Genomic DNA, 44,864 nt, shown 5'->3' with positions numbered 1-44,864 from the left:
CATTGATGGTGATGTCGAAAAACACGTTACTCATGGCTTCATCCTGACACCCACAGCCACAGCAGCGCACACCAGACCCACCATGCAGCGCAGAAGGGCACACCCCGGGCGGCGCCCGCGGTCAGGCCTGCTGTGTACCGAGCATGTTCGTAACGAGCTTGTTCGCTACGAACATGTTCGTTACCCTCAAGGCATGACAGCACACGCCCGTGAACCTCGCAGCCGCCGAGAACGGCCCGCCAAGCCTGCCCTGGCACGGGCCGGGATCGTCGCGACCGCCGTCGAATTGATGCGGGCCGAGGGCCTGGAGCGAGTCACCATGCGCCGCTTGGCGCAGGAGCTCGACACGGGCCCGGCCTCGCTCTACGTCTACGTCCGCAACACCGCCGAGCTGCACGCGGCGGTCCTCGACGAGCTGCTCGGCACGGTGGACCTGACCCCCGCCGGGGACGACTGGGACTGGCGTGATCGGCTCGTGCGCGTTCTGACGTCGTACACGCATGTGCTGTTCGAGCACCCCGGACTGGCCCGGTCGGCGCTGGTGGCCCGCCCCTCCGGGGAGCACTACCTGGATCTGGTGGAGACCGTGCTCGCGCTGCTGAGCGAGGGCGGCGTGCCGCCCGAGAGGGCGGCGTGGGCGCTCGACCTGCTTCTGCAGTTCGCGACCGCGACCGCCGCCGAGCAGGCCACCAGGGACCAGGCCGTCGACGCCCAGGACGACTGGGACACGCTGACCGCCGCACTGCACGGCGCCTCCCGCGACCGGCACCCGCACATCGCCGGCCTTGCCACCGAGCTGCTGTCCGGGTCGGGCCCGGACCGCCTGGCCTGGGGCTTCCGCGTACTGATCAGCGGAGTGTCGGCCGCGCCCCGACCGAATGCCGGTCCGCCCGAGGACCGGCAGGCATAACCACCGACCTTTCCCCTCACCCTCAGGAGCACCACGTGTCCCTGCACCACTCCATAGCCATCGTCGGCGCCGGTCTCGGCGGCCTCACCCTTGCCCGTGTGCTGCACGTCCACGGGATCGATCCGGCCGTCTACGATCTTGAGGCCTCACCGGCCGCCCGCGACCAGGGCGGCATGCTCGACCTGCACGAGGACTCCGCCCAGGCCGCGCTGCGTGCCGCCGGCCTCTTCGACGAGTTCCGCGCCATCGTCCATCCCGGGGGCGAGGCCATGCGCATCCTCGACAAGGACGGCACCGTACGGCTGCAGGACGACGCCGAGGGCGACCGGCCCGAGGTGAACCGGAACGATCTGCGCCGCATCCTGCTGGACTCCCTGCCCACCGGCACGATCCGATGGGGCGCCAAGGTCACCGGTGCCCGCCCCCTGGGCGACGGGCGCCACGAGGTGGCACTCGCCGACGGCACCACCTTCACCACGGACCTGCTCATCGGGGCCGACGGAGCCTGGTCGCGGATCCGCCCGCTGCTCTCCGAGGCCACGCCTGTCTACTCCGGCGTCTCCTTCGTCGAATCCGACCTGCCCGACGCCGCGACCCACCACCCCGACACCGCCGAACTCGTCGGCGGCGGCCTGATGTTCGCGCTCGCCGAGGAGAGGGGGATCCTCACCCACCTCGAGAGCGACGGCACCGTGCACGCCTACATCGCCCTCAGGACGACAGCCGACTGGGTGAGCAGCATCGACTTCACCGACACCGACACAGCGAAAAGGATCCTGTTGGAGCACTTCGACGGCTGGGACCAGCGGCTGCGTGCGGTGATCGCCGACGCCGATGGCGCCCTGGTCCCCCGCCCGATCCACGCCCTGCCCGTCGGGCACCGGTGGGACCGGACGCCCGGCGTGACGCTGCTCGGCGACGCCGCCCACCTGATGTCCCCCTTCGCCGGCGAAGGGGCGAACCTCGCCATGCTCGACGGCGCTGAACTCGCGGCCGCGATCGCCGCCCGCCCCGGCGACACCGAGACGGCCCTTGCCGACTACGAGCAGGCCCTCTTCCCCCGCAGCGAGCACTCCGCCGCCCAATCCGCCGCAAACCTCACTCTGTGCTTCGGCCCCGACGCCGTGCAGGCTCTCGTCGACCAGATGGCCCAGTACCGGGCCGATGCGCCTGTTTAGCCACCTGGACCGGGCGGGCGAGCAGGGCCAGTGCCGCCAGAGCGATGATCCCTGCCGACTCGACCACGATGGTGCCCCGGACCAACTCCGCGTCGAGAGACTCATGGAAGCCGAAGAGGCCGGAGGTGAGGCTGATGATCAGCGCGGCCAGGGTACCGGCCGTGAAGAGCGCTCCGAGGGCGGCCGCAACGCCGACGTATCGGGTGGGCGTGGCCAGCAGCGCGAGGGCCAGCAGGCCGCCAACGATGCCGTTGAGCAGGAAGAGCACGCCGATGGTGGCCAGGTCCCGGTAGCCGTCGTCCCAGAGGGCGAGGTGGATCGCGGCCATCGCCGCGGTCAGCCCGGCACCGGCCAGTCGGAGGGCGATCGTGGCGACCACACGTTCAGTAGCCATTGTTCTGCGACGGCGTCGTGTTCACGGGTGCGGCAGCACCGCCCACGGTGATCTCGGTCTTCATCCCCATGTCCTTGTGCGCGTCGACGGGGCAGTAGACCTCGTACGTGCCGGACTTCAGGGTCACCTTGAGCGTCTCTGATGCTCCGGGAGCGAGGGTCTTGGTGCGGTGCTCTCCAGCGGGGCCTTCGATCTCCAGGGCGTGGTCGTGATGGCCGCTGTTCTTGGCCACGAAGGCGTAGTCGCCCGCCTTGAACGTTGTCTGTGACAGTGCGATGTGGAAGTCGGTCAGGTCTGCCTTGACCTGTGTCACTCCCGGTGCGGAGCTCTTGGGCGGTGCGGAGCTCTCCGGCGGTGCGGAAGTCTTCGCGCCACCTCCGTGTCCGCCTGCGTTGCCACTTCCGCAGCCTGCGAGTACGCCCGCCAGCGCTCCGGCTGCCAGCCCCAGCACCACGCGGTTGCGAGTGAGTGTGCATGTCATGACTCAGCCCTCCGCAGAAGTTCAGTGCAGCAGTAGTTACGGATGAACCGCGCCGAGGGATTGGCGGACCAATCCCTTTGGGGAAGTGAGCCGTATCCACTGGTATGCAGAGAATGGGCCTGCCTCTGGGGCGCGTATCGGACGAGGCGCTGCTGTCCGGACTGACGACGGCCGATCCGGAGATCGAGGTTGCGTTCGTGCGCCGCTTCCAGCGCACGGTCTTCGGCGTCGCGATGGCGGTTGTCGGCGATCTCCAGCTCGCCGAGGACATCGCACAGCAGACGTTCGAGCGGGCGTGGCGGCATGCCCAGATCTACGACTCCCGCCGCGGGTCCGTGAAGACCTGGCTGACGATCATCGCGCACAACCTGGCGATCGACGCGGTCCGCGGCCGCAGAGCAAGTCCCGTCGCGCCCGAAGACCTGGACGCCCTCCTCGACGTCGTGACCGACACCCCCGAGCAGCGGGCGCTCGCCGACGAGACGTCGGCCCGGATACGGATGGCGGTGGCGGCCCTGCCACGGGAACAGGCCCGTGCCCTGGTGATGGCGGGGATCTACGGAATGACCGCCCAGCAGATCGCCGAGTTCGAGCAGATTCCACTGGGCACGGCCAAGACAAGGATCAGGACGGCGATGGGCAAACTGCGGACAACGCTGGGAGCCGAGGTGAGCCGACGATGATCAGCATGACGTGCGATCAGTTGACCGAGCTCGGCCCGGAGTTGGCGCTGGGCGCTCTGCCCGCCAGGGAGCGGGCCCAGGCGGTCGCACACCTGGACCGCTGTCCCGGCTGCCGGGAACAGGTCGAGCAGCTGACCCTCGTCGGAGACGGCCTGCTCGGTCTGCTTCCGGGCACTGAGCCGCCGGTCGGCTTCGAGACCCGGGTGATGAACCGGCTGAACCCGTCCCGGTCGGCGACGCGCCGGCGCCCGCGGTTGCGCCTGCGCGTCGCAGCCGCCGCGGCGGCCCTGGCGCTTGCCTTCGGCTTCGGCGGCTGGGCCATCAGTACGGCCGTCGACCACAGCACCACAGCTTCCTCGCAAACGGCCCAGGTGAACAGACCTCTGCTGCAGGCGCCCCTCGTTGCGGGCGGCCACGAAGTGGGCCGGATATTCGCCTACCCGGGTTCGCCGGGCTGGGTGTACATGTCCGTCGACCTCGACGGGGCCAGCGGACCAGTTCACTGCCGGCTCATACGTTCCGACGGCACCACGGTTCCCATCGGCTCGTTCTCGCTGGCGGACGGCTACGGATACTGGGGCGCCCCGGCCGCCGTTGACCCTTCGACCGTGACTGGCGCCCGGCTGCTGGCGCCCGACGGCACCGTGCTCGCGGTTGCGCAGTTCCCCGCACCGTAGGCGGAGCGCCTGCGGTCAGGGTCCGTACGTAGAGGAAAAGGGCAGAACACGACATTCGCATGATCGAGATCCGGACAGAAACATCCCGCGGATTGTCCACAATTGGCGATCACTAAAACCAGGTCCTTGTTCCCCGCACGCGCAGGTGCGGCGAGGTGCGCAGCGCAGCTCGGGCGCGATTCCGCCCACAGCAGGTTCCCGCCCTCCGACTCCTCCGCTATTCCGCAACAGCGCCGACATCCTGACGCAATAATGGCCGCAAGATTTTGGCCATCACACTCTGCAACGCCCCGTAGCTACTGAGTGGTAATCATCACAGCCGCACAGTGTCATACCCCCCTGAGCAGTGCGCTAACGTCATCCCGGCGGCGCGCCGAAGCCGGGGATTTCATGACCTTTGACCAGGCCGGCTCTCGCCTCGGCAGTGAATCCAGAATTCATTGAGTTTTCAACCCTGTCGGCGCGCCCGCGTGAACAAGGAACCACCAGGAGGGGTTTGTGCACAAGAGTCGATTAGAGTCCATCGGGGCATATCTCCCCGCGGCTGTGATGAGTACTCCGGAACTCCTCACCCGCATGGAGAAAACGCCAGAGTTCGACCTCTTCAAAATTACGGGAATGGCCGAGCGCCGCGTCGCGGACGACACTGCCGATATCCCCGAGGACTGCCTCACGATGGCAGTCTCCGCGGCCCGCGACTGCCTGGATCGCTCGCGCTACGCCCCGGACGAGATCGACGTCGTGATCTCCTGCTCCATCAGCCGCACGACCGACGGCCGGCGCCACCAGTTCGAGCCGTCGTTCGCCCACCGCATCGCCAAGGAGATCGGCGCAGTCTCCGCCATTCACTTCGATGTCTCCAACGCCTGCGCGGGCATGATGACCGGCGTCCATCTGCTCGACCGGATGATCCGGTCCGGTGAGGTGCGCAACGGCCTGGTACTCAGCGGGGAGCACATCACCCCGATCGCCTTCACTGCCGCGCGCGAGATGGAGGACAGCCGCGACCCCCAGTTCGCGTCCCTCTCCGTGGGCGACTCCGCCGTCGCCGTAGTCGTCGATCGCGCCACCGACGAAGCCGACGTCATCCACGACATCGAGCTGATGACCTCCTCGGAGTACTCGCACCTGTGCATCGGCATGCCCAGTGACGACACCGGCGATCTGGCCATGTACACGAACAACAAAGAGATGCACGCCCAGGACAGGCTCTCACTGTGGCCGACCTTCCACCGCGACAAGCTGGCCGAGAACGATCGCCAATTCGCCGACGAGGGATACGACTTCGTCGTCCAGCACCAGGTCGGCAGCCGGTTCATCGACTTCATGAACCAGGTGGGCGAGAGCATCTTCGATGCGCCGATGCCGCAGTCGCTCTCGGTCGTCGAGAAGCTCTCCAACACCGCGACCACCTCTCACTACCTGGTACTGCACCAGGCACTCGCGGAACGCCGGATACCCAAGGGATCCAAGATCCTCCTGGTGCCCGCCGCCTCGGGTGTGGTGACCGGTTTCCTGTCCGCGACCGTCTCCTCCCTGGAGGTATGACCATGGCCACCGTCATCACCTCCACCGCGCTCAGCCCGGCCGACGACACAGGCAGCGCGATCGGATACGCGGCATCGGCGGGCAGCGCCTGCCTGGAGCAGGCCGGGCTCACCGCCGCGGACGTCGACGTCCTGATCAACGTCGGCGTCTACCGCGACTCCAACATCTCCGAGCCGTCCGTCGCCGCACTCATCCAAAAACGCATCGGCATCAACCTGGAATACCTCCACGCCCCCGACCGCCGGGCCGCGTTCTCCTTCGACCTCATGAACGGCGCCTGCGGTGTCCTCAACGCCGTTCAGGCGGCCGGCGCCCTGCTGGCAACCGGCAGCGCCCGCCGGGTGCTGGTGGTCTCCGCCGACACACATCCCTCTATGGACCCCTCCAAGGCGGGCACTGCCGAGTTCCCGTACGCGAGCACCGGCGCGGCGCTGTTGCTGGAACGCACTGACGACGCCCGCGGCTTCGGCCGCGTGCAGCACCGGTCGGCGCCGGGGACACACGGCGTCAACGGGTATCTGCCCCTGTACGAGGCCGGATCCGAGGGCCGTAACACCGTCGTCGTCGACCGCGACGGCGGCGTCCTGGAGCGGATGCTCGACCTCGCTGTCGACTCGGTACGCGGCTGCCTCACGGCCGAGTACGGCACCGACGCCGACACGGCGGCAGCCGTCCTCGACCGCACCCTGCTGATCACCTCACAGCCCTCGCCCGACTTCCCCGCCCAGCTCGCCAAGCGCCTGGGGATGGCATCCGATGCCGCCGTCACCGTCGAGGGAGTGCAGGGCGACCCGCACACCTCGGCACTCGCCTACGGCTTCCGCCAGGCCCAGGACGCGGGCAGGTTCGCGGGCTTCGACCGGATCCTCTTCCTCACCATCGGCGCCGGGCTGAGTTCGGCAGCGTCCCTCTACCACCTGGCCGACGAGAACGACGGAGCCGCCCGCTGATGCCCGGCACCACGACCGCACTGCGCCAGGACGCGTTCCTGACCGAACTGCTTGCCTGGCACGCCATCCGTACGCCCGACAAGCCGGCCGTCATCCACCCGGACGGCGACCGGATGGAGTCGGCCGGCCGACCGGCGTACGCCTCGGTCGGCTACGCCGAGTTCGCCTCCCGGGTCACCGCCTGCGCCGCCGCACTGGAGGAGCACGGCATCGGCCGCGGCACCCGTACAGCCCTGCTGGTGACTCCGGGCGTCGACCTGCTGACGCTGGCCTTCGCGTTGATGCACGTCGGCGCGGTTCCCGTGGTGGTCGATCCCGGCATGGGGCTGAGCCGCATGCTGGACTGCATCCACCGGGTGGGTGTCCAGGCATTCATCGGCGTACCGTCCGCACACATCCTGCGGCGGCTGCGCCCGCGTGCCTTCGCCGGAGTGCAGAGCCTGATCAAGGTGGGCCGCGGCAGCGGCACCGCACTTGAGGAGCTGACCGCCCTCGGTGCTCGCCTGCCGCAGCTGCCTCCGCTGGAGTCCGGGCACGACGACCTCGCGCTGATCGGCTACACCACCGGAAGTACCGGCCCGGCCAAGCCGGTCGAGCTCACCGTCGGCATGCTGCGGGGAATGGCCTACGGCGTCGAGGGCGGCCACTTCACCGCCGACATGCACAGCACCCTGGTCACCCTGCCCCTGATGGGCGTGTTCGACCTCGCGGCGGGGCGCACGGCCGTGGTGCCGAAGATGAACATGGGCCGTGTCGGCGCCGCCGACCCCGCGCTGCTGACCGACGCGATCCAACGCTTCTCCGTGAACGCCATGTTCGCCTCCCCCGCGCTGCTGGGTCCCCTCTCCGCCCATCTGGCCGAGTCCGGCGCCAAGGTGCCGTCGCTGCGCCTGATCGTCTCCGGCGGCGCACCCGTGAGCCCGGAGCTGATGGGCGCGCTTCGCGCCGTACTTCCCGACGAGGCACGCGTGTTCAGCACCTACGGGTCGACCGAGGCACTGCCGATGGCTCTGGTGGAGAGCAGAGAAGCACTGGCCGGACCAGCGGCAGGACCGGCTGAGGGCCTGGGTGTCTGCGTGGGCCGGCCCGCACCCGGCACGTCGGTCCGCACGATCAAAGTCAGCGACAGACCGATCCCCCGATGGACACCCCAACTGCCTGTGGCAGCCGGCGAGATGGGCGAGATCGTGGTCAGCGGTCAGGCAGTCAGCCCGCGCTACTTCCAAGCACCCCAGGCGGACGCCGAGCACAAGATCCAGGACGGCGGGCGTCGTTGGCACCGCACGGGCGATGTCGGCTGGATCGACGGTGAGGGACGGCTCTGGTTCTGCGGGCGCAAGAGTCACCGGGTCCGCGCAGCCGACGGCGATCTCCACACAGTCCGATGCGAGAGCGTCTTCAACACCCACCCGCAGGTGCAGCGCACGGCGCTGGTGGGCTTCGGCCCGTACGGCGAGCAGCGGCCGGTGCTGTGCGTGGAACTGGCACCGGGCACCGACCGCAAGCAATGGCCCTCCATCGAGGGCGAGTTGCGCGAACTGGGCGCGAACAACCCGATCACCAAGGCGATCGCGGACTTCCTGCCGCACCCCGCGTTCCCCGTCGACATCCGCCACAACGCCAAGATCCGCCGGGAGCTGCTCGCCGGATGGGCCGAGGACCAGCTCACCGGAAGCCGCCGCCCGACGGCGGCCGACCGTGCGCTGCGCGCTGTACCGCTGCTCGGCTGGGCGTACCTGGCGGCCTGGCCGCTGCTGCCCCTGGACCATGTGGCTCTCACCGCCCTCTGGTGGCTGGACGCCTTCCTGAGCGTCGTGGTCCACGCGGTCCAGATACCGTCCGCGCTGCACGCTGAGGAGGAACTCGGCACCGGACGAAAGCCCTGGGCGACAGCCGCGCTCACGATGCTCTTCGGAGCGACGTGGTGGCGTCCACGCAGCAGCAAGAGGAAGGGTGTCGCCGCGTGAAGGTGCTGGTGACGGGCGCGTCCGGGTTCCTCGGCAGCCATATCGTCGACGCTTGTGCACGCGCCGGCGACGAAGTGCGGGTTCTGGTACGCAAAGAGAGCGACCTGAGCCATCTGCGGGCCGTCGCAGGCATCGAGTTCGCGTACGGCGACCTGCGCGACGCCGCCTCGCTGGGTCGGGCGATGGACGGCATCGATTCGGTGCACCACAGCGCGGCCCGGGTCACCGACAGGGGTACCCGCGCCCAGTTCTGGGACGAGAACGTCTCGGGCACGAAGCGCCTCATGTCGGCGGCCCGGGAAGCAGGGGCACGACGCTTCGTCTTCATCAGCAGCCCCAGCGCGCTGATGGGCATACGCGGCGGTGACCAGCTCGACATCGACGAGAGCGAGCCCTTCCCCGCGCGGCACCTCAATCTCTACTCGGAGACCAAAGCCGCAGCGGAACGCCTGGTACTGGCCGCGGACCGCGCGGACTTCACCACCGTCGCGCTGCGCCCGCGCGCCGTGTGGGGCCCGCGCGACCACTCCGGTTTCATGCCGCGGCTGCTCGCGAAGATGATGACGGGCAGCCTGCCCGACCTCTCCGGCGGCAGGCAGGTGTACGCCTCGCTGTGCTACTGCGAGAACGCCGCCGATGCCTGCGTGCGGGCAGCGCGGGCCGAAGGGGTCGGCGGCAGGGCGTACTTCATCGCCGACCAGCAGCCTGTGGAGATCTGGAGCACGCTCGCAGGCCTCGCCGAGCGGTTCGGCGGCAAGCCTCCGACCAAGCGCGTCTCCCACGGCCTGTTGCGCGCAGTTGCCTTCACTGCGGACATGGTCTGGAAGCTGCCGCCGCTGGCCAAACACTCCTCGCCTCCGCTGTCCCGTTACTCGCTGGCTCTGCTGACCCGTTCGGCGACGTACGACATATCGGCGGCGCGGCGGGATCTGACGGCTCCGCGGGTGGACCACGAAGCGGGGATGGCCCGGCTCGAGGCCTGGATCGACAGCATCGGCGGCGTCAACGAGTTCATCAGGAAGGTGACTTAGCCATGACCGCGCAGCAAGCCGCCACGGGCATCGAGCCTGGGGCGGGTCCTGGGGCCGGTCCCGTGGGCCGCACCGCCTTCCGCCGGCCCGTTTCCCCGACCGAGTGGTCCTATCTGGCCGCCGCCCGCCTGGGCGAGTTGCTGGTGCTCCAGCTCGTGGTCGAGGGAACCGGGCCGATCGACGCCCTGGCCCTGAGCCGCGCCGTGGCGCGGGCCTCGGCGTCGTGCCCGGGCTCGCGGCTCGTACGGCGCGGAAGAATGTGGGTCGACAGTGGACTGCCGGCCCGGGTCGTCGTCGCCGACGGTCGGGCCTTCGACCGCAGTACGTTCACCGGCCTGCCGGAGCTCACCGGTCCGCCGGCCGAGGCGGAAGGCCGCTCCGGCTGCGAGGTGCTGCTTCTCACCGGCGAACCCAGCACCGTGGTGTTCCGCGCCCCCCACGCCGTGATGGACCTCAAGGGGACGGCGATCTGGGCAGCCGAGGTCTTCCGCGCTCTCCGCGGTGATCCGCTGCACGGCGCCGCCGGTTCCCTGGCGGACTATCAGTTGCTGGACAGGCTCGGCCGAGTCGGGCAGCGGCCCCGCCTCGGGCTCGATCAGCGCTCGCCGTTGGGCGGCCGTGCGGGCAGCGGCTCGGTGTGGCGGCGGCGTACGCTTCCGGGCCGACACGCCGCGCTGGCAGCGAAGGTGGCGTCGGCGGTTGCCGGAACCATCGGCGGTTCGTCGGCCCGGATCATGATCCCCGTGGATCTGCGGCGGCACGCTCCCACCGTGTCGTCGACAGCCAACCTGGCGCTGCCGGTGTTCCTCGACGTCCCGGCCGGGCAAGGCAGTGATGCGGTACACCGGCGGCTGCTCAACGCCCTGGCCGCGCGGCAGGAGTTGGCGGCCGGGGCGGAGGCGGCGCTGGCGCGGCTGCCATTGCCCGCGGCCGCGGCGCTGGTCGGCGCTTCGCGCGCCGCCTCGTACGCCCGCCACCGCTATCTGGCGTCGGCGATCGTGTCCAACGCCGGCCGACTGGCGCTCGAGGACTTCAATACCGGGGAGTTCACGGCGACGACCGTGTACGCCCTTCCGGTGCATGCACCCCTGGTTCCTGTCAGCATCGCTCTGCTCGAACTGCCGGATCACACGGAACTCGTGATCTCCGCCCGCGGGGCCGCGGATGTCGGCGAGCGCTGCGAGTTGCTGCTGGACCGGATCGAGACCGCGCTGGGCGCGGCCGTACCAGTCTCCTCGTACGCGCCGCCGGTGGCGCCGCCCCGGGAGCCCTGCGCGGCCGACCGACTGCTCGCACCCGGACCTGACGGGCTTACGCCCCTGGACACCACAGTGGTGCAGCTGTTCCGGGCGCAGGCCGCCCGGCGGCCGGACGCACCCGCCGTGATCGGCGACGGTCTGCCGTGGTCGTACGGGGATCTGGACCGCCGCTCGGACTCCGTCGCGGCCGCGCTGCTGGCCCGGGGGGTCAGGCGCGGCGAGGTGGTGGGCGTGCTGGCCGACCGCTCGGCGCTCGGCCTGGCCGGGGTCTGGGGTGTCCTCAAGGCGGGCGCTGCGTTCCTGCCGATGGACGTACGCAATCCGGCGCAGCGGGTCAAGGAGCTGCTGCACGACGCGGAGGTCCGCTTCTGCCTGACGGAGGCGGCCTCGGCCGACAAGGTGGAGGGGGCAGGCTGCGCGGCGATCCTCCTCGATGACGTCGCACGTGGCGACGGGACAGCCGACGAGCACGCCCTGGCAGCAATCGCCGCTGCCGCTCCCGGCCCGGACGATCTGGCGTACGTCATCTACACCTCGGGTTCCACCGGCAAGCCCAAGGGCGTCCAGATCGAGCACCGGAGCCTCGTCAACGTGGTCGGCTGGATAGCCCCGTTCCTGCGGTGCGACGAGCAGACGCGGGCGGCGTACTCCTTCTCGCCCGGCTTCGACCTGTCGATGATGCAGATCTTTCCGCCGTTGTTGCACGGTGGCGCCGTCGTACCAGTGCCCGGCGAACTCGACCACGTCAAACTGCGAGAGATGTACTCGGGGCTGCGAGCCAACACCCTGGCCCTGACCCCGACCCACCTCGAACTCGCCGACCGGCTCGGCCTGCGTGCGGCGGGTATCCGCGCGCTGCACGCCGGCGGCGAGAACCTGACCACGGCCACGAGCCGGCGGGCACGCGCGTCCTTCGGGCCCGACTGTCTGATCGTCAATATCTACGGTCCCACCGAGGCGACGGTGGCCTGTACCGTCGCCGTCGTCGGCGACGACTCCTCACGCGCGTCGGCGCCGATCGGAGTGCCGGTGCACCGCACCTCGGTGGCCGTGCTTGACGAGCAGCAACACGAGGTCCGGGACGGCGAGTTGGGCGAGCTGTATGTAACGGGTGTTCAACTGGCCCGTGGCTACCTCGGCCGACCCGACCTGACAGCCGACCGCTTCGTCTACCTCCCCGACGGCAGGCGCGCCTACCGGACCGGCGACCTGGTGCTGCGGCTGCCGGACGGACAGCTCGAGTACGCGGGCCGGATCGACGCGCAGGTCAAGATCCGCGGTCACCGGGTCGAGCCGGCCGAGGTCGAGGCGGCGCTCACTGCGCTGCCGGACGTCGCGCAGGCCGCGGTCGTCGCCCGCCGCAGGCACCCCGCCGGCCCGCCGGTGTTGTGCGCCTACGTGGTTCCCGCCGAGGGTACGGCGGTCATCGACGAGGCAGCCGTACGGGCGGAGTTGGAGCGTACCCTGCCGTCCCACCTGGTGCCGTCGGTGGTGTGTGCGGTGCTCGGGCTGCCGGTGACGGCCAGCGGCAAGACCGACCGCAACGCGCTGCCGAATCCCTTCGATGAAGCCGACGGAGCAGCCGCAGAACCCGGGAGGCCGGCCGTCCCGGAAGGGACCGGAGGTGCTCCGGGGCCCGGCACTACGGCCGTGATCGCCGGGATCTGGTCCCGCATTCTGCACTGCGATGCCACGCGCCTCGATGCCTCCTCCGACTTCCATGCGCTGGGCGGCGATTCTCTCGCCGTCCTGGAGATGCTGGCCGCGCTCGGCGACGAACTGCTGGGCAAGGCCATGGAGCAGCAGTTCCTGGCCCGGCTCGGGTCCCTGAGCGAGAATCTGACGCTCGGCCGGGTCGTCGAGACCGTCGACGACCTGCGGAGCACGTCGTGATCTTCGTCGGTGAGGGCGCGCTGCTCCGGCGCGCCGTACAGCACACACTGGACAGCGGCCTGGCCGTGGACCTGGTCTGCGGCCCTGCCGCCCCGCGGACGGCTGGGCCCGACGTGCCCTTCCTGGCCGCGGCGGACGTCAACGCGGTCGCTGCCGAACTGGCCGCCGCCAGCACGGACGGCCTTGTCTGGTCGGTCAACAACCGGATGATCTTCCGCGCTCCGGTCCTCTCCACCGGGCTGCGCATCCTCAACGTCCACCATGGGCCCCTGCCTGCCTATCGCGGGCTGCCCGAGGTGGCCCTCGTATACGCGATGCTGCGCGGCGAGCGGGAGTTCGCCGCGACACTCCACCACGTCGACGAGGGCATCGACACCGGCCGGACCCTGGCCGCCGAGTCCTATCCGATCGGCCCCGACGAGCCGTACCACGTGGTGCTGCGCCGCGGTCTGGAAACCTGCCACGACCTGTTCAAGCGCTGCCTGCCCCTGGCCGCAGCCAAGCCTGACTGGACCGGCGAGCCCACCCGGCCCACGGGGGCCGGCGGCGGCAGCTATTTCGGCCGCGAGGCACTGGCCCGTCTGCCCGAGCACCGCGGCCACCCGAACTTCGCGCGCGCCACCGACCTGGGCTTCCTGGCCGGCTACCTCCCGGAGCTCGCCGCAACACTGCGATGAAGGCCGACCCGGGGCGTGCAGAACAGTCCGCCCCGGGGCGCCCGGCGCCGCAGCGTGGCGGAAACTGGAAGTACGGCGCCGTGAGGAGGAGACATGACCGAGAGCTCCATGGGTGACGAGGTCTACCAGCCGGACGGATCCGAGGTGCAGGACGACGCCGGGCTGCTGGACGCCGAGGACACTCTCGAGGATCCCGCCCTGCAGATCCTCTCCAACGGATTTTCGCCGCCGGACGCACCGTGGGGCGTGGAGCGGGTGGGCACCACCGCAGCCGAGCAGCGCCTGGGCGAGAGCCTTGACGAGCGGCTGGCCGAGGAAACACCGGACGTCGATGTGCCCGAGGGCGACGGGCTCGGCGACGCCTGGGACACCGACGGCGAGCTGATCGACGAGGAGGTCGGGTCGGAGCTCGCAGGCCGGCTTGTGGCCCCCGACGAGGGGGCCCACGCCGGCCTGGAGAAGGACCTGATCGCTACCGATGTGGGCATCGACGGCGCCGCCTCGGCGGAGGAGGCGGCGATGCATCTGATCGAGGAATCCGAGCAGTTCTGATCCGCACAGGACTGCGGCGGGCGCTCGGCCGAGCGCCCACCCTGGGACGTCCGGCTGTCAGCCCCGGCTTGCCGCGGACGCGTAGCGGCGCTCGAAGCGCTCGATGCGGCCGGCGGTGTCCATCACCCGCGCGTTTCCGGTGTAGAACGGGTGGCTGGCAGAGGAGATCTCCACGTCGATGACGGGGTAGCTGTTGCCGTCTTCCCACTGCACACGCTCGGCGGAGTCTGCCGTCGAGCTCGTCAGGAAGGCAGCGCCCGCCGCACGGTCACGGAAGACGACGGGGCGGGAGACGGGGTGGATACGAGGCTTCATGCGAGAGTCCTTCGCGTGAGAAGGGACAGTTGGTCGTCTGCGGCGTAAGGGGGCCGGTCAGCGTTCCTCACGGAACACAACGTGCTGGCCGAGGGTGGGGTCGTACTTCCGCAGGTGCAGCCGGTCGGGGTCGTTGCGCCGGCTCTTGCGCGTGACGTATGTGCTGCCGGTCCCGGCAGTCGAGCGCAGCGTGATGACCGGTCGGGTGTCGCTTCGTGCCATGAGGTGCCTCCAGACGATTCCGCTGGATCCCACCCCCCATATAGGGATGGTTTTCGTTTTCACTCGCGAGCTGATGGCGTCAACGCGCCAAGGGCCGGCCGCATTCCCGGACGCGACCCGCTCCGATGGACGCCGCGTTCACGTCCCCGCGGGGAGCGCGCCTTGGCAGATCAGGCACCGGTCCCTGCCGTCCCATCCGTCCCACCCGAAAGCTGCGGGCGAGAGGGACCGGCCCTCCAGTTCATTACGCACGGCGACCCGATAGCTCCAGACCGTGCCGAGGTAGGGGTGGTAGACGTCGTGGAAGGCAGGTGAGGTCAGCGACGCGCCTGCGGCGACCGCGCGCTGAAGAGCACGGAGCTGCTCGAACATCGCCTGCCCCGCACCGGCGACGGCTGCGGACGCGTCGATGAACAGCCGCTCGCGCACTTCATAGATCGCGGCATCGCTCAGTGCCGCGCGAGTGGCCGCGTCCAGGTCGGCTTCGGCACCGGGAGCTTGCGCGATCTCGCGCAACCGCGCGTGGCACGCCCCGGCGGCGGCGATGAACTCGATGTACACAGCCCGCCGCCGTGCCCCGACTCCGCGGTCGTCTTCGTGGCGATGGCGCAGGTAGTCAGCCAGTACGGTGCCAGAAATGGCAATGGAGCCACCGCTGACCGCCGCGACGAGTGTCCCCCAGTCCACGTCTTCCCCCATGCAGTGATCACGTCGCCGACGACTGGAATCTACGCGCGGCTTCCCTCGAGGAACAGAGGTCAGGGTCGCCGAAGTACCGGAAGTCAGGGCGTGCGCCAGGCAGTTCAGTAGCATCGGTCAATGAATCTTCCTCGGCTGATCGCCACCGATCTCGACGGCACGCTCCTGCGCCGCGGCGGCGCTCTCTCGGAGCGCACCCTGCGCGCCCTGCGCGGCGCAGTCGACGCCGGTGCGGAGGTCGTCCTCGTCACCGCCCGGCCACCCCGGTTCGTCGACATGCTCACCACCGCGACCGGGCTGGTCGGAACGGCCGTATGCAGCAACGGCGCCCTCGTGTACGACGTCGCCGTGCGGACCGTCGTAGAAACACGAGCCCTGGCGGTGTCCGCCGCCCGCCAGGTGGCCACCGTGCTGTCGGAAGCCGCACCCGGACTGGGCTTCGCCGTGGAGACCGGCCATCAGGTCCTGTACGAGCCGGGGTTCGGCCTTCGCTTCCCCGGGGCCGCCGACACCGAGGTGGCCGTGCCCTCCCTGCTGGACCTGTGGCTGACCGATGTCCCCATCACCAAGCTGCTCGCCTGGTCCGCGCAGCTCGACGCGGACTTCCTGCTCGCAGCCGCGGAAGCGTCGGCCGGCGGGGTGGCACAGTTCACTCACTCGGGCGGGGCCGGTCTGCTGGAGATCAGCGCGCCGGGTGTCAGCAAGGCAAGCACGCTCGCCGCGTTGTGCGTCGCGCGCGGAATCGACTCCTCGGAAGTGGTCGCCTTCGGCGACATGCCGAACGACCTGACCTTCCTGCAGTGGGCAGGCACCGGCTACGCCATGGCCAACGCGCATCCCGCTGTGCTCTCCGCGGTGCGGCGGCACACGGCGTCGAACGAGGAGGACGGGGTGGCTGTCGTCCTCGAACAGCTCTTCAGCAGGGCCTGAGGGCGGGGCGCCCGTAATACCGATTACGGGGCCACGCCACAGGTGAAGCGAATGGCGACGATCAGGCGACGCCCTTCTTCGTCGCGCTGCACTGATAGTTCTTGCCATTCTTGGTGAAGCAGAGCTGAAGCCAGACAGTGGTGCCCTCGCGAATGCTGAGGTGCTTGTCCTGCCCCTTGTTCTCGCCATTGGCGTAGACGGAGACCTTGTTCCCGCCCCATGTCAGATAGGCGCGGGCACCGATGCCGTCGGCCTTGTAGTCGCCGACGTGGAGGGTGTTCGTCCCGTGGTACCAATACGCGGCGGACCGGGAGGTGTGGATGACCGCGGTCGTTCCCATGGCCTCTGCCGCCATGGATGTGGAGGCGAAAATTCCGGTCATTGTCAGGGCGGCCGTACCCGTTAAGGCGGCCTTCCAGGCGGTATTGCCGAATGTCATGAACGTCCTTCCCCAGAGGATGTCAGATCGCACCGGACTGGTCGGTCCCGGCGCTGCACCAAAAATCCTCCGCGATCGGCTCTTACACCGTCAAGGAGATTTGATCATGCGTCAGAGACGGTCACTGGTTGCGCACATGAAGGGCACTCATAAGTAACGGCATTCCGGGAAGAGCCGCTCGAGATCACTCGACTCTGCTTTCAATGCCCCTTCGTGGCTCCGGCACGGAAGGCGACCCAGCACCACGGTTCAAGCGTCGCAGCCATCCCGCCCATCCGGCCCATCCCCCGTCCGGCAGTCCATCCTCATTCTCCGGCGGACGAGTTCGGAAGCGTCCGTGAAGCAGCCCCAGGACGATCGCGGCGCCGATCGCGATCAGGTGTTCACGAGCTGCCAGATTGGGTTTCACGACAGACTCCAGCACCATCGAGCCACCGGTGAAGGCGAACAGAACAGGCGCCCGCCGGGTCACCGCGATATAGCTGAACAGGCCCACCACCGCGGCGGACGGCCCCGTGTCGAGCACCTGCCCGATCTCGGGCGGCAGCCCCAGCCCCCACCAGCCAGGGCCGAGCGCGATCATCACCCGCACGCTGAGCGTCCCGGCAAGAGTCGTGGCGTACGCGACCACCAGCGTCCGGGTACGGCCCAGAGACAGTTCGGCAAGCGCGAACGCCAGAAAAAGCTGCGTAATACCTGCCCACACCGGCAGGTCGAGTGCGGGAACAAACAGGGACACAGGGGTACGCAACAGGGCAAGTGGCAGCGGCAAGTCAGCACGCACCTCGCCGAGCAGGCGCACCACGACCGCACCGCTTGGCGTCGTGTGAATCGCGTGGAAGAAGATCACACCGAACGTGGCCAGGAATGCCAACGAGAGTCCGCCCAACCCCCGGCGCAAGAGCCCTTGCAAAGGCTCAACGATGACGCCATGCAACTCGCCCAGCACCGTGCGCCCGACGAAGCGCGCGAACCAGCTCAGCGCAGAGCGCGATCGGCCGAGGACGCCGCCACGCGCCGCGCCCGGCCCGTCGTCGCCGACGGCCTCGCCTCCCCCGGTCTGGCCCCTCTCAAGAACGTCATGACGAACACCGGCCCCACGGGACATCTGCCGATCAACCCCCCTCGCGCTCAAGGCGCCGAGCAATCGTGCCCATCAGCGCATCGGTGTGCCCACGCACCTCCAGATCGTGCACCAGTCAGGGCGATGCCTGCACATGGGGTCCTGCACGAGACATGGAAGGCGTCGGCTCCACACTGCCCTGACCCCAACGCGATGCGGCTGGGTTGGACTTGACCTGTTCAAGGGAGTTCTGGGGCGGAGGAGACCCATAAGCTGGGCCGAATTGATCACCACCGAGCCCAGAGGAGCCCCCTGTGACGCCACCCCCCAAGCAGCCCGCCAGGCGCCGAGCCATCCATCGGCGCGACGCACTTGTCGCGGCAGGCCTCCCCGTCGCCGTCGTGGCGCTGCTTGCCTCGGCAGCCGGGCCTGCGGCGGCGGCCGGCACGGCGGGCACATCGGGTGTGGGGGACCCGTACTTCGCCCTCGCGGGTAACGGCGGCTACGACGTACGCCACTACGACCTCACCCTCGGATACGACCCGAAGACCCGGCACCTCGACGGTCGGGCGGTCATCACGGCACGGGCGACTCAGCGGCTGACCCGCTTCGACCTCGACCTGAAGGGGCTGAAGGTCACGGGCATCACGGTGAACCACGCCAAGGCGGCGTTCCGCCGCGATGGACAGGAACTCGTGGTCACCCCGAAGAACCCCCTGCGCAAGGGGCAGAGGTTCCACACCACCGTCACCTACGCGGGCACTCCCGGGCCGGCCACCGACCCCGACGGCTCGCTGGACGGGTGGATCCCCACCGACGACGGGGCGTTCGTAGCCGGGGAGCCGCAGGGCGCCATGACGTGGTTCCCCGCCAACACCACCCGAAGGACAAGGCCTCGTACGACTTCGCGGTCACCGTCCCCGAGGGACGCACTGCTGTCGCCAACGGTGTCTTCCGCGGGCAGAAGACCGCCCACGGACGCACCACGTTCCGCTGGCGCCAGTCCGAGCCGATGGCCGCCTACCTCGCCACGGCGACGATTGGCACGTTCAGGGTCGAGCAGTACACCGCCCCGGGCGGCATCCAGGTCTTCAACGCCGTCGACCCCCGCGAGGCGGCCGCATCCGCACCCGTCCTCAAGAAGCTGCCGTCGGTCCTGGCGTGGGAGAGCAAGCTCTTCGGCCCCTATCCCTTCAAGGGCGCGGGAGCCATTGTCGACCGCGCCCCGCAGGCCGGATACGCGCTGGAGACCCAGGCACGGCCGGTGTACGACCGGGCGCCGGACCTCAGCACCCTGGTCCACGAGAGCGCGCACCAGTGGTTCGGGGACTCCGTCTCCCTCACCACCTGGAAGGACATCTGGCTCAACGAGGGTTTCGCGACGTACGCCGAGTGGCTCTACGAAGAGCAGCACGGCGGCAGCAGCGCGCAGAAGACCTTCGACTCCCTGTACGCCAGCCCGGCGACCAATGACCTGTGGTCGTTCCCGCCCGCCAACCCCGGCAGCGGGGCGCACATCTTCGACACGCCCGTCTACTCGCGCGGCGCCATGGCCCTGCACAAGCTGCGTACGGCGGTCGGCGACAAGACGTTCTTCCGGATCCTGCGCACGTGGGCGACCGAGCACCGTAACGGGCACGGAACCACGGCTCAGTTCATCCGCCTGTCGGAGCAGCAGTCCGGCAAGGACCTCCACCCGTTGTTCCACACCTGGATCGGCACGAAGGGCAAGCCGTCCAAGCCGTAGATCGTTTCCTTCGGCCGCGGGGAATCCCGCAGGGCGCCCCGCGGCCGGGCGACGACTTCCAGCAGGTGGGTCAGCCGCCGGTGGCGAAGCCGGGGGGCCCAGTCCGATGGCGGTCGCCTTTCCGATACCGGAATTGGCGCCGGTGACAAGCGCCTTCCGGCCCTTCAGCAGGTTCGCGGGAATCACGCCCTGTGCTGCGCCCGCGGTGGGATTCACGGTGGTGTGCCTCCTCGGTGCGTGGCCCCGGGTCCGCAGGCCGCAGCACCCGTCGAGCCGGTTCGCCTCGGAATCACCGGCCGGCGGGCGCGGCACACTCGCGCGGCCCCCGTTTGGCCGTTGGGCGGATCTCCTTCGCCCTGTCGGCCCCCGTCCAGAGGTCGGACGAGCCGGTCCGCGATGTGGTCGGCCGTCGGAGTCGCGGTCGGCCGGGCTCCCCGCGTGCGGGCAATGCCCGGGGGGTGGACGCTGGAATTAACCCGATCGGCCGTGCGAGCCACCTCGGCTCGTCGGCCGTCCTAGTCGAAGGAACGCACATGAGCACTCATGCAGGCGTCCGACAAGACGGCTCGGCGGACAGCCCCCACACGGGCGGCTTCGCCAGTGGATGGATGATGTTCGCCGCCGTCCTGATGATCTTCGGCGGGGTCATGACGATCTTCGAGGGCATCGCCGCCATCGCCAAGGACGACGTGTTCGTCGCGACCCGTAACTACTGGGCCCAGTTCAACCTGACCGGCTGGGGCTGGATCCACCTGATCCTGGGCATCATCCTCGTGCTCGCGGGACTCGCCCTGTTCAAGGGAGCCATCTGGGCGCGGGTCATCGGTGTCGCAGTGGCCGGCCTGGCCATGATCGCGAACTTCATGTGGCTGCCGCACTACCCCTTCTGGGCTCTCGTGCTCATCGCCATCGACCTCTTCATCATCTGGGCTCTCTGCACCGCCCCACGGCGTGCGCAGACCTGATCCCCTACGGACCGTCACCGGACAGGGCCTAGGACCCGGTGCCTGCCTCGAGCAACGGACTGCGATCCGGCTGTTTTCCGGTCGCGCGATTCACGCGGACCGCTTCTCCTGTACTAGCGGCGGACAGCTCTGCCGCTCGCGGCCCCAAGGGACCAGACGCAGGAGCGCTTCATGGCAGCCCACTCATCCGAGCCGGATCCCTCGGGCAACATCTTCCGGTCCCCAGGGCCGTGACAGCGAAGGGCGACGGCACCCTCAGCCGCCGAGAACGGCGCCGGCTGTTGCTCGTTCCGCTGCTGCGGTCGACGGTCTGCGTTGCTCTGCTCACCGCCTTGTACTACCTGCTTCCCCTGGACCGAAGGCTCGACATCGGTACGACGCTGATACTGATCGGCGGCTTGCTGGTGTTCGGTGTGCTGGTCGCCTGGCAGGTGGTCGCCATCACCGCTTCCAAGCATCCCCGGCTGCGTGCCCTTGAGGCGTTGGCTACGGCTGTGCCCGTGTTCCTGTTGCTGTTCTCCGCGGCGTACTTCCTCATCGCACGGGAGCAAACATCGTCCTTCAACGAACCGTTGAATCGTACCGACGCGCTGTATTTCACGGTCACGGTGTTCGCCACCGTCGGCTTCGGCGACATCGTGCCCACCTCGGAATCAGCCCGTGTGGTGACCACCGTGCAGATGATCATGGACCTGATCCTGGTGGGCGTGATCGCCAAGGTCATCTTCGGAGCGGTTCAGATCGGGCTGGAAAGGCGCCAGTCCGCCTCAGGCTCCACCGAGCGTGAACCATGACCGGCCGCAGTCGTGCCCTGAAGGGAACGAATCCATGACGGAGCCGAGCGCTTGACCAGCGGCATCCGCCAGCGGGACGCAGCCGCAGGAGGCCGACCTGCTGAGGGACATCCTGCGCAGCCCCGGCTACCTCAAGGCGCTCGTGTTCTGCGCCCTGATCGGCGTTCCGGTCTCCCTCGCGGCTTTCTGGTTCCTCGCCGGACTGCATGAACTCGAACAGCTGCTGTGGACGGATCTCCCACAGGCACTGGACTGGGACACCCCGCCATGGTGGTGGCCTCTGCCGCTCCTCCTGGTCGCCGGAGTCGTCGTGGCACTGGTCGTCACCCATCTGCCCGGCGCGGGCGGCCACATCCCGGCGTCCGGTCTGCACGCCACGGGTGTGTCGACGATCGCGCTGCCCGGAGTGATCATCGCGGCGACGGCGAGCCTTCGCCATGGCCGGGGGCATGGCGGCAGTCGCGACCAGCGCCCTGCGGCTGCCGGTCAGCAGCGTGGTTCTCGTGGTCCTGCTGCTCGGAAACGCCGAGACGATTCCCGTGGTGATCCTGTCAGCCGTGGTCGCTTTCGTGACGACCGAACTGCTGCCCGTTGGGCCGTCCGTCCCGTCGGCCGAGCCGCAGCGCCAAGAGGGAGACGGGGGTGGCCAGAAGGGCGGCGGGGGCGCGGCAGCTAAGGCCTGACACCCGTCGATGGCCTCAGCGTTCCTGTTCCCGGTTGAGGGCGTCGTCGAGAGTGGCGGCGGCCAGGATGAGGGAGAGATGGGTGAACGCCTGAGGGAAATTGCCGAGTTGCTCACCGCTCGGGCCGATCTCCTCGGCGAACAGGCCCACATGGTTGGCGTACGTGTGCATCTTCTCGAATGCGTAGCGCGCCTGAGTGGTCCGGCCGGCCATGGCGAGCGCGTCGACGTAGAGGAACGTGCAGAGGCTGAACGTACCCTCCGAGCCGCGCAGACCGTCCGGGGAAGCCATCGGATCGTAGCGGTAGACAAGGCTGTCCGAGACGAGCTTGCGGTCCATCGCGTCGAGTGTGGACAGCCACCCGGGGCTCCTGGCGGCCAGGAACCGGACCCGTGGAATCAGCAGCAGAGAGGCATCCAGCACGTCGCCGTCGTAGTGCTGCACGAGTGCCTGTTCCGTGTCGCTCCAGCCCCGTTCCATCACCTGTTCAAGGATGGCGTCACGTGCAGCGGTCCAGCGGGCGGTGTCTGCCGGCCGGCTGAACTCCTGTGCCAGACGCAGTCCGCGGTCGAAGGCGACCCAGCACATCACCCTGCTGTAGGTGAAGTCCTTGCGGCCGCCGCGGGTTTCCCAGATGCCCTCGTCCGGGCGGTCCCAGGAGTCGGCGAGCCAGTCGAGCGTCGAGGCGAGCCCTTTCCAGCCGTGGTATCCGGTCTGGACTCCCACCTCACGGCCCTCGGCCAGGGCGTAGAGCGCCTCGCCGTAGATGTCGAGCTGCAGCTGGTCCATTGCGGCATTCCCGGCCCGCACCGGGGACGAGCCGCGGTATCCCTCGAAGTGATCGAGTATCTCCTCCGGGATGTCGGGATCTCCGTCGACCCGGTACATGATCTGCAGACGCTCGCCGGGAGCGTCGGCGCGGTCGCGTATCCGGTCGCCGAGCCAGCGCGTGAACCGGGCTGCCTCGTCGACGAATCCGAGGTCCAGGAGCGCCCGTACCGACAACGAACCGTCGCGGACCCAGGTGTACCGGTAGTCCCAGTTTCGCTCGCCCCCGACCTGCTCGGGAAGTCCCATGCTCGCCGCCGCGACCGGAGCGCCCGTGGGTGCATACGTGAGCAGCTTCAGGGTGATGGCAGAGCGGTTCACCATGTCCGACCAGCGGCCGCTGTACCGGGAACTGCGCAGCCAGTTCTGCCAGAACTCACCCACGGCGAGTTGCTGTTCCGTGAGTCCCTCCACCGTGATGGGGGCGGGCCGCTCACCGTCCGGGTCACAGACAGTGAACGCGGCGGCAGCCGACTCGCCCGCGTCGAGTACGACCTCGCCCAGGACGTCCAACTCGTCACGTTCCAGAGGGAAGGTGGTCTGGAGGTAGCCGGTCTGCGCCGGCGCCCGGAATGCCGCTGCCTCCGGGCGCAGTTCGAGTTCATGAGTGGCCCGCCCGTAGTCGAACCGCGGTCTGCACTCCAGAGAGAACCGCACACGGCCGCGTACGGACCGCACCACCCGCACCAGCGTGTGCCGGTCTGTTGGCGTGAGTACCAGGTCCGGCGGCATGAAGTCGATGACCTCACCGACACCCTCGGGCGACATGAACCGGGTCACCAGGACTGCCGTGTCCGGGGAATAGAGCTGTTTGCAGACCGAATTGGCGTCGTCCGGAGCGAGGAGGAAGTATCCGCCGCGGTCATGGTCGAGCAGGGCGGCGAAAACACTTGGAGAATCGAATCGGGGAGCCGCGAACCAGTTGATGACGCCTTGGGAGGAGACCAGAGCGGCAGTCTGCAGGTCACCGATCAGACCATGATCGGCAACGGGAGGATATCGGTCCATGGACAGCTCCGATCGAGCCCCCCCCCACTACACCTGTCCTGTCGGCGAACCGGGGAGTTCACTCAGGAGCCGAGGATCTTGCTCTTCTGAGCCTCGAACTCGGCTTCAGTGAGGACGCCCTGCGCCTTGAGATCTCCGAGATCCTTCAATTGGGAAATCTTGCTCTCCATCGAGGGTGCAGGTGCGGCCGGGGGCGCAGGCGGGGCCTGCTGCTCTGCGGGGGCCTCCTGTTCGGCCCATCGGCCGGCCTGCCGTCGTGACACACGATTGGAGACCGCGGTCGCCGTGCCGGCGACGACGGCGGTGCGGGCGACCCCGCGGAGTAGACCGGGCATGTGCTGTGTCCTTGTCTCGCGAGCAGCCGCTGATGGGCTGCCTCAGGAATCGGACGGGGTCTCAGCGGCTTCGAGCGAGGCCAGGATGGCCTGAACCGGAATCCGTCCGCTGGCTACCAACTGGGCGCCGCCGCGCCGCAGAGCCGCCGCAAGGGGCGCGGCCCACAGGTTCTCGTACACAACGATCCCCGCGGAGCTGTTGGGCTCGAGAACGGCGGCTGCGTCCTGAAGATCGTCCTGACCGAGCAGTCCCGAGGAGGCACCCTCGAAAACGGTCAGGTCGAGTTCGCCGTCGCCGTCGATGTCGGTGATTTCCAGTCCGGTGACCGAGCCGTCCCGTTCCTTTCTGACGAAGCTGAGGTCGAGAATCCGGATAATCCCCCGCTCGACCAGGTCGACGAGCAGGGGCAGCCCCTCGCCGGTCATTCGGTTGCCAGGAAACTCGACGACGAGATAGTCGACAGGACCCATTTCGTAGAATTCGTCGGTGCTCATATGGGCTCCTCCCATAGTGCGGCTCGACGGACGGGGCTCATCCGCGGAGGAAGCCTTCCGAACTGTCTGGCGGCTTTCACCCCACCGGAACCATTGCATCACCGCACGGAACTCCATGCACCTCGGGTCGGGCCCCCTGTCCGGGCGAGAGCGGCCACGGGGGTCGTCCCAATGGGCGACCAGGTTTCGCCATTCCTTCGAGTTCGTGTCTCGCTGGATTCGGCAGACGCATACACGCGTTCTCCGAAGAACCGCCCCTGCGGGAGTGAGTACGCGGAGATGACTCTCGACCTCATCCTCATCGGCCTGGCGATCACCCTCGAACCGTTTCCGGTCATGGCATTCATCCTGGTGCTGTCCGCGGACAAGGGCGTACGCAAGGGCCTCGCCTTCATTCTCGCCTGGCTCGCGTGCCTGGTTCTGGTGATCGCCTGTGTTCTGCTCTTCACCGGCGGAACGCCGCCCAAGCCGAACACCGCCCCCTCAACGTTGTCCTATGCCGTGAAACTCGCCATCGGCGTCGGGCTGATCCTCTACGGGGTGCACAGACGCCGCAAGACGGCCCGGCCCCGACGGGACCCCGAATCGACGGCGAAGCGGCACAACGTCTCGCCGTGGTCGGCGGCCGGCCTGGCGGTCCTGCTCCAGCCCTGGGGGCTCGTCGCCGCGGGGGCCGCGACCGTGATGAAGGCGGACATGTCCCACGCCGCCTCGTGGCTGACGCTGATGCTGTACTGCATCCTGGCCACCGCCAGCCTGCTGACGATGGAGCTGTACGCGACCTTCTGGCCGGACGCGGCCGGGGCCAAACTCACCGCATTGCGCGCCTGGATGACGGGCCACCAAGATCAGGCCATCGTCTCTCTGTCCCTTCTGCTGGGCTTCTGGCTGGTCGGCCGGAACATCTACGAACTCGTCTGAACAGCCCGCGCGCACCCGGGCGGGGCCGGGGTGCCGTCCGACCGGATGTGGGGTTTGCTGGAAATGAGCCGTGCCGGCCGCAGGCCGTCCGCGAGGGCGCCGTGGACGCGCCGGCTCAGGAGGTACGAAATGAACCGGAAACCGGTGACGGCAACGCAGCAGGCGCAGCTGTCCCCCCAGGACCGTGCAGCCCGGGGCAAGGCGGCGCGGGCGCGGGCGTCCCGGTCCGCCCATGCCGAATTCACGCCCTCCCGGCATCGGCCGGACCCGGTGGACATCATCGAGAAACAGTCCGCGACGCGGGTGCACGAACTCGTCCCGATCCGCTACGGGCGGATGTCCGAATCCCCCTTCCGCTTCTACCGGGGCGCCGCCGCGATCATGGCGAGTGACCTGGCCACGACCATCGACTCGGGCCTGCGCGCCCAGCTGTGCGGCGACGCCCACATGCTGAACTTCCGCCTGCTGGCCTCTCCCGAGCGGCAACTGCTGTTCGACATCAACGACTTCGACGAGACGCTGCCGGGACCCTGGGAATGGGACGTGAAGCGGCTGGCGACCAGCCTCGTCATCGCAGGCCGGGAGAACGGCTACACCGATGCGCAACGCAGCGTGATCGTCCGCTCCGCCGTGCGGTCGTACCGCGAAGAGATGCGCCGTTTCGCCGGGATGCGCACCCTCGACGTCTGGTACGCACGCACGGACGCCGATCAGTTGGCAGCTCTGGCGTCCGGGCGGTTGCACAAGAAGGGTCGCGAGCAGCTGTCACGTTCCTTTGCCAAGGCGCGCACCCGTGACAGCCTCCAGGCTTTCGGGAAGCTCACCCGCATCGTCGACGGGGAGCGCCGGATCGCCCCTGCTCCGCCCGTCATCACACCACTCGGCGATCTTCTGCCGGACGTGGAACGGGCCGCGCTCGAGGACACCATCCGGACTCTGATCCAGCAGTACCGGAAGAGCCTCCAGACGGACCGGCGGCACCTGATCCAGGAGTTCACTCCGGTGGACATGGCGCGCAAGGTGGTGGGCGTCGGCAGCGTCGGCACCCGCTGCTGGATCATCCTGATGCTCGGCCGGGACGGAGAGGACCCATTGTTCCTCCAGGCAAAGGAGGCCGACACCTCCGTGCTGGCTCCGCACGTCGGGAAGAGCGAGTTCGCCTCGCAGGGCGAGCGGGTCGTGGCCGGGCAGCGGCTGATGCAGGCCGCCAGCGACATCTTCCTCGGCTGGCAACGCGTGCAGGGAATCGACGGCCGCGAGCGGGACTTCTACGTACGCCAGTTGCGGGACTGGAAATTCGTCGCCGAACCGTCGTTGATGGTGCCCCAGGGCATGGGGCTGTTCGGCGAGCAGTGCGGAGCCACGCTCGCCCGTGCCCACGCGAGGTCGGGCGACCGCATCGCCATCGCCGCCTACCTGGGCAGCGGCGATGTCTTCGACCGCGCTGTGACGAGCTTCGCCGAGAGCTACGCCGACCAGAACGAGCGCGACCACCAGGCTCTCCTCGACGCGGTCAAGGACGGACGGGTCAGCGCACAGAAGGAGGGCTGACGGCAGGCGGCCAGTCAGGCGAGTCCACCCACCCCGAAATCAACGCGAGGCCGGCGAACACCGAGCGCAGAGGAGGCGAGAATGGCGCCGACAGAGCGGGCGACCCGCTCGCCGGAGCTCGACGAGGCGTCGCGGACTTCCGGCGCGCTTCCCCGGACCAGCGTGCGACCACGGCCCCGCGATGCGGCGCCACAGCGCTGACGGGTCCCGGCCGGACACGAAAGGCCGGGCGGCGTACCGCACGGATGCCCCCCAGGAGCATCGGCCCGTCTTCACCATGGCGCGGTGGCGGGCGTGGTCCAAGGCGCTGGGCGCCCGACTGCGACTGCGGCTCACTGAGGCGGAGAGGCAATTCCCCGTCATCACACGCCTCGTTACGCGGATGCACGCCGTCAACATCCTGGACGCTGCGACGCGTCTGGCAGCTCAGTCCTTCCTCACCGCGATCCCTCTGCTGTTCGTGGTCGCCTCGTGGGCCCCGAGCAGCGTGAGGAACCAGCTCGTGAGCTCCGTACGTACGGTCTTCGGCCTCACCGGAGCCGCGAACGCACAGCTGGAGCAGATTTTCCAGGAACACGCCGGTACCGCGCGCGACACCATTGGCACGGTGGGCGCAGTCATGGTGCTCATCTCCGCGACAGCCATCAGCCGGGCTGTGCAAAGGCTCTGCCGACGTGCCTGGGTGCTGCCGAAAACAGGCTCCAAGCCGGCCATCTGGCGATGGCTGGCCTGGATCGCCGCCTGGCTGCTCGTCGTCCTGGTGCAAGGGCCCCTGCACGACGGCTTCGGCGTAGGGCTGTGGCTGGGTCTGCCGGTGACCACGATCAGCCTCACCGTCCTCTGGTGGTGGACCCAGCACCTGCTGCTGGGCGGTACGGTCCGCTGGTTGCCGCTGCTGCCCGGCGCGTTTCTCACGGCGGTGGCGCTGACGGCCCTGTCGATCAGCGCGCGGTTCTACATGCCGCGCGCGCTCAACCGCAGCATGGAGGAATACGGATCGGTGGGATCGGTGTTCACCATGCTCTCGTGGCTGATCGTGGTCTGCGCCGCGGGCGCCGTCGCCATCACGGTCGGCGCGGTCCTTGCGCAGGAGCCATGGCCGGCTCGCTACCTCGGGCCTCTCGTGCCTCCTGCCGCGAGCACCGGTGGCGACGACAGGGCCGCCGCATGACCGAGCGCACGCCGACGGAGATGACGGCGAGGCGCAAGCTCATGTCCTGACTTGGACGAGTGCATGGGTGCCGCTGGTCCGCCAGGCACTGCCTGTCGCTTCCAGCTCCGTCAGGGTGTGCGGGGCGAGACCGGTGATGACATCCGACTTCAATGTCCTCAGCGCAGTGACGGGTCCGGGGAAGTACGCGGTGACTTCCGAGAAGGGGATGGTGGCAGGCCAGTGGCGGTCGCCGACGAGTCGGCGGTAGTTCAGGTCGCCCTTCATGATGGTCACGGTGGCGGAGGCGAAGTCCTCCCGGAGCTCGGCCGGCATGTCCTGGTACGGGAATGGGGCGCACGCGAAGGGATGAGTGCGCAGGAGGAGTCGTCCCCCGGTCACAGCCTGGCGCAGCCGCTTACCGATCTCCGCGCCTCGTCCGGAAGCCGCGGTCATACGGGCAAGACAGTCGAGCACGTCAGAAGTGGTGGCGTCGGAGACGTAGTACGGATATGGCTTGATAAGCAGGCTCACTGACGAGGCCCGGTCCGTGGCGAGCAGATGGTCGGCCAGAACCAGATCGGGCAGCAACTCCGGCCCTGCGTTGTCGGCCACCAGGCACACGCTGCCGGGCCGCTGGCCTGCCAGCAGGTCCCAGAGCACCGCCGTGTCGTCCACAACGAGCCCTCTCACCCGCTCGCCCAGGCCGGAGTCACCGGTGGACAGCTGGAAACCGAGGTCGGCCCTGTTCCCCCACAGTGACGCGTGCAGAAGCGTGGTGTCCTGTTGAGCCGCCGGAAGGCGGGGGATCTCGTCGAGGGCGGCGAGCTCGGAATCGACGGTCTCGCCCATGAGCTCGGCGCGCTTGAACGGTGCGAATGGGTCGATGCCCTGCCACGGTCCTGGAGCGAAGTAGTCGAGCGCGGCCAGCAGTTTCCGGTAGAAGTAGCTCTCCGCCCAGAGGAACGGCACGTCTGCCCAGGAACGGCCGATGTTCTCCTCGGCCCACCGCCGCCACTCATCTGCATCCGGTTCGGTGTCGTCGAGAGGCTCGATGACACCTCCCTCGGCGATCTCGCGCAGCAGGGCGTCGAGAGCGCGCTGCTGTTCCACTGGATAGGCGGTCGCCTGGCGTACGCGCTCGATCAGCGCCGGGTGCCGGTCATGGAGCACGCCCCAGGCGAAGGAGCCGACGACGTTGCTGAGCACGACGGGGGCGTGGCCCGCATCGGCCGGAGTTGACTGCGACATTTCTCGGTGGACTCCCTCGACAGACACCTCGGACGGTCCGGACCGTGCGGACGGACACGCGAGCGGCCTCACCGTACGACGTGGTCGGCCAGCGGGTTGACCTCACATCCGAATCACTACGGCGAACAGGGGAAGGTGGTCCAGCGGTAAGCCGGAGACATCACGGCGACGACTCGTTCCACACGTCCGGGCCGCCGCCCCGCCACTCGATCAGGTCGGGATCATCGATCGCAGTGTCCGCCTCAGGCAGTTCCGCGCGGCGCAAGAACTCCAGCAGGTCGAACAGGTTGTACGCACTGCCCACCTGCTCGCCACGGATCGTTACCCGCCTGCCGCCGTCCGGCGACAACGGGTGAACGACCACCGGTGCTCCATCCATGATCCCAGCGTCCGTCCGGACGGCCCTGGACGCATCCGGAAACCGCCGAGTAGCCGTATGAAAGCGGGGCGCCCGGACCAGCCAGGACCTGAGTGAACGGCTGGCGGACGGAGAACTGTCGGATATCCGGGCGACGGCCACCGACCCGGCTGACACGCTGGCGCACATGACCACGCCACTGACTGCGAGACAGCGAATTGCCGCACTTCACAGCTATGCGGCCGTGAACGGTGAGGATTTCACCGGCCAGAAGCTTGCTTCCGCTCGCACGTCGCGGCTGCGGTTCACCCGCTGCTCGTTCATCGGGGCCGATCTGCGCCACGCCACCCTGGACGGGTGCTGGTTCAAGTTCTGCGACCTTGGCGGCGCAGACCTGCGCGGCGCTTCGCTGCGCGAGGTCAGCCTGGCCGGATGCGATCTGCGGGGTGCTGACCTGCGCGACACCGATCTGACCGACGCCAGGTTCGGAAGCGTGAACACCGGCATGCCCCCGCTCGGGCTGACCGACGTCACCGGTGCCCGGTTCGAGGGAGCGTCCCTGCGCAATGTTCAAGCGGAAGGCGTCATCGGGTGGCCACCCCGGCATGGCGGGAACGAGTAGGGCCGGCCTGGCCGCGACGATCACAACCCGGCCGGCGCGGCGGCTCGACGGAACACATCGCCGCGGCCGACGCGGCCGTCGCGCCCGGAGGTGGTCCCGGGCCGTGACCGGGACGCTTCAGGACTTCGTGCCGGCGGCCGGCTTGCGGGCGATCAGGTAGGCGCGGCGGGTCTGGGCCTCGGTCCCGTCGGACGGCAGGCGCTCGACGTTCGCCTCCACCGGCAGCCCGGCGTGCTCAAGCCGGCTGCGGATGTCAGCCGGGTCAAGGAAGTGGAAGTCCAGCGAGACCGGCTGCCCGAGCAGTTCGTCGAGGTGGGCCACGCCGCCATCGGTCTCGATGTCCGGCGGGGGGCTGATGTGGAAGGCGAGCAGGAGCAGGCCGCCCGGTGCCAGTACGCGATGGAACTCGGCGAACGCGCGCGGGAGTTCCTCGGCGGTGAGGTGGATGATCGAGTAGAACGCCGTGATCCCGCCCCAGGCGCTGTCATCGGCATCCAGCGCCAGCATCGAGCCCACCTGGAACGTCACTTCGGGTGTGAGTTCCCGGGCCAGCTCGACCATCCGCGGCGACAGATCGACGCCGAGCGTACGCAGGCCGAGTTCATGCAAGTAGCGGGTTACGTGTCCGGGGCCGCAACCGACATCCGCGACAGGGAGCTTGTCGGGCACCTGCTCGGCCAGGCAGCCGAGCAGCGCGCGGTCCAGCGGCTTGTCGCGCAGCTCCTCGAAGAACTGGGTCGCGTACGCCTCGGCCACGCGGTCGTAGCCGGCGCGTGTGGCCTCGCCCGGTACTCCCATACGTCAGAACCCCCATAGCGTGAACGAGTGGATCATTCGCCGCCGCCAGGCTACTCATGAACCACGATCGCAATCACAACCGCCGAGGAGCTGGAGCCGATGGTGCAGATCGATGTCGAGCGGGTGCGTCAGGACACAGCGGGGTGCGCGCATGTCACGCACCTGAACAACGCCGGAGCTGCTCTGCCGCCGAGGTCCGTGGTTGACGCGGTGGTGGACCACCTGCGGCTGGAGGAGGAGATCGGGGGCTACGAGGCCGCGGCTGCTCAGGCCGGCCCCATCGAGCACACCTATGACGCACTGGCCCGCCTGGTGGGTGCGGCCCGGGAGGACATCGCGGTGGTGGAGAACGCCACGCGCGCGTGGGACATGGCCTTCTATTCGCTTCCCTGGGCCCCGGGCGACCGGATCCTGACGGCTCGCGCCGAGTACGCCAGTAACGCCATCGCCTTCCTGCAGACCGCCCGGCACCATGGCGTCCAGGTCGATGTCGTGCCCGACGACGACAGCGGCCAGCTCGATGTCGCCGCGTTGCGGGAGATGATCGACGAACGAGTCAAGCTGATCGCCATCACTCATGTGCCCACGCAGGGCGGTCTGGTCAATCCCGCGGCCGAGATCGGCAAGGCAGCCCGGGAAGCCGGGGTGACCTATCTTCTGGACGCCTGCCAGTCCGTCGGGCAGATGCCCCTGGACGTGAACGAGATCGGCTGCGACCTGCTCACCGCGACCGGCCGCAAGTTCCTGCGCGCCCCACGCGGCACTGGCTTCCTGTACTGCTCCCCACGTATCCGTGCGGGTTTGGAGCCACCGTTCCTCGACCTGCACGCGGCGACCTGGACCTCACCGGACACCTACCAAGTCCGGGACGACGCCCGCCGGTTCGAGAACTGGGAAACGTACTACGCCGGCAAGATCGGCCTCGGCGTCGCCGTCGACTACGCCATCGACCTGGGTCTGGACGCCATCCAGGATCGTGTCACCCTTCTCGCCGACACCCTGCGCACGCGCCTGCGCTCCCTGCCACGAGTGCATGTCCACGACCGTGGATCCCGGCAGTGCGGCATCGTGACCTTCACCGTCGACGGCCACGACAGCCACCGCATCGCCCGGGAACTCCAGTCGAACAGGATCAACGTGTCGGTCTCGGTCGCGGACTACGCACGCTGGGACCTCGAACCACGGGGCCTGACCTCCGTGGTCCGCGCCTCCGTGCACTACTACAACACCGAAGACGAGATCGACCGGCTGTGCGCCGCACTCCCCCGCCCCCAGGCATCCCCCGGCAGCGGCACGGGCACCACCCCCTGACCTTCGGTTACCGCTTCGGCGGGGACGGGGCGGGGCCGGGCTGCGGGCCGTACGCGGTCAGGAAGCGGTCGCGGAAGGTGTCCATCTTCCAGACCGGGCCCTTCGGGGCGGGCTTCAGGCCGTCCTGCCAGCCCCAGCCGGATATTCGGTCCAGTACGGCCGGGTCGTGGGCGACGAGCGCGATCGGCACGTCCCGGCTGGCGTGGTTGCCTGAGACCTTCGATACGGGCTGGTGGTCGCCGAGGAACACGAGCACGGTGTTCTTGTTCCCGTACTTCTCCACGTAGGAGATGAGGCTCTTCAGCGAGTACTGGATGGACTTGGCGTACTCGGCGCGCACCTCGTCGCTGTCCCGCCACACGTCCACCGGGTCCTTGCCCGCCTTCTCGATGGCGTTGTAGACGGAACCGTCACCGACCTCGTCCCATCCGAGTGTCTTGGGGAGCGGTGCCCAGGGGTTGTGGCTGGAGGTCAGGATGATCTCCGACATCAGCGGCTTGTCGTGCTTCTTGCCGTGCTCCAGGCGCTCGAAGGCCTTCAGGGCGTACTGGTCGGGCATGGTCGACCAGCTGAACTCCGGGCCCTTGTACCCGAGTTCCCGGGAGTCGTAGACCTGGTCGAAGCCGTAGAACCTGCCCTCCGGCCAGCTCTTGGTGACGCCCGGCATGATGCCGACCGTCCGCCAGGCGCCCGTCTTGCGGAAGGCGCTGGTGAGGGTCAGATGGTCGCCTGTGGTGATGGTTCGGTAGCGCTGCTGGTTCTCGATCCACAGGCCCGACGCGAAGGTGGAGTGGGCCAGCCAGCTGCCGCCGCCGTACGTCGGTGAGGTGAGCCAGCCGCTCCGCGCGGAGTACCCGGCCGCGCGCAGCCGCTTGGTCCCGTCCGCGAGTGCGGCGTCGACCTGCGGTGCCATCGAAGGGTCCTCGACCGCGCTGCGGCCGTAGCTCTCGATGAAGGTGAAGATGACGTCTTTGCCGCGCAGTCCGGTCAGCAGCTGGTCGGGCGGGGTGTCGCCGAAGGAGTCGACGGCGGCCTCCTTGGCGAACGCGCGCTCGTCCTTCAGGGTCGCCTTCACCACGGCCATACGGTTCTGCATGAGCGCGGTCGTGTTCCTGGAGGCGACCGGCGCGCCCCCGAGCTGCAGGCCGAGCGCCGTGCAGGTGATCCAGGCGGTCCCGAGTACCAGAGTCGTACGGGTCGCCACGGCGATGTGCCGGGCCATGAGGTTGCTGAGCCGGACGACTGCCAGCGTGATGAGGACGAGGAGGGCGAGGACGAGGACCACGACCCCGATGACGACACCGATCGCGCCCGCCCGGCCGATCGAGTCCTGGAGGAACGACTCGCCGTCGTCGAGCAGGATCCAGTCGAGCACCAGGTTGAACCCCCGGCCGAAGACCTCGTGGAAGCCCATGTCGAGGAAGTTCAGGAGGGTCAGCAGGCCGAGGACCACCCCGGCGGTCACCGCCGCGACCCGCTTCGCCTTCGGCGGCAGGAGAAGCAGTACGGCGGCGCCGAATATCCCCTCCACCGGTATGCGTACGAAGGTGCTGGGCGTGAGACGCGCGGCGTCCTGCGGCATGAGGAGGGCGAAGAGCACGAGCGCGGCGGCCAGGGCGGTGGTCGTCCACGCCACGGCGCGCGCCGCGGCGGGGTACTTGCCCCGCCAGCCGCCGCCCGCGACGGCCTCGTCCGGGACGCCACTGGAGGCATCACCTGCGGTGGCGTCCTGACCCTCGGGGGTGTCGTCCTGCGTCAGGTCCTGCCCTGCGGCCGCCTTGTCCGTATGCGGCAGCTGACGAGCGCGCGTGAAGAGCGACAACCCGAGAGTCCTTCCCTGCGAAGCCCGTGGTGGCACGGCGAACCAGGCCCGAGAGGCTGGGGCCGCGGCTATCTGTACGGCTTGCGGGCAGCTTCCGTTCAACGACCAGGGCCGCCCCCGCGAGAATCCCACGCTCACGGGGGTGAACTGGTCGGCGGGGTGGGCTTGTAGGCAGGGCACCGCGGCCGGTCAAGGACGTTGCCCCGCGACGCGCGAGAGGGGAATCGCGCGTGGGGCGAGGGGTGCGAACCTGGGCATAACACCCCGAACCCCGCAGGGATCACCTCCCTGCGGGGCCGGCGGTGCTACTTCAGGCCGACTTGGCCGCAGGCCACCTTGTACTTCGGGGTGCAGATGTCCTGGACGGTGTAGACGCCGTCCTTGACCACCGTGTCCTCGATGTTGTCCTTGGTCAGCGAGATGACCGGGACCAGCACGGCGGGGATGGACTTGTCGGTCGGGCTGTCGACATCCGTCTGGGCCATGCCGAGCTCCATGCCCCTGGCGAGCAGAATGGCCATCTCGGCGGCTGCAGCAGCCTCCGGCGCGTACGGCTTGTACACGCTGGCGTACTGATCACCCGCGACGATCCGCTGTACGGCGGCGAGCTCGGCGTCCTGGCCGGTGACCGGCGGGATCGGGAAGATGCCCGCGGACTTCAGGGCGGTGATGATGCCTCCCGCCATGCCGTCATTCGCGGAGTAGACGCCGATGATCTTGTCGTTGCCGATCGACTCGATCGCCCCCTCCATGTTGGCGGTGGCGTTCTCCGGCTTCCACTCCTTGGTGTCGTACTCCTCGCCGATGTTCACCTTGCCGTCGAGCTCCTTGTGCGCGCCCTTCTTGAACATGGCGGCGTTCGGGTCGGTGACGGCACCGTTCATCATCACGATCTTCCCGCCCTTGGCCTTGGAGCCAAGAGCCGCGAGCAGTGCCTTGCCCTGGACGTGACCGACCTCTTCGTTGTCGAAGGAGGTGTACGCGTCGATCGGGCCCTCGGCCAGACGGTCGAAGGCGACGACCGGGATGTCCGCGTCCTTCGCCTTCTTGATCGCGCCCGCGATGGCCTTGGAGTCCACCGCGTCCACTATCAGCACATCGACCTTGTCGGCGATCATCTTGTCGACCTGCTGGTTCTGCAGCGTCGCGTCCTGCTTCGCATTGGCATAGACGACCGTGCCCTTGTTGTTCGTCAGCTGCCCGATCTTCTCCTTGATCACCGGCAGGTCGAACTTCTCGTAGCGAGCAGCCTCGTTCTCCGGAAGGAGAAGACCGACGGTGATGTCGTCGCTTATCCTCACGCCCGATCCCTGGTCACTGCCGCAGGCGGCGAGCGAGAGGGTCATCGCGGAAGCGGCGGCGACAGCAACGGCGGAACGACGCAGAAGTGCGTTCATCTGTGGAACTCAACCTCCCTGACCGGCCGCGTCACTGCGGCCGAGGTGGCTGGAAGTCAACTCCACCCCCATAAATGCGTCAAGAAGTACAATCTTAACGAGATTGCAACGGCGCCTTTTCGTTAGCTAAGTGAAGGCAAGCGTGCCCGCTTACCGCTCGCAGCCGTACCGGGCGAGCGTGGTGCGGTCTCCCTGGCCACAGCGCCCGGCTCAGGCGTCGGCCGCGTACCGCCAGAAGTCCCGCATCAGAGCGGGTGGGGTCGGTCCGGTCATTTCCAGCTGGCTGAGCACGACGGTGACCGCGCCGGTGGACGGGGTGATGTGCGCTGCCGTTCCGGTGCCGCCGACCCAGCCGTAGCGTCCCGGCACGTTCCAGGGGTCGATGGCGGCGACGTCGACCGAGCCGCCGAAGCCCCAGCCCTGGCCCTCGAGGAACAGCGTGCTCGCGTCGCGCTGGGCAGGGGTCAGATGGTCGGTGGTCATCTGCCGCACCGATTCGGGCGACAGCAGTCGGCGGTCGTCGACGGTCCCGTCGGCGAGCAGCATCCGGGCGAAGGCGTACCAGTCGTCGACGGTCGAGACAAGACCGCCGGCGCCGGACGGGAACACGGGGAGGCTGCTCCACTGCCCGTCAGGGGCGTCGACCAGCTCGAGACCGCCCGCCGGGTCGGCTCGGTAGTAGCTGGTGAACCGGTCGAGCTTGCCGGCCGGTACCTCGAATGCGGTGTCGACCATGCCCAGCGGCTCGAACAGCCGCTCCGCCAGGAACTCTTGCAGGGGGCGACCCGAGACCCTGGCGATCAGCACGCCCTGGATGTCGGAGCAGGTGTTGTACAGCCAGGCGTCGCCCGGCTGGTGCACCAGTGGAATGCGGGACAGCGCCTCCATCCACTCGTCCGGCGGCACGACGCGCTGCGGCTGCGGCGGTCCTTGCAGCAGCTCGCTGAACAGGGCTCGGATGACCGGCAGTGAGAAGTCGGACGGGAAGCCGTATCCGGCCCGGGAGGTGAGCAGATCGAACACGGTGATCGGCCCGGCCGCGGGCACCACGTCGTCGGCGCGACCGCCGGGCGTGCGGACGACGGCCGGTTTGGCCAGCTCAGGAAGCCATGGGTCGACCGGGCTGTCCAGTGTGATCCTGCCGTCGTCGACCAGCATCATGACCGCCGCGGCGATGACGGGTTTGGTGATCGAGGCGATACGGAAGATCGAATCCCTGGCCATCGGGGCGGTGCCTTCGACGTCGACAGAGCCGACGGCCTGCACGTCGACCCGGTCGCCGCGGGCCACCAGGCCCACCGCTCCCGGCAACGATCCATTGCTGACGTGCGCCTGAAGGGTGTCGCGCAGTTTGGTCATCGGTCCACCTTCTCGAGTGTGCGGTTGGAAGGAAGACTCCCCACGCGGCGCAGATTCATCGCGATGGCGCCGTCGAATCCGACCGGATCAGCTTCCGCCGGAGCGCGGTTCGATACGGAAGTTGAACGCGACGGTCCCAGGATCAAGCGCCGTCGCCCCGCCGTCCACGGTGAGCACCGCGCCGTTGACGAAGGACGCCGCGGGTGAGAGCAACCAGGCGATCGCCTCGGCAACCTCGTGCGGCTCGCCGGGGCGACCCGCGGGAAGCAGGCGGGTCGCCTCCTCGTAGGCTGCATCGGTGCCGCCCTCGCCCAGCTCCGCCTCTTCGGCGAATCGCGCCATGCGCCGGTCAGCCATCTCGGTGCGCACCCAGCTGGGGCACACGGTATTGGCGCGTAGCCCCTCGTGCCCGTAGTCGACGGCGAGCGAACGGCACAGCTGGAGCAGGGCCGCCTTGGACGTTGCGTACGCGGCGTTGGCCGACCCGTTGCGCAGTGCGGCCACCGAGGCGACCGCGACGACCGAGCCCCGGGCCTTCAGCAGGTGCGGGAGCGCGGTGCGCAGGAGCATGAAGGGGCCGGTGAGGTTGGTCCGCATGACGGTCTCCCAGTCCTCGACAGACATGTCGCCGACTGCTCCTCCGCGTCCCACGCCTGCGTTGAGTACGACTCCGTCCAGTCGGCCGTAGGCGGCCACGGCCGCCTCCACGAGACCACGGACGGCGTCGGGGTCACCGATGTCGGACGGGTGGGCCAGGACCCCGGTCTCCTTCGCGAGGCGCTCCAGCGGCCCTGGCCGGCGTCCCGATACGACGACGTGGTGCCCGGCCTCGCGCAGGAGACGGGCTGTGGCGGCGCCAATTCCCGTACCCCCACCGGTGACGAGGACAACTCGCTTGTCCACCATGGTTGTTGGCCCTCCTCGTTGGCATGCATCTCGCACCCTCGGAGTGATCATAAGCATTCCTGCGGGCGCATTGAGGCAGGGTGATCCACGACGTCCGGCACTTCGACGCCGTGTACGTCCGGGGCGGATTTATTCGCGTGCCCGCGCGGCCTGCCGGGCCGCATTCCTCGCCGGGGACGACCGAGGCCGACAGACCCTCACCGGCCCTCGGCCGCCAGGCGGTTGATCTCCGGGCTGTACAGGATGTGCTCCCCCGCGCCGCCCGCACCCGCGACCGCGAGCATCGCGCGGCCGAGGTTCTCCGTGGTCGTCACATGCTTCGGAATCACCCGCCGCAGCAGCGGATAGAGCCAGGAGACCCCGACGTAGAGCAGGCGGTACGCCCGGGTTCTCGAGGTCGCGCCGTGCAGCGGCTGAATGTAGCCGGGGCGGAACATGTACGCGTGGAAGGGCATCGCGAGGAGGTCGTTCTCCGTGCGGCCCTTGACCCGCGCCCACATCGAGCGGCCACTCTCCGTGCTGTCCGTGCCTTCGCCCGAGACATACGTGAAGGTCAGCGACGGGTTCGAAGGGAGCGCGCGGGCCGCGGCGAGGGTGTAGTCGTACGTGATCCTGCGGTACTCCTCCTCGCTCTTGCGTGCGGAGGAGATCCCCAGGCAGAAGAAGCACGCGTCCACGGCCTTGAACTCACCGGCCAGGGACGAGAAGTCCGTGAAATCCTCGTGGACGACTTCGCGGAGCTTGGGATGCGTGAAGCCGAGTGGCTTTCGTACGACGGCGACGACGCTCTCGACCCGGTCGTCGAGCAGACACTCGCGCAGCACGCCCTGGCCGATCATGCCGGATGCACCGAAGAGAAGGACATTCATCGGCACACGGTACTCGGACGTACGACTCCCAGGGCGTCAGCTCCGCGCGGACAGCCAGGAGTTCGGATACAAAGTCGACGTCCACATACTTGAAGGTTGAGCGCGCAATTACTACGGTCCTCTTCGTTGAACGCCGCAACTATGTTCAGCATGCTGAACACACCGCGAGGAAGGCACTTCGCCACATGAAGAGGCCCTTGAGCCGCCGCACGTTCTCCCAGCGCGCTGTCACCCCGCTGCTCGCAGCCCCAGCCCTGACCATGCTCCGGCCCGTGACCGCCGCGGCCGCACCTGCGCCCACGCACCGCGCCGAAACCGTCCGTGCCATGAGACGCGCCGCCGTGTTCATGGACGAGTACGTCTCCTACCGGGGCGCGTACGTATGGAACTACCTGCCGGACCTCTCGGTCACCTGGGGCGAGATGGAGGCCAAGCGGACCATGTGCTGGGTCCAGCCTCCGGGCACTCCGTCGGTGGGGCACAGCATGCTGGACGCCTATCACGCGACCGGGGACGAGGCCTGCTACCGGGCGGCCGAGCGGACCGGACTGGCGCTCGTGGAAGCCCAGTTGCCGATCGGCGGGTGGAACTACATCCATGACTTCGCCGGTGAGGAATCCCTGCGCGACTGGTACGACACCATCGGCGCCAACGGGTGGCGCCTGGAGGAGTTTCAGCACTACTACGGCGGACGGCGACTACACCCAGCAGGTCACCTTCAACGACGACGTACTGGGCGAGAACATCAAGTTCCTGCTCATGTGCATATCCGCGCTCGGCAGGCGCGACCTCGTCCGGCCGGTGGTCAGGGCGATGTCCTGTCTGCGCCGCATGCAGCAGACGGGCCCGCAAGCGGGCTGGGGGCTGCAGCACCTCTCACGCGATGCCGCGGGCCGGCCCGCCGGAGCGCCGGCGAGCGCACGGTCCTACGAGCCGCGCGCACTGACCACGCACACCACCCAGACCAATGTCCGTCAGCTCTTCCACTACTTCCGGCTGACCGGCAACCGCGCCTACCTCAGCCGGGTGCCCGAGGCCATTGCCTGGCTCGAGAGCTGCCGGCTCACCAGTGAGCAGATCGCGGAGAACCCGCTCCTGGCCGGCCGCACCCACCCGACGTTCGTCGAACTGGGCACGAACCGCGCACGGTTCACCCACCGGTTCGGCTCGAACGTCCGAAACGGGGCGTACTACTACGACTACGACCACAGGAACACGCTGAGCCACTACTCGTCCGGGCGGGCCATCGACATCGAGGGTCTGCAGAGCACGTACGAGGAGCTGGCGGCGATGACACCGGCCGAGGTGGCGGACTTGCGCTCCAGGTCGCCGCTCTCCGCAGGCCGGCGGATCCCCCTGCCGCGCTACTTCTCCGTACGCGACCTCGAACTGACCGACCTGTTCCGGGACGCCCCGCTGCCCCTGCCTGCGGTGACCGACGAGCAGACGGCCGCCCTCGTGCGCGACCTCGGATCGAAGGACTACTGGCTGACGCCGATCGATGCGGTCACCAACCCGTACGCGGTAGGTGGGTCCAAGACGCCGTACGACGGCCAGGCGTACATGAGCAAGCACGTCGGCGACATGCGTGACACCTCGCCGTACAACCCGCAGGACCCGCCGCTGGAACTCCCCTACAAGGAGCGCGAACGTCCCTTGGGGATCAGTACGTCCGCCTACGCGGCCAACATGGCCAAGCTCATCGCGAACGTGTCGCGTCCGCGCTGACACCGGCGGTCTCGCTCTGCCCGCCGGTACTGAACCGGCGGGCCGTACGCGTCCAGGTCGTCTAGGAAGCGGCCGCCGCACTCCGCTACATCCAGGCCGCTACGGTGCCATGCTGGAGGAGAGACGCGGAGGTCACGATGGGGTTCTACGCCGAGCGCATCCTGCCGCGGATTATCAACGTCGCCTGCGGGGTCAAGACAGCCGAACCGCTACGACGCCGAGTCTGCGAGGCCCTGAAGGGCGAAATCGTCGAGATCGGGTTCGGGTCGGGGCACAACGTTCCGTTCTACCCGGATGCTGTCACCGGCGTGGCCGCGGTCGAGCCGTCCGATGCCGGTTGGAGGCTCGCCGGCGAGCGCGTCCGGGCGTCGAGCATCCCCGTGCGGCGCGCCGGGCTGGACGGCCAGGCGTTGCCGTTCGAGGACGACAGTTTTGATGCCGCGCTGTCCACCTGGACGCTGTGCACCATCCCGGACGCCGATGCCGCCCTGCGCGAAGTGCGGCGCGTGCTCAAGCCGGGTGGGACGCTGCATTTCCTCGAGCACGGGCTGGCCCCGGAAGAGGACGAGAACGTCCGCCGCTGGCAGAGGCGCCTCGAGCCGGTGAACAAGCGGATCTTCGGCGGGTGTCATCTCACCCGGCCGACCGTCGACATGCTGACGAGCGCAGGGTTCACGATCACGGAAGTCGACGTCTTCTACGAGAAGGGCGCACCGAAGCCCATGGGAGCCGATTCCCTCGGCATCGCTCTGTCTCCCCAGTGACCGTCCACCTGCGTTGTCCGAACTGCGGAAAAGCGGGACCCTGGTGGTATGCGCGACCGGTGTGACCGGTGCGCCGAGCGAGCGCCCGCCCCGGTCGGAAAGGGGTGAACCGTGCGAACCCTGTTGAAGGTTCAAATGGACACGGAAGCAGCCAACCAAGCCATCAAAAATGGCACCCTGCAGAAGACGGTGGAGTCCGCTCTGGAGAGCCTCCGCCCCGAAGCCGCCTACTTCACCACCCAGGACGGCTGTCGTACGGCGTTCATCGTCTTCGACCTTCAGGATTCCTCGCAGATGCCCAAGATTGCGGAACCCTTCTTCCTGGAACTCGGCGCCAAGATCAGCTACACGCCGGTCATGAACCAGGAGGATCTGCGCAAGGGCCTGGGGGCTCTGACACGCGGCGGCTGACCGGCGGCGTATCGCCCGCGGACGCGAGCCGGGCGGCGCGGATGGTGAGGTGGTGCCGCTCCGGAAGGCTGGTCGTACGGCCGGCCGCAGCGCGGTAGTTCTCGATGGCGGCCTGCCGGTCGCCGACCAGTTCAAGGAGATGAGCCCGCACCGCATACAGGCGGTGATGTCCCGCCAGTCGCACGTCGGCGTCAAGGGCCTTGAGGATGTCGAGTCCTGCCGCCGGCCCGTGGACCATGGCGGCCGCGACGGCTCGGTTGAGCGAGACGACGGGGTTGTCGGAGAGGCGCTCCAGCACGCCGTACAACGCGAGAATCTGTGGCCAGTCGGTCTCGTCGACGTTCTTGGCCTCGTCGTGGACGGCGGCCACTGCCGCCTGGACCTGGTAAGGGCCGATGGGGCCCCTGGGCAGGGCAGCGGTGACCAGGGCGACGCCCTCGTCGATCGCGCCTGTGTCCCACAGGCTGCGGTCCTGTTCGGCGAGCGGGATCAGTTCACCGTCCGGCCCCGTACGCGCCGGGCTGCGCGCATGGTTGAGCAGCATCAGCGCGAGCAGTCCGGCCACCTCGCTGTCGTCGGGGAGGCGTTCGTGCACGGCCCTGGCCAGCCGGATCGCTTCCCGGGACAGTTCGACACGCTGCAGGTCGGGGCCGACGCTGCTGGTGTAGCCCTCGTTGAAGATCAGATAGAGGACGGACAGCATGGCTCCGAGGCGGGGCGCCCAGTCCGTGCTCTCCGGCATCCGGAAGGGGATTTCGGAGGTCTTGATCCGCTGCTTGGCCCGGCTGATCCGCTGGGACATGGTCGCCTCGGGGACCATGAAGGCACGTGCGATCTCCGACGTGGTCAGGCCTCCCACCGACCGCAGGGTGAGGGCCACCGCAGACGCGGGCGTCAGGGAGGGGTGGCAGCACATGAACAGCAGGATCAGTGTGTCGTCCCGTTCCAGCGCCTGGTCCGCGTCGGCCGGCGGGGCCGTCTGCCGGTCGACGGGCTCCCGTCTGGCCGCCAGATCCTCCCGGCGGCGACGCGCCTGTTCACTGCGCACATGCTCGGTCATACGGCGGCTCGCGACGTGGATCAGCCAGCCGCGAGGATTGCGCGGCACGCCCTCGTCCGGCCACTGGGTCGCGGCGGCCAGCAGCGATTCCTGAACGGCGTCCTCGGCCGCGTCGAAGTCCCCGTACCGCCGGGTGAGCACACCGACGACCTGCGGCGCCAGTTCGCGCAGCAGGCCGTTGGTGTCCGTGTCCGGTGCGGCCAGGACCTACAGCTCCTCGGTCGGTGCCGACATCAACTGCCGAACCTCGATGGGCATGTTCAGCGGGGCGCCACCGGGGCCGGGTGCGGACGACGCGTACGCGGCGATCTCGTACGCCCGCTCCGGGGTGTCGACGTCGACGATCCAATAGCCCGCCAGGAACTCCTTGGTCTCAGGGTAGGGACCTTCGGTGATCAGCGGCGCTCCCCCGTCGCCTGCCCGCACGATCCTGGCCTGGTCCGGCATGGCCAGCCCTTGTCCGTCGACGAGCTCCCCCGCGTCGGCGAGCTTCTTGTCCACGTCCTTCATGAACCCGATGTGCGCCTGGATCTCCTCAGGAGTCCAGGTCGTGATCGCCGGGAAGTCCGCTGTCTTCTCGCTGAACTGCATCAGCAGCATGTACTTCATGGCCTGCTCCTCACGTTCGTGCGCCTCATCGGCGCTCTCACAGACAGGTAGAAGCTCGCGCCGCGTTTTCGACATCGTCGGCGAAGATCTGCCGAAAAAGTTTGCCGGAACACGTCCCGCTACCTGGGCGACACGCTCCAGGCCAGGTCGGGAAGGTAGCTGGGAGCTGCGGTGAATCCTGCCAGCTTCTTGCCGTTGAAGGCGTACAACCCGTCCATCCTCATCACCGAGACGAACCATGCCTTGCGGAGCAGCGTGAGGATCTCGGCCTGAACGGTCACATCCAGCGCGGTCGTCGGCTCGTCGGCGATCAGCAGCTGGGGGTCACCGGCGAGCGCCAGCGCGATCGCCACCCGCTGTGCCATGCCGCCGGACAGCTGGTGCGGGTAGCGCTTGGCCACCGCGGCCGGGTCGTCCGGGGCAGGATGTTTCGCCTCAGGATCCGGGCCCGCGTCAGCCCGGAGACCTTGGCTGCCGCGGCCCGAACGTCGCCGGCCTGGCGACCCACTCCGGGACGGTCGGCGGAGCCGTCGCCGCCCTCGAGCACGGCATTCCGGCCATCGCGCTGAGTACCGGCTCCTTCTCCGCCCCCGACCCGGGCCCCACCGTCAACGCGATGCGCCCCACTGTCGACTTCGCGGTCAAGCTCATCGAACGGCTGCGCTCCCGGGCGAAGTCCGGGCCGCTGCTCCCCCAGGGCGTCGGCCTGAACATCAACCACCCGGTCGTCGGCGCGGACGGCACGGGAACGGCCGACGACCCTTCCCTCACGTTCCAGGACCCTCAGACGGTCCTCGAGCCGGCCTTCACCGACTCCGGCGACGGAACCTGGAAGGTCCGGGTGAACTTCGCTCCGCAGCCCGCCGGCAAGGGCAGCGACGTGGAGGCCCTGATGGCGGGCAGGATCGCCATCAGGGCCATGACGGCCAACTGGAACACCGGGCCGGTCGACTTCGCCAGGACCAGCTCACCGGACTACGTCCGTAGGGGCGGACGGGGCGCCGTTCGCGTGGACCGGAAAGAATCTATTGCGGTCGGGGTAGAAATTGGCTACCCGCACGGTTAGAGTTTCTTGTGTAGCCGACAGAGTCGGCAAGAGAGCAGTACGACCCGCAGAAACAGAGAGGAGCAGACGCCATCAGGATCGCCCGGGCGATGATCCACTTCGCTCGGGTACCGCAGGCCCCGATTGGAAGGTGGTCCCCGGTCACGCATCCTCGATCCCCGCAGCTCCGGCCTCAAGCACGGACCCGC

General features: G+C 68.7%; 44 protein-coding genes and 3 pseudogenes. 25 read left to right on the top strand and 22 right to left on the bottom strand.

Going from position 1 to position 44,864, the window contains the following annotated elements; all coding sequences use genetic code 11:
• Positions 1-193: 193 nt before the first annotated feature.
• Positions 194-910, top strand: a complete 717-nt coding sequence (locus ABZS64_RS23265) for a TetR/AcrR family transcriptional regulator C-terminal domain-containing protein (protein WP_355832763.1) — start codon at positions 194-196, stop codon at positions 908-910.
• A gap of 35 nt (positions 911-945) precedes the next feature.
• Positions 946-2,088, top strand: a complete 1,143-nt coding sequence (locus ABZS64_RS23260; RefSeq protein ID WP_355832761.1) for an NAD(P)/FAD-dependent oxidoreductase — start codon at positions 946-948, stop codon at positions 2,086-2,088.
• Here ABZS64_RS23260 and ABZS64_RS23255 read toward each other — a convergent pair.
• Together ABZS64_RS23255 and ABZS64_RS23250 are read right to left on the bottom strand one after the other, a co-directional pair.
• Complete coding sequence (locus ABZS64_RS23255; RefSeq protein WP_355832758.1) at positions 2,009-2,482, bottom strand: hypothetical protein; 474 nt, start codon at positions 2,480-2,482, stop codon at positions 2,009-2,011. The genes ABZS64_RS23260 and ABZS64_RS23255 overlap by 80 nt on opposite strands.
• On the bottom strand, positions 2,472-2,963 hold the full coding sequence (locus tag ABZS64_RS23250) for a plastocyanin/azurin family copper-binding protein (protein WP_355832755.1): 492 nt from the start codon (positions 2,961-2,963) through the stop codon (positions 2,472-2,474). Before ABZS64_RS23250 ends, ABZS64_RS23255 begins: the two co-directional genes overlap by 11 nt.
• A gap of 104 nt (positions 2,964-3,067) precedes the next feature.
• Between ABZS64_RS23250 and ABZS64_RS23245 the strand changes: the two genes are divergently transcribed.
• The 9 genes from ABZS64_RS23245 (at position 3,068) to ABZS64_RS23205 (ending at position 14,200) form a co-directional block, all read left to right on the top strand.
• The gene (locus ABZS64_RS23245) at positions 3,068-3,646 is read left to right on the top strand and encodes a sigma-70 family RNA polymerase sigma factor (RefSeq protein ID WP_355832753.1); all 579 of its coding nucleotides are present in this window, start codon (positions 3,068-3,070) and stop codon (positions 3,644-3,646) included.
• Complete coding sequence (locus ABZS64_RS23240) at positions 3,643-4,323, top strand: zf-HC2 domain-containing protein (protein WP_355832750.1); 681 nt, start codon at positions 3,643-3,645, stop codon at positions 4,321-4,323. The genes ABZS64_RS23245 and ABZS64_RS23240 overlap by 4 nt, the downstream gene beginning before the upstream one ends.
• A 576-nt stretch (positions 4,324-4,899) precedes the next feature.
• Entirely contained in the window at positions 4,900-5,871 is a 972-nt protein-coding gene (locus ABZS64_RS23235) for a 3-oxoacyl-[acyl-carrier-protein] synthase III C-terminal domain-containing protein (protein ID WP_355832747.1), read from the top strand.
• A 2-nt stretch (positions 5,872-5,873) separates the two neighbouring features.
• On the top strand, positions 5,874-6,821 hold the full coding sequence (locus ABZS64_RS23230; RefSeq protein ID WP_355832744.1) for a hypothetical protein: 948 nt from the start codon (positions 5,874-5,876) through the stop codon (positions 6,819-6,821).
• Positions 6,821-8,788, top strand: coding sequence for a fatty acid CoA ligase family protein (locus ABZS64_RS23225; RefSeq protein WP_355832742.1), 1,968 nt, complete (start codon positions 6,821-6,823; stop codon positions 8,786-8,788). The genes ABZS64_RS23230 and ABZS64_RS23225 overlap by 1 nt, the downstream gene beginning before the upstream one ends.
• Positions 8,785-9,819, top strand: coding sequence for an NAD-dependent epimerase/dehydratase family protein (locus tag ABZS64_RS23220; RefSeq protein ID WP_355832739.1), 1,035 nt, complete (start codon positions 8,785-8,787; stop codon positions 9,817-9,819). The genes ABZS64_RS23225 and ABZS64_RS23220 overlap by 4 nt, the downstream gene beginning before the upstream one ends.
• Before the next feature lie 2 nt (positions 9,820-9,821).
• Positions 9,822-12,971 carry a non-ribosomal peptide synthetase gene (locus tag ABZS64_RS23215; protein ID WP_355832737.1) on the top strand — a complete coding sequence of 1,050 codons (3,150 nt, stop codon included), beginning with the start codon at positions 9,822-9,824 and terminating at the stop codon, positions 12,969-12,971.
• A complete protein-coding gene (locus ABZS64_RS23210; RefSeq protein ID WP_355832735.1) occupies positions 12,968-13,648 on the top strand; it encodes a formyltransferase family protein in 681 nt (226 codons plus the stop codon). Before ABZS64_RS23215 ends, ABZS64_RS23210 begins: the two co-directional genes overlap by 4 nt.
• A 93-nt stretch (positions 13,649-13,741) precedes the next feature.
• Positions 13,742-14,200, top strand: coding sequence for a DUF5709 domain-containing protein (locus ABZS64_RS23205; protein ID WP_355832732.1), 459 nt, complete (start codon positions 13,742-13,744; stop codon positions 14,198-14,200).
• Between the two features lie 57 nt (positions 14,201-14,257).
• Here ABZS64_RS23205 and ABZS64_RS23200 read toward each other — a convergent pair whose 3' ends face one another.
• The 3 genes from ABZS64_RS23200 to ABZS64_RS23190 form a co-directional block, all read right to left on the bottom strand.
• Complete coding sequence (locus tag ABZS64_RS23200; RefSeq protein WP_355832729.1) at positions 14,258-14,515, bottom strand: type B 50S ribosomal protein L31; 258 nt, start codon at positions 14,513-14,515, stop codon at positions 14,258-14,260.
• Between the two features lie 57 nt (positions 14,516-14,572).
• Positions 14,573-14,737: a 50S ribosomal protein L33 gene (gene rpmG, locus ABZS64_RS23195; protein WP_355832726.1), complete on the bottom strand. Its 165-nt coding sequence runs from the start codon at positions 14,735-14,737 to the stop codon at positions 14,573-14,575.
• A 138-nt stretch (positions 14,738-14,875) separates the two neighbouring features.
• Positions 14,876-15,436: a CchlQ gene (locus ABZS64_RS23190; RefSeq protein ID WP_355832724.1), complete on the bottom strand. Its 561-nt coding sequence runs from the start codon at positions 15,434-15,436 to the stop codon at positions 14,876-14,878.
• A gap of 120 nt (positions 15,437-15,556) precedes the next feature.
• Here ABZS64_RS23190 and ABZS64_RS23185 point away from each other — a divergent pair, with 120 nt between their 5' ends.
• The gene (locus tag ABZS64_RS23185; protein WP_355832721.1) at positions 15,557-16,366 is read left to right on the top strand and encodes an HAD hydrolase family protein; all 810 of its coding nucleotides are present in this window, start codon (positions 15,557-15,559) and stop codon (positions 16,364-16,366) included.
• A 61-nt stretch (positions 16,367-16,427) separates the two neighbouring features.
• Here ABZS64_RS23185 and ABZS64_RS23180 read toward each other — a convergent pair whose 3' ends face one another.
• Positions 16,428-16,805 carry a hypothetical protein gene (locus tag ABZS64_RS23180; RefSeq protein WP_355832718.1) on the bottom strand — a complete coding sequence of 126 codons (378 nt, stop codon included), beginning with the start codon at positions 16,803-16,805 and terminating at the stop codon, positions 16,428-16,430.
• A 184-nt stretch (positions 16,806-16,989) separates the two neighbouring features.
• Positions 16,990-17,913, bottom strand: a complete 924-nt coding sequence (locus ABZS64_RS23175) for a hypothetical protein (protein ID WP_355832715.1) — start codon at positions 17,911-17,913, stop codon at positions 16,990-16,992.
• A 308-nt stretch (positions 17,914-18,221) separates the two neighbouring features.
• Here ABZS64_RS23175 and ABZS64_RS23170 point away from each other — a divergent pair.
• Positions 18,222-19,615 (top strand): annotated as a pseudogene (locus ABZS64_RS23170) (M1 family metallopeptidase).
• 96 nt (positions 19,616-19,711) lie between these two features.
• Here ABZS64_RS23170 and ABZS64_RS23165 read toward each other — a convergent pair.
• Positions 19,712-19,831: pseudogene (locus ABZS64_RS23165) on the bottom strand (sugar dehydrogenase); the annotation flags it as partial.
• Between the two features lie 392 nt (positions 19,832-20,223).
• Here ABZS64_RS23165 and ABZS64_RS23160 point away from each other — a divergent pair.
• From ABZS64_RS23160 to ABZS64_RS23150, 3 genes are all read left to right on the top strand, one after another.
• Entirely contained in the window at positions 20,224-20,580 is a 357-nt protein-coding gene (locus tag ABZS64_RS23160) for a hypothetical protein (protein ID WP_355832783.1), read from the top strand.
• A 281-nt stretch (positions 20,581-20,861) separates the two neighbouring features.
• Positions 20,862-21,374 (top strand): potassium channel family protein, encoded by a 513-nt coding sequence (locus ABZS64_RS23155; RefSeq protein ID WP_355832713.1) that lies wholly within the window; start codon positions 20,862-20,864, stop codon positions 21,372-21,374.
• A gap of 449 nt (positions 21,375-21,823) precedes the next feature.
• Positions 21,824-22,057 (top strand): hypothetical protein, encoded by a 234-nt coding sequence (locus ABZS64_RS23150; RefSeq protein WP_355832710.1) that lies wholly within the window; start codon positions 21,824-21,826, stop codon positions 22,055-22,057.
• A 15-nt stretch (positions 22,058-22,072) separates the two neighbouring features.
• Here ABZS64_RS23150 and ABZS64_RS23145 read toward each other — a convergent pair whose 3' ends face one another.
• From ABZS64_RS23145 to ABZS64_RS23135, 3 genes are all read right to left on the bottom strand, one after another.
• Entirely contained in the window at positions 22,073-23,893 is a 1,821-nt protein-coding gene (locus ABZS64_RS23145) for a glycoside hydrolase family 15 protein (RefSeq protein ID WP_355832707.1), read from the bottom strand.
• 62 nt (positions 23,894-23,955) lie between these two features.
• Positions 23,956-24,228 (bottom strand): SHOCT domain-containing protein, encoded by a 273-nt coding sequence (locus ABZS64_RS23140; RefSeq protein ID WP_355832704.1) that lies wholly within the window; start codon positions 24,226-24,228, stop codon positions 23,956-23,958.
• A gap of 42 nt (positions 24,229-24,270) precedes the next feature.
• Complete coding sequence (locus ABZS64_RS23135) at positions 24,271-24,723, bottom strand: DUF6325 family protein (RefSeq protein WP_355832701.1); 453 nt, start codon at positions 24,721-24,723, stop codon at positions 24,271-24,273.
• A 279-nt stretch (positions 24,724-25,002) separates the two neighbouring features.
• Between ABZS64_RS23135 and ABZS64_RS23130 the strand changes: the two genes are divergently transcribed.
• From ABZS64_RS23130 to ABZS64_RS23120, 3 genes are all read left to right on the top strand, one after another.
• Positions 25,003-25,644: a GAP family protein gene (locus ABZS64_RS23130; RefSeq protein ID WP_355832698.1), complete on the top strand. Its 642-nt coding sequence runs from the start codon at positions 25,003-25,005 to the stop codon at positions 25,642-25,644.
• A 129-nt stretch (positions 25,645-25,773) separates the two neighbouring features.
• Positions 25,774-27,195: a DUF2252 domain-containing protein gene (locus tag ABZS64_RS23125; protein ID WP_355832695.1), complete on the top strand. Its 1,422-nt coding sequence runs from the start codon at positions 25,774-25,776 to the stop codon at positions 27,193-27,195.
• Positions 27,196-27,376: 181 nt separating this feature from the next.
• Positions 27,377-28,366: a YhjD/YihY/BrkB family envelope integrity protein gene (locus ABZS64_RS23120; protein WP_355832693.1), complete on the top strand. Its 990-nt coding sequence runs from the start codon at positions 27,377-27,379 to the stop codon at positions 28,364-28,366.
• A 39-nt stretch (positions 28,367-28,405) separates the two neighbouring features.
• On the opposite strand, the gene ABZS64_RS23115 is transcribed toward ABZS64_RS23120, so the two are convergent.
• Positions 28,406-29,596 carry a damage-control phosphatase ARMT1 family protein gene (locus tag ABZS64_RS23115; RefSeq protein ID WP_355832690.1) on the bottom strand — a complete coding sequence of 397 codons (1,191 nt, stop codon included), beginning with the start codon at positions 29,594-29,596 and terminating at the stop codon, positions 28,406-28,408.
• A gap of 160 nt (positions 29,597-29,756) precedes the next feature.
• Entirely contained in the window at positions 29,757-29,975 is a 219-nt protein-coding gene (locus ABZS64_RS23110; protein ID WP_355832687.1) for a hypothetical protein, read from the bottom strand.
• Positions 29,976-30,141: 166 nt separating this feature from the next.
• Between ABZS64_RS23110 and ABZS64_RS23105 the strand changes: the two genes are divergently transcribed.
• A complete protein-coding gene (locus tag ABZS64_RS23105) occupies positions 30,142-30,576 on the top strand; it encodes a pentapeptide repeat-containing protein (protein ID WP_355832684.1) in 435 nt (144 codons plus the stop codon).
• Positions 30,577-30,693: 117 nt separating this feature from the next.
• Here the strand turns inward: ABZS64_RS23105 and ABZS64_RS23100 are convergent, their stop codons facing one another.
• Entirely contained in the window at positions 30,694-31,374 is a 681-nt protein-coding gene (locus ABZS64_RS23100) for a class I SAM-dependent methyltransferase (RefSeq protein ID WP_355832681.1), read from the bottom strand.
• A gap of 99 nt (positions 31,375-31,473) precedes the next feature.
• On the opposite strand from ABZS64_RS23100, the gene ABZS64_RS23095 reads away from it, so the two are divergent.
• Positions 31,474-32,685 carry an aminotransferase class V-fold PLP-dependent enzyme gene (locus ABZS64_RS23095; protein ID WP_355832678.1) on the top strand — a complete coding sequence of 404 codons (1,212 nt, stop codon included), beginning with the start codon at positions 31,474-31,476 and terminating at the stop codon, positions 32,683-32,685.
• A gap of 7 nt (positions 32,686-32,692) precedes the next feature.
• Here the strand turns inward: ABZS64_RS23095 and ABZS64_RS23090 are convergent, their stop codons facing one another.
• The 5 genes from ABZS64_RS23090 to ABZS64_RS23070 all read right to left on the bottom strand — a co-directional run bounded on the left by ABZS64_RS23090 (position 32,693) and on the right by ABZS64_RS23070 (position 39,038).
• A complete protein-coding gene (locus ABZS64_RS23090) occupies positions 32,693-34,507 on the bottom strand; it encodes a sulfatase (protein ID WP_355832675.1) in 1,815 nt (604 codons plus the stop codon).
• A 305-nt stretch (positions 34,508-34,812) separates the two neighbouring features.
• Positions 34,813-35,904, bottom strand: coding sequence for a substrate-binding domain-containing protein (locus tag ABZS64_RS23085; protein ID WP_355832672.1), 1,092 nt, complete (start codon positions 35,902-35,904; stop codon positions 34,813-34,815).
• A gap of 210 nt (positions 35,905-36,114) precedes the next feature.
• The gene (locus ABZS64_RS23080) at positions 36,115-37,263 is read right to left on the bottom strand and encodes a serine hydrolase domain-containing protein (protein WP_355832669.1); all 1,149 of its coding nucleotides are present in this window, start codon (positions 37,261-37,263) and stop codon (positions 36,115-36,117) included.
• An 87-nt stretch (positions 37,264-37,350) separates the two neighbouring features.
• Positions 37,351-38,169: an SDR family oxidoreductase gene (locus tag ABZS64_RS23075; protein WP_355832666.1), complete on the bottom strand. Its 819-nt coding sequence runs from the start codon at positions 38,167-38,169 to the stop codon at positions 37,351-37,353.
• Between the two features lie 197 nt (positions 38,170-38,366).
• Complete coding sequence (locus ABZS64_RS23070) at positions 38,367-39,038, bottom strand: NAD(P)H-binding protein (protein WP_355832663.1); 672 nt, start codon at positions 39,036-39,038, stop codon at positions 38,367-38,369.
• Between the two features lie 597 nt (positions 39,039-39,635).
• Between ABZS64_RS23070 and ABZS64_RS23065 the strand changes: the two genes are divergently transcribed.
• From ABZS64_RS23065 to ABZS64_RS23055, 3 genes are all read left to right on the top strand, one after another.
• Positions 39,636-40,766 carry a hypothetical protein gene (locus ABZS64_RS23065; protein ID WP_355832660.1) on the top strand — a complete coding sequence of 377 codons (1,131 nt, stop codon included), beginning with the start codon at positions 39,636-39,638 and terminating at the stop codon, positions 40,764-40,766.
• Between the two features lie 137 nt (positions 40,767-40,903).
• A complete protein-coding gene (locus ABZS64_RS23060; RefSeq protein WP_355832657.1) occupies positions 40,904-41,530 on the top strand; it encodes a methyltransferase domain-containing protein in 627 nt (208 codons plus the stop codon).
• A 135-nt stretch (positions 41,531-41,665) separates the two neighbouring features.
• Entirely contained in the window at positions 41,666-41,941 is a 276-nt protein-coding gene (locus tag ABZS64_RS23055) for a hypothetical protein (RefSeq protein WP_355832654.1), read from the top strand.
• On the opposite strand, the gene ABZS64_RS23050 is transcribed toward ABZS64_RS23055, so the two are convergent.
• The 3 genes and pseudogenes from ABZS64_RS23050 to ABZS64_RS23040 form a co-directional block, all read right to left on the bottom strand.
• Positions 41,886-43,205 carry a sigma-70 family RNA polymerase sigma factor gene (locus ABZS64_RS23050; RefSeq protein ID WP_355832780.1) on the bottom strand — a complete coding sequence of 440 codons (1,320 nt, stop codon included), beginning with the start codon at positions 43,203-43,205 and terminating at the stop codon, positions 41,886-41,888. The genes ABZS64_RS23055 and ABZS64_RS23050 overlap by 56 nt on opposite strands.
• A gap of 3 nt (positions 43,206-43,208) precedes the next feature.
• Complete coding sequence (locus tag ABZS64_RS23045; RefSeq protein WP_355832651.1) at positions 43,209-43,610, bottom strand: YciI family protein; 402 nt, start codon at positions 43,608-43,610, stop codon at positions 43,209-43,211.
• A 245-nt stretch (positions 43,611-43,855) separates the two neighbouring features.
• Positions 43,856-44,011: pseudogene (locus tag ABZS64_RS23040) on the bottom strand (ATP-binding cassette domain-containing protein); the annotation flags it as partial.
• On the opposite strand from ABZS64_RS23040, the gene ABZS64_RS23035 reads away from it, so the two are divergent.
• Positions 43,969-44,676, top strand: a complete 708-nt coding sequence (locus ABZS64_RS23035; RefSeq protein WP_355832648.1) for a 5'/3'-nucleotidase SurE — start codon at positions 43,969-43,971, stop codon at positions 44,674-44,676. The pseudogene ABZS64_RS23040 and the gene ABZS64_RS23035 sit on opposite strands and share 43 nt — an antisense overlap.
• Positions 44,677-44,864: the final 188 nt, after the last annotated feature.

Origin of the sequence: Streptomyces sp. NPDC005408 (assembly GCF_040606445.1) — a bacterium.
GTDB lineage: Bacteria > Actinomycetota > Actinomycetes > Streptomycetales > Streptomycetaceae > Streptomyces.
This window is presented reverse-complemented; position numbering and strand designations above follow the sequence as displayed.

Excerpts from the sequence above, each read along its gene's own strand:
- ABZS64_RS23265 (WP_355832763.1), top strand. The coding sequence starts at position 194 with ATGACAGCACACGCCCGTGAACCTCGCAGCCGCCGAGAACGGCCCGCC.
- ABZS64_RS23255 (WP_355832758.1), bottom strand. The coding sequence starts at position 2,482 with ATGGCTACTGAACGTGTGGTCGCCACGATCGCCCTCCGACTGGCCGGT.
- ABZS64_RS23250 (WP_355832755.1), bottom strand. The coding sequence starts at position 2,963 with ATGACATGCACACTCACTCGCAACCGCGTGGTGCTGGGGCTGGCAGCC.
- ABZS64_RS23245 (WP_355832753.1), top strand. The coding sequence starts at position 3,068 with ATGCAGAGAATGGGCCTGCCTCTGGGGCGCGTATCGGACGAGGCGCTG.
- ABZS64_RS23240 (WP_355832750.1), top strand. The coding sequence starts at position 3,643 with ATGATCAGCATGACGTGCGATCAGTTGACCGAGCTCGGCCCGGAGTTG.
- ABZS64_RS23235 (WP_355832747.1), top strand. The coding sequence starts at position 4,900 with ATGGAGAAAACGCCAGAGTTCGACCTCTTCAAAATTACGGGAATGGCC.
- ABZS64_RS23230 (WP_355832744.1), top strand. The coding sequence starts at position 5,874 with ATGGCCACCGTCATCACCTCCACCGCGCTCAGCCCGGCCGACGACACA.
- ABZS64_RS23225 (WP_355832742.1), top strand. The coding sequence starts at position 6,821 with ATGCCCGGCACCACGACCGCACTGCGCCAGGACGCGTTCCTGACCGAA.
- ABZS64_RS23215 (WP_355832737.1), top strand. The coding sequence starts at position 9,822 with ATGACCGCGCAGCAAGCCGCCACGGGCATCGAGCCTGGGGCGGGTCCT.
- ABZS64_RS23205 (WP_355832732.1), top strand. The coding sequence starts at position 13,742 with ATGACCGAGAGCTCCATGGGTGACGAGGTCTACCAGCCGGACGGATCC.
- ABZS64_RS23200 (WP_355832729.1), bottom strand. The coding sequence starts at position 14,515 with ATGAAGCCTCGTATCCACCCCGTCTCCCGCCCCGTCGTCTTCCGTGAC.
- rpmG (WP_355832726.1), bottom strand. The coding sequence starts at position 14,737 with ATGGCACGAAGCGACACCCGACCGGTCATCACGCTGCGCTCGACTGCC.
- ABZS64_RS23190 (WP_355832724.1), bottom strand. The coding sequence starts at position 15,436 with ATGGGGGAAGACGTGGACTGGGGGACACTCGTCGCGGCGGTCAGCGGT.
- ABZS64_RS23185 (WP_355832721.1), top strand. The coding sequence starts at position 15,557 with ATGAATCTTCCTCGGCTGATCGCCACCGATCTCGACGGCACGCTCCTG.
- ABZS64_RS23180 (WP_355832718.1), bottom strand. The coding sequence starts at position 16,805 with ATGACATTCGGCAATACCGCCTGGAAGGCCGCCTTAACGGGTACGGCC.
- ABZS64_RS23175 (WP_355832715.1), bottom strand. The coding sequence starts at position 17,913 with ATGTCCCGTGGGGCCGGTGTTCGTCATGACGTTCTTGAGAGGGGCCAG.
- ABZS64_RS23160 (WP_355832783.1), top strand. The coding sequence starts at position 20,224 with ATGATGTTCGCCGCCGTCCTGATGATCTTCGGCGGGGTCATGACGATC.
- ABZS64_RS23150 (WP_355832710.1), top strand. The coding sequence starts at position 21,824 with ATGGCGGCAGTCGCGACCAGCGCCCTGCGGCTGCCGGTCAGCAGCGTG.
- ABZS64_RS23145 (WP_355832707.1), bottom strand. The coding sequence starts at position 23,893 with ATGGACCGATATCCTCCCGTTGCCGATCATGGTCTGATCGGTGACCTG.
- ABZS64_RS23140 (WP_355832704.1), bottom strand. The coding sequence starts at position 24,228 with ATGCCCGGTCTACTCCGCGGGGTCGCCCGCACCGCCGTCGTCGCCGGC.
- ABZS64_RS23135 (WP_355832701.1), bottom strand. The coding sequence starts at position 24,723 with ATGAGCACCGACGAATTCTACGAAATGGGTCCTGTCGACTATCTCGTC.
- ABZS64_RS23130 (WP_355832698.1), top strand. The coding sequence starts at position 25,003 with ATGACTCTCGACCTCATCCTCATCGGCCTGGCGATCACCCTCGAACCG.
- ABZS64_RS23125 (WP_355832695.1), top strand. The coding sequence starts at position 25,774 with ATGAACCGGAAACCGGTGACGGCAACGCAGCAGGCGCAGCTGTCCCCC.
- ABZS64_RS23120 (WP_355832693.1), top strand. The coding sequence starts at position 27,377 with ATGCGGCGCCACAGCGCTGACGGGTCCCGGCCGGACACGAAAGGCCGG.
- ABZS64_RS23115 (WP_355832690.1), bottom strand. The coding sequence starts at position 29,596 with ATGTCGCAGTCAACTCCGGCCGATGCGGGCCACGCCCCCGTCGTGCTC.
- ABZS64_RS23110 (WP_355832687.1), bottom strand. The coding sequence starts at position 29,975 with ATGGATGGAGCACCGGTGGTCGTTCACCCGTTGTCGCCGGACGGCGGC.
- ABZS64_RS23105 (WP_355832684.1), top strand. The coding sequence starts at position 30,142 with ATGACCACGCCACTGACTGCGAGACAGCGAATTGCCGCACTTCACAGC.
- ABZS64_RS23100 (WP_355832681.1), bottom strand. The coding sequence starts at position 31,374 with ATGGGAGTACCGGGCGAGGCCACACGCGCCGGCTACGACCGCGTGGCC.
- ABZS64_RS23095 (WP_355832678.1), top strand. The coding sequence starts at position 31,474 with ATGGTGCAGATCGATGTCGAGCGGGTGCGTCAGGACACAGCGGGGTGC.
- ABZS64_RS23085 (WP_355832672.1), bottom strand. The coding sequence starts at position 35,904 with ATGAACGCACTTCTGCGTCGTTCCGCCGTTGCTGTCGCCGCCGCTTCC.
- ABZS64_RS23080 (WP_355832669.1), bottom strand. The coding sequence starts at position 37,263 with ATGACCAAACTGCGCGACACCCTTCAGGCGCACGTCAGCAATGGATCG.
- ABZS64_RS23075 (WP_355832666.1), bottom strand. The coding sequence starts at position 38,169 with ATGGTGGACAAGCGAGTTGTCCTCGTCACCGGTGGGGGTACGGGAATT.
- ABZS64_RS23070 (WP_355832663.1), bottom strand. The coding sequence starts at position 39,038 with ATGAATGTCCTTCTCTTCGGTGCATCCGGCATGATCGGCCAGGGCGTG.
- ABZS64_RS23065 (WP_355832660.1), top strand. The coding sequence starts at position 39,636 with ATGACTTCGCCGGTGAGGAATCCCTGCGCGACTGGTACGACACCATCG.
- ABZS64_RS23060 (WP_355832657.1), top strand. The coding sequence starts at position 40,904 with ATGGGGTTCTACGCCGAGCGCATCCTGCCGCGGATTATCAACGTCGCC.
- ABZS64_RS23055 (WP_355832654.1), top strand. The coding sequence starts at position 41,666 with ATGGACACGGAAGCAGCCAACCAAGCCATCAAAAATGGCACCCTGCAG.
- ABZS64_RS23045 (WP_355832651.1), bottom strand. The coding sequence starts at position 43,610 with ATGAAGTACATGCTGCTGATGCAGTTCAGCGAGAAGACAGCGGACTTC.